This window comes from Haloarcula mannanilytica, assembly GCF_005406125.1.
In the GTDB taxonomy this organism is placed as follows: domain Archaea; phylum Halobacteriota; class Halobacteria; order Halobacteriales; family Haloarculaceae; genus Haloarcula; species Haloarcula mannanilytica.
Genome location: NZ_BIXZ01000002.1, coordinates 164,512 through 218,960, shown reverse-complemented (window position 1 = coordinate 218,960; position 54,449 = coordinate 164,512). Strand labels below are relative to the sequence as shown.

61 protein-coding genes and 1 tRNA gene (2 of these 62 only partly in view) are annotated in these 54,449 nt (G+C 64.0%); 32 read left to right on the top strand and 30 right to left on the bottom strand.

Going from position 1 to position 54,449, the window contains the following annotated elements:
- The 3 genes in view from Harman_RS08295 to Harman_RS08285 are tightly spaced (at most 4 nt apart) and all read right to left on the bottom strand, a layout consistent with a single transcriptional unit that may run on beyond the window.
- Positions 1 to 99 carry the start of an OapC/ArvC family zinc-ribbon domain-containing protein gene (locus Harman_RS08295; protein WP_137683338.1) on the bottom strand. 588 nt of this gene lie to the left of the window's left edge, so only the first 99 of its 687 coding nucleotides appear in the window; its start codon is at positions 97 to 99; the stop codon falls past the left edge of the window.
- Positions 99 to 482, bottom strand: a complete 384-nt coding sequence (locus Harman_RS08290; protein WP_004517591.1) for a DUF2073 domain-containing protein — start codon at positions 480 to 482, stop codon at positions 99 to 101. Before Harman_RS08290 ends, Harman_RS08295 begins: the two co-directional genes overlap by 1 nt.
- A gap of 4 nt (positions 483 to 486) precedes the next feature.
- Positions 487 to 1,128 carry an Era-like GTP-binding protein gene (locus Harman_RS08285; protein WP_004590329.1) on the bottom strand — a complete coding sequence of 214 codons (642 nt, stop codon included), beginning with the start codon at positions 1,126 to 1,128 and terminating at the stop codon, positions 487 to 489.
- Positions 1,129 to 2,034: 906 nt separating this feature from the next.
- Between Harman_RS08285 and Harman_RS08280 the strand changes: the two genes are divergently transcribed.
- The gene (locus Harman_RS08280) at positions 2,035 to 3,609 is read left to right on the top strand and encodes a Cdc6/Cdc18 family protein (RefSeq protein WP_137683337.1); all 1,575 of its coding nucleotides are present in this window, start codon (positions 2,035 to 2,037) and stop codon (positions 3,607 to 3,609) included.
- A gap of 77 nt (positions 3,610 to 3,686) precedes the next feature.
- Here the strand turns inward: Harman_RS08280 and Harman_RS08275 are convergent, their stop codons facing one another.
- Positions 3,687 to 4,364, bottom strand: coding sequence for a S26 family signal peptidase (locus Harman_RS08275; RefSeq protein WP_137683754.1), 678 nt, complete (start codon positions 4,362 to 4,364; stop codon positions 3,687 to 3,689).
- Positions 4,365 to 4,486: 122 nt separating this feature from the next.
- Positions 4,487 to 5,215, bottom strand: coding sequence for a S26 family signal peptidase (locus Harman_RS08270; RefSeq protein WP_137683336.1), 729 nt, complete (start codon positions 5,213 to 5,215; stop codon positions 4,487 to 4,489).
- Between the two features lie 88 nt (positions 5,216 to 5,303).
- Between Harman_RS08270 and Harman_RS08265 the strand changes: the two genes are divergently transcribed.
- Together Harman_RS08265 and Harman_RS08260 are read left to right on the top strand one after the other, a co-directional pair.
- Complete coding sequence (locus tag Harman_RS08265; RefSeq protein ID WP_137683335.1) at positions 5,304 to 6,872, top strand: DNA-directed DNA polymerase II small subunit; 1,569 nt, start codon at positions 5,304 to 5,306, stop codon at positions 6,870 to 6,872.
- Between the two features lie 422 nt (positions 6,873 to 7,294).
- Entirely contained in the window at positions 7,295 to 8,593 is a 1,299-nt protein-coding gene (locus Harman_RS08260) for an O-acetylhomoserine aminocarboxypropyltransferase/cysteine synthase family protein (protein WP_137683334.1), read from the top strand.
- Positions 8,594 to 8,864: 271 nt separating this feature from the next.
- Here Harman_RS08260 and serB read toward each other — a convergent pair whose 3' ends face one another.
- Both serB and Harman_RS08250 read right to left on the bottom strand, forming a co-directional pair.
- Entirely contained in the window at positions 8,865 to 9,497 is a 633-nt protein-coding gene (serB, locus tag Harman_RS08255; RefSeq protein WP_137683333.1) for a phosphoserine phosphatase SerB, read from the bottom strand.
- Positions 9,498 to 9,739: 242 nt separating this feature from the next.
- Positions 9,740 to 11,917 carry an ATP-dependent DNA helicase gene (locus Harman_RS08250; protein ID WP_137683332.1) on the bottom strand — a complete coding sequence of 726 codons (2,178 nt, stop codon included), beginning with the start codon at positions 11,915 to 11,917 and terminating at the stop codon, positions 9,740 to 9,742.
- Positions 11,918 to 11,992: 75 nt separating this feature from the next.
- On the opposite strand from Harman_RS08250, the gene Harman_RS08245 reads away from it, so the two are divergent.
- Positions 11,993 to 12,745 carry a hypothetical protein gene (locus tag Harman_RS08245; protein ID WP_137683331.1) on the top strand — a complete coding sequence of 251 codons (753 nt, stop codon included), beginning with the start codon at positions 11,993 to 11,995 and terminating at the stop codon, positions 12,743 to 12,745.
- On the opposite strand, the gene Harman_RS08240 is transcribed toward Harman_RS08245, so the two are convergent.
- Positions 12,724 to 13,695, bottom strand: coding sequence for a cation diffusion facilitator family transporter (locus Harman_RS08240; RefSeq protein WP_137683330.1), 972 nt, complete (start codon positions 13,693 to 13,695; stop codon positions 12,724 to 12,726). The genes Harman_RS08245 and Harman_RS08240 overlap by 22 nt on opposite strands.
- 66 nt (positions 13,696 to 13,761) lie before the next feature.
- Here Harman_RS08240 and Harman_RS08235 point away from each other — a divergent pair, with 66 nt between their 5' ends.
- A complete protein-coding gene (locus Harman_RS08235) occupies positions 13,762 to 14,271 on the top strand; it encodes a metallophosphoesterase (RefSeq protein ID WP_137683329.1) in 510 nt (169 codons plus the stop codon).
- A 70-nt stretch (positions 14,272 to 14,341) separates the two neighbouring features.
- Here the strand turns inward: Harman_RS08235 and Harman_RS08230 are convergent, their stop codons facing one another.
- Positions 14,342 to 15,025, bottom strand: a complete 684-nt coding sequence (locus Harman_RS08230) for an ArsR/SmtB family transcription factor (RefSeq protein WP_137683328.1) — start codon at positions 15,023 to 15,025, stop codon at positions 14,342 to 14,344.
- A 159-nt stretch (positions 15,026 to 15,184) separates the two neighbouring features.
- On the opposite strand from Harman_RS08230, the gene Harman_RS21945 reads away from it, so the two are divergent.
- The 3 genes from Harman_RS21945 to Harman_RS08220 all read left to right on the top strand — a co-directional run bounded on the left by Harman_RS21945 (position 15,185) and on the right by Harman_RS08220 (position 16,957).
- Complete coding sequence (locus tag Harman_RS21945) at positions 15,185 to 15,310, top strand: DUF7859 family protein (RefSeq protein WP_268812795.1); 126 nt, start codon at positions 15,185 to 15,187, stop codon at positions 15,308 to 15,310.
- 43 nt (positions 15,311 to 15,353) lie between these two features.
- Entirely contained in the window at positions 15,354 to 16,445 is a 1,092-nt protein-coding gene (locus Harman_RS08225) for an aminopeptidase (protein WP_137683327.1), read from the top strand.
- 137 nt (positions 16,446 to 16,582) lie between these two features.
- On the top strand, positions 16,583 to 16,957 hold the full coding sequence (locus tag Harman_RS08220) for a YccF domain-containing protein (RefSeq protein ID WP_137683326.1): 375 nt from the start codon (positions 16,583 to 16,585) through the stop codon (positions 16,955 to 16,957).
- Between the two features lie 9 nt (positions 16,958 to 16,966).
- Here the strand turns inward: Harman_RS08220 and Harman_RS08215 are convergent, their stop codons facing one another.
- Positions 16,967 to 17,482 (bottom strand): CNNM domain-containing protein, encoded by a 516-nt coding sequence (locus Harman_RS08215; RefSeq protein ID WP_137683325.1) that lies wholly within the window; start codon positions 17,480 to 17,482, stop codon positions 16,967 to 16,969.
- A 112-nt stretch (positions 17,483 to 17,594) separates the two neighbouring features.
- Between Harman_RS08215 and Harman_RS08210 the strand changes: the two genes are divergently transcribed.
- Entirely contained in the window at positions 17,595 to 17,924 is a 330-nt protein-coding gene (locus tag Harman_RS08210; RefSeq protein ID WP_137683324.1) for a DUF7577 domain-containing protein, read from the top strand.
- Here the strand turns inward: Harman_RS08210 and Harman_RS08205 are convergent, their stop codons facing one another.
- Positions 17,925 to 18,764, bottom strand: coding sequence for a DUF1109 domain-containing protein (locus Harman_RS08205; protein ID WP_137683323.1), 840 nt, complete (start codon positions 18,762 to 18,764; stop codon positions 17,925 to 17,927). It lies immediately after the preceding gene.
- 296 nt (positions 18,765 to 19,060) lie between these two features.
- Complete coding sequence (locus Harman_RS08200) at positions 19,061 to 20,089, bottom strand: radical SAM protein (protein WP_137683322.1); 1,029 nt, start codon at positions 20,087 to 20,089, stop codon at positions 19,061 to 19,063.
- Positions 20,090 to 20,222: 133 nt separating this feature from the next.
- Between Harman_RS08200 and Harman_RS08195 the strand changes: the two genes are divergently transcribed.
- The 5 genes from Harman_RS08195 to Harman_RS08175 all read left to right on the top strand — a co-directional run bounded on the left by Harman_RS08195 (position 20,223) and on the right by Harman_RS08175 (position 23,708).
- Positions 20,223 to 21,572, top strand: a complete 1,350-nt coding sequence (locus tag Harman_RS08195; RefSeq protein WP_137683321.1) for an MFS transporter — start codon at positions 20,223 to 20,225, stop codon at positions 21,570 to 21,572.
- Positions 21,573 to 21,609: 37 nt separating this feature from the next.
- Positions 21,610 to 22,110, top strand: coding sequence for a phosphate-starvation-inducible PsiE family protein (locus tag Harman_RS08190; protein WP_137683320.1), 501 nt, complete (start codon positions 21,610 to 21,612; stop codon positions 22,108 to 22,110).
- A 45-nt stretch (positions 22,111 to 22,155) separates the two neighbouring features.
- Positions 22,156 to 23,253, top strand: a complete 1,098-nt coding sequence (locus Harman_RS08185) for a DUF373 family protein (protein ID WP_137683319.1) — start codon at positions 22,156 to 22,158, stop codon at positions 23,251 to 23,253.
- Positions 23,253 to 23,549 (top strand): hypothetical protein, encoded by a 297-nt coding sequence (locus Harman_RS08180; RefSeq protein WP_137683318.1) that lies wholly within the window; start codon positions 23,253 to 23,255, stop codon positions 23,547 to 23,549. Before Harman_RS08185 ends, Harman_RS08180 begins: the two co-directional genes overlap by 1 nt.
- Positions 23,550 to 23,603: 54 nt before the next feature.
- Positions 23,604 to 23,708, top strand: a tRNA-Arg gene (locus Harman_RS08175).
- A 605-nt stretch (positions 23,709 to 24,313) separates the two neighbouring features.
- Here Harman_RS08175 and Harman_RS08170 read toward each other — a convergent pair.
- Together Harman_RS08170 and Harman_RS08165 are read right to left on the bottom strand one after the other, a co-directional pair.
- Entirely contained in the window at positions 24,314 to 24,676 is a 363-nt protein-coding gene (locus tag Harman_RS08170; RefSeq protein ID WP_137683317.1) for a group I truncated hemoglobin, read from the bottom strand.
- Positions 24,677 to 24,760: 84 nt separating this feature from the next.
- Positions 24,761 to 26,218 (bottom strand): hypothetical protein, encoded by a 1,458-nt coding sequence (locus Harman_RS08165; protein ID WP_137683316.1) that lies wholly within the window; start codon positions 26,216 to 26,218, stop codon positions 24,761 to 24,763.
- 144 nt (positions 26,219 to 26,362) lie between these two features.
- Here Harman_RS08165 and Harman_RS08160 point away from each other — a divergent pair, with 144 nt between their 5' ends.
- Both Harman_RS08160 and Harman_RS08155 read left to right on the top strand, forming a co-directional pair.
- Positions 26,363 to 26,821: a TRAM domain-containing protein gene (locus tag Harman_RS08160; protein WP_137683315.1), complete on the top strand. Its 459-nt coding sequence runs from the start codon at positions 26,363 to 26,365 to the stop codon at positions 26,819 to 26,821.
- A gap of 75 nt (positions 26,822 to 26,896) precedes the next feature.
- On the top strand, positions 26,897 to 27,679 hold the full coding sequence (locus tag Harman_RS08155) for an SDR family oxidoreductase (RefSeq protein WP_137683314.1): 783 nt from the start codon (positions 26,897 to 26,899) through the stop codon (positions 27,677 to 27,679).
- A 21-nt stretch (positions 27,680 to 27,700) separates the two neighbouring features.
- On the opposite strand, the gene Harman_RS08150 is transcribed toward Harman_RS08155, so the two are convergent.
- The gene (locus Harman_RS08150) at positions 27,701 to 28,693 is read right to left on the bottom strand and encodes a mannose-1-phosphate guanylyltransferase (protein ID WP_137683313.1); all 993 of its coding nucleotides are present in this window, start codon (positions 28,691 to 28,693) and stop codon (positions 27,701 to 27,703) included.
- A gap of 82 nt (positions 28,694 to 28,775) precedes the next feature.
- Positions 28,776 to 29,060, bottom strand: a complete 285-nt coding sequence (locus Harman_RS08145) for a DUF7091 family protein (protein WP_137683312.1) — start codon at positions 29,058 to 29,060, stop codon at positions 28,776 to 28,778.
- A 178-nt stretch (positions 29,061 to 29,238) separates the two neighbouring features.
- Here Harman_RS08145 and Harman_RS08140 point away from each other — a divergent pair, with 178 nt between their 5' ends.
- Together Harman_RS08140 and Harman_RS08135 are read left to right on the top strand one after the other, a co-directional pair.
- On the top strand, positions 29,239 to 30,183 hold the full coding sequence (locus Harman_RS08140; protein ID WP_137683311.1) for a replication factor A: 945 nt from the start codon (positions 29,239 to 29,241) through the stop codon (positions 30,181 to 30,183).
- A complete protein-coding gene (locus Harman_RS08135; RefSeq protein ID WP_121535950.1) occupies positions 30,184 to 30,798 on the top strand; it encodes an RPA family protein in 615 nt (204 codons plus the stop codon).
- Between the two features lie 15 nt (positions 30,799 to 30,813).
- On the opposite strand, the gene Harman_RS08130 is transcribed toward Harman_RS08135, so the two are convergent.
- A complete protein-coding gene (locus tag Harman_RS08130) occupies positions 30,814 to 31,242 on the bottom strand; it encodes a VOC family protein (RefSeq protein ID WP_137683310.1) in 429 nt (142 codons plus the stop codon).
- A 134-nt stretch (positions 31,243 to 31,376) separates the two neighbouring features.
- On the opposite strand from Harman_RS08130, the gene Harman_RS08125 reads away from it, so the two are divergent.
- The 3 genes from Harman_RS08125 to dpsA (Harman_RS08115) all read left to right on the top strand — a co-directional run bounded on the left by Harman_RS08125 (position 31,377) and on the right by dpsA (Harman_RS08115) (position 33,235).
- Complete coding sequence (locus Harman_RS08125) at positions 31,377 to 31,808, top strand: CopG family transcriptional regulator (RefSeq protein WP_137683309.1); 432 nt, start codon at positions 31,377 to 31,379, stop codon at positions 31,806 to 31,808.
- A gap of 288 nt (positions 31,809 to 32,096) precedes the next feature.
- Positions 32,097 to 32,672, top strand: coding sequence for a DNA starvation/stationary phase protection protein DpsA (dpsA, locus tag Harman_RS08120; RefSeq protein ID WP_137683308.1), 576 nt, complete (start codon positions 32,097 to 32,099; stop codon positions 32,670 to 32,672).
- Positions 32,673 to 32,674: 2 nt separating this feature from the next.
- The gene (dpsA, locus tag Harman_RS08115; protein ID WP_137683307.1) at positions 32,675 to 33,235 is read left to right on the top strand and encodes a DNA starvation/stationary phase protection protein DpsA; all 561 of its coding nucleotides are present in this window, start codon (positions 32,675 to 32,677) and stop codon (positions 33,233 to 33,235) included.
- Between the two features lie 49 nt (positions 33,236 to 33,284).
- On the opposite strand, the gene Harman_RS08110 is transcribed toward dpsA (Harman_RS08115), so the two are convergent.
- A complete protein-coding gene (locus tag Harman_RS08110; protein ID WP_137683306.1) occupies positions 33,285 to 33,737 on the bottom strand; it encodes a DUF5814 domain-containing protein in 453 nt (150 codons plus the stop codon).
- 355 nt (positions 33,738 to 34,092) lie between these two features.
- On the opposite strand from Harman_RS08110, the gene Harman_RS08100 reads away from it, so the two are divergent.
- Together Harman_RS08100 and Harman_RS08095 are read left to right on the top strand one after the other, a co-directional pair.
- Positions 34,093 to 34,941: an HNH endonuclease gene (locus tag Harman_RS08100; RefSeq protein WP_137683305.1), complete on the top strand. Its 849-nt coding sequence runs from the start codon at positions 34,093 to 34,095 to the stop codon at positions 34,939 to 34,941.
- Positions 34,942 to 34,984: 43 nt separating this feature from the next.
- Positions 34,985 to 35,263, top strand: coding sequence for a hypothetical protein (locus Harman_RS08095; protein ID WP_137683304.1), 279 nt, complete (start codon positions 34,985 to 34,987; stop codon positions 35,261 to 35,263).
- A 29-nt stretch (positions 35,264 to 35,292) separates the two neighbouring features.
- Here the strand turns inward: Harman_RS08095 and Harman_RS08090 are convergent, their stop codons facing one another.
- A complete protein-coding gene (locus Harman_RS08090; protein ID WP_137683303.1) occupies positions 35,293 to 36,498 on the bottom strand; it encodes a CBS domain-containing protein in 1,206 nt (401 codons plus the stop codon).
- A 95-nt stretch (positions 36,499 to 36,593) separates the two neighbouring features.
- Between Harman_RS08090 and Harman_RS08085 the strand changes: the two genes are divergently transcribed.
- A complete protein-coding gene (locus Harman_RS08085; protein WP_137683302.1) occupies positions 36,594 to 37,697 on the top strand; it encodes a tRNA (guanine(26)-N(2))-dimethyltransferase in 1,104 nt (367 codons plus the stop codon).
- Between the two features lie 57 nt (positions 37,698 to 37,754).
- Here Harman_RS08085 and Harman_RS08080 read toward each other — a convergent pair whose 3' ends face one another.
- A complete protein-coding gene (locus tag Harman_RS08080; RefSeq protein ID WP_137683301.1) occupies positions 37,755 to 38,171 on the bottom strand; it encodes a hypothetical protein in 417 nt (138 codons plus the stop codon).
- 94 nt (positions 38,172 to 38,265) lie between these two features.
- On the opposite strand from Harman_RS08080, the gene Harman_RS08075 reads away from it, so the two are divergent.
- The 3 genes from Harman_RS08075 (at position 38,266) to Harman_RS08065 (ending at position 41,915) form a co-directional block, all read left to right on the top strand.
- Complete coding sequence (locus Harman_RS08075) at positions 38,266 to 39,702, top strand: MATE family efflux transporter (protein ID WP_137683300.1); 1,437 nt, start codon at positions 38,266 to 38,268, stop codon at positions 39,700 to 39,702.
- A gap of 72 nt (positions 39,703 to 39,774) precedes the next feature.
- Positions 39,775 to 41,010, top strand: a complete 1,236-nt coding sequence (locus tag Harman_RS08070) for a YihY/virulence factor BrkB family protein (protein WP_137683299.1) — start codon at positions 39,775 to 39,777, stop codon at positions 41,008 to 41,010.
- Positions 41,007 to 41,915 carry a phosphatase PAP2 family protein gene (locus Harman_RS08065; RefSeq protein ID WP_137683298.1) on the top strand — a complete coding sequence of 303 codons (909 nt, stop codon included), beginning with the start codon at positions 41,007 to 41,009 and terminating at the stop codon, positions 41,913 to 41,915. Before Harman_RS08070 ends, Harman_RS08065 begins: the two co-directional genes overlap by 4 nt.
- Here Harman_RS08065 and glnA read toward each other — a convergent pair.
- Positions 41,912 to 43,267 (bottom strand): type I glutamate--ammonia ligase, encoded by a 1,356-nt coding sequence (gene glnA, locus Harman_RS08060; protein ID WP_137683297.1) that lies wholly within the window; start codon positions 43,265 to 43,267, stop codon positions 41,912 to 41,914. The genes Harman_RS08065 and glnA overlap by 4 nt on opposite strands.
- 126 nt (positions 43,268 to 43,393) lie before the next feature.
- Between glnA and lrp the strand changes: the two genes are divergently transcribed.
- The 3 genes from lrp (at position 43,394) to Harman_RS08045 (ending at position 46,044) form a co-directional block, all read left to right on the top strand.
- Positions 43,394 to 43,849: an HTH-type transcriptional regulator Lrp gene (gene lrp / locus Harman_RS08055; protein WP_137683296.1), complete on the top strand. Its 456-nt coding sequence runs from the start codon at positions 43,394 to 43,396 to the stop codon at positions 43,847 to 43,849.
- A gap of 114 nt (positions 43,850 to 43,963) precedes the next feature.
- Positions 43,964 to 44,560 (top strand): TetR/AcrR family transcriptional regulator, encoded by a 597-nt coding sequence (locus Harman_RS08050; protein ID WP_137683295.1) that lies wholly within the window; start codon positions 43,964 to 43,966, stop codon positions 44,558 to 44,560.
- Positions 44,557 to 46,044 carry an MATE family efflux transporter gene (locus Harman_RS08045; protein WP_137683294.1) on the top strand — a complete coding sequence of 496 codons (1,488 nt, stop codon included), beginning with the start codon at positions 44,557 to 44,559 and terminating at the stop codon, positions 46,042 to 46,044. Before Harman_RS08050 ends, Harman_RS08045 begins: the two co-directional genes overlap by 4 nt.
- Before the next feature lie 51 nt (positions 46,045 to 46,095).
- Here Harman_RS08045 and Harman_RS08040 read toward each other — a convergent pair whose 3' ends face one another.
- Positions 46,096 to 46,653, bottom strand: coding sequence for a Rieske (2Fe-2S) protein (locus Harman_RS08040; protein ID WP_200830859.1), 558 nt, complete (start codon positions 46,651 to 46,653; stop codon positions 46,096 to 46,098).
- A gap of 97 nt (positions 46,654 to 46,750) precedes the next feature.
- On the opposite strand from Harman_RS08040, the gene Harman_RS08035 reads away from it, so the two are divergent.
- Positions 46,751 to 46,984, top strand: coding sequence for a hypothetical protein (locus Harman_RS08035; RefSeq protein ID WP_137683292.1), 234 nt, complete (start codon positions 46,751 to 46,753; stop codon positions 46,982 to 46,984).
- Between the two features lie 104 nt (positions 46,985 to 47,088).
- On the opposite strand, the gene Harman_RS08030 is transcribed toward Harman_RS08035, so the two are convergent.
- Entirely contained in the window at positions 47,089 to 48,609 is a 1,521-nt protein-coding gene (locus Harman_RS08030; protein ID WP_137683291.1) for a hypothetical protein, read from the bottom strand.
- Positions 48,610 to 48,797: 188 nt separating this feature from the next.
- Positions 48,798 to 49,292, bottom strand: coding sequence for a DUF7858 family protein (locus Harman_RS08025; protein ID WP_137683290.1), 495 nt, complete (start codon positions 49,290 to 49,292; stop codon positions 48,798 to 48,800).
- 170 nt (positions 49,293 to 49,462) lie between these two features.
- On the opposite strand from Harman_RS08025, the gene Harman_RS08020 reads away from it, so the two are divergent.
- The gene (locus tag Harman_RS08020) at positions 49,463 to 50,323 is read left to right on the top strand and encodes a transcription initiation factor IIB (RefSeq protein WP_137683289.1); all 861 of its coding nucleotides are present in this window, start codon (positions 49,463 to 49,465) and stop codon (positions 50,321 to 50,323) included.
- Here Harman_RS08020 and Harman_RS08015 read toward each other — a convergent pair.
- The 6 genes from Harman_RS08015 to Harman_RS07990 all read right to left on the bottom strand — a co-directional run.
- Entirely contained in the window at positions 50,302 to 51,018 is a 717-nt protein-coding gene (locus Harman_RS08015; protein WP_137683288.1) for a MinD/ParA family ATP-binding protein, read from the bottom strand. The two genes, Harman_RS08020 and Harman_RS08015, sit on opposite strands and share 22 nt — an antisense overlap.
- Positions 51,015 to 51,791: a DUF7857 domain-containing protein gene (locus Harman_RS08010; protein WP_137683287.1), complete on the bottom strand. Its 777-nt coding sequence runs from the start codon at positions 51,789 to 51,791 to the stop codon at positions 51,015 to 51,017. Before Harman_RS08010 ends, Harman_RS08015 begins: the two co-directional genes overlap by 4 nt.
- Before the next feature lie 32 nt (positions 51,792 to 51,823).
- Positions 51,824 to 52,633, bottom strand: coding sequence for a DUF7856 family protein (locus Harman_RS08005; RefSeq protein WP_137683286.1), 810 nt, complete (start codon positions 52,631 to 52,633; stop codon positions 51,824 to 51,826).
- Positions 52,630 to 52,965 carry a DUF7855 family protein gene (locus Harman_RS08000; protein WP_137683285.1) on the bottom strand — a complete coding sequence of 112 codons (336 nt, stop codon included), beginning with the start codon at positions 52,963 to 52,965 and terminating at the stop codon, positions 52,630 to 52,632. The genes Harman_RS08005 and Harman_RS08000 overlap by 4 nt, the downstream gene beginning before the upstream one ends.
- Before the next feature lie 165 nt (positions 52,966 to 53,130).
- Positions 53,131 to 53,403 carry a DUF7854 family protein gene (locus tag Harman_RS07995; protein ID WP_137683284.1) on the bottom strand — a complete coding sequence of 91 codons (273 nt, stop codon included), beginning with the start codon at positions 53,401 to 53,403 and terminating at the stop codon, positions 53,131 to 53,133.
- Between the two features lies 1 nt (position 53,404).
- A protein-coding gene (locus tag Harman_RS07990) for a minichromosome maintenance protein MCM (protein ID WP_137683283.1) crosses the window boundary here: on the bottom strand, positions 53,405 to 54,449 show its 3' end. It continues 1,052 nt past the right edge of the window; 1,045 of the gene's 2,097 nt are visible here — the last part of the coding sequence; the start codon falls outside the window, past its right edge — the gene reads right to left on this strand; the stop codon is at positions 53,405 to 53,407.

Sequence of the window (54,449 nt, the reverse complement as noted above, 5' to 3'; positions counted from 1 at the left end):
GTACTGGAACTTGTTCCCGCCGCAGTTGGGACAGCCCGAGAGCATCTCCTTTGACCCGTCGTCGAAGCCACGGCCACAGTCCGTACACTGGTGGGGCATTATTTCCGGGAGACGAGCGCGCTGATGAGCGTTTCGTCCTTGTGGAGCGTCTCAATCTGGTTTGCCGGCCCGATGACCGTCAGTTTCTGCGTCGACTGTTTGCCCATCAGGCGGTCAAGGATGCTGGCGTCGGCGGCCTCGGACTTGGGGTAGGTCTCGATCTCGATGCCGTTGAACTCGTCCGGGCTGATTTCGGTCATCGTCACCTCGATGAGGCGGGACTCCTCGTCCGGGGAGAGTCCTTCCTCAAGGATGACGATGTTGCCGTCACGGACGCCGTCGAGAATCATCCGGATCTTCTCCATCGAAGCCAGGCCGGCCATGCGTTCGCCGCTGATGAGGTCGATCTGGACGCCGTCGTCTGGGTCTTTGACTTCTGCCATTATATCACCCGAAGTACTCCGCGATTTTGTCGTAGACTTCGTCCATGTTATCTCCCTCAAGCGCCGAGAGCGGAATGGTCTCGTGCTGGGGGTAGGCGTTTCGGATGCGCTGGACGGAGGACTCCTCTAAGTCGATCTTGTTCGCGAGGATCAACACCGGGAGGTCCTGGCTCTCGATGATGCCGATGAGCATGGTGTTGACCTGCGTGAACGGGTCCGTCGCGGAGTCAAGTACGTAAATGACGCCGTCGACATCCTCCCGGAGCCAGTGCATCGCTTCGGCGACACCCTCCGTCGCTTCGCGCGAACGGCGGACAGCGTCGTCTTTCTCCATGTCGTGTTCGAGGAACTCGGTGTAATCGACCTTCGTCGTCACGCCGGGCGTGTCGACGATGTCGATTGTCACTTTCTTCCCGTCGCGTTCGATCTCGACGTTCTCCTTTCGGCGCGCACGGCGAGTCTCGTGTGGAACGTGACTCTCCGGACCAACAGCGTCACCGGTCCAGTCCCGTGCGATGCGGTTCGCCAGCGTCGTCTTGCCGGCGTTTGGCGGACCGTAGATACCGATACGTTTCGGATCCTCTTCGGAGAACAGCGTCGATGCCGCCCGTGAGATGCTATCTTTGAGGTTTGTTAACAATCCCATCCTATCCTCCCGCCGCCCGGAGTCGTCCGGTATGGCGGCTCTGCCCGTAAAAGATAGGCGAATTCACTTAAGCCTACGTCAGACATTAGTTCGATTGTTGACGTGAGAGGAATGCACGCACTGGGATAGGAATGTGGCTATTAGTCCCACACCGGTAGCGGTTCGAGTGGAATCCGACCGACTGAGTGCGGGGACTACGATTCGGGTCTAGCCCCCCACCCCTTCGTTTCAAGTGGAACGCCACACACCCCTGGGGAGGGGTGGGAGAATCACCGGTCAAATCGGGAGCGGACCAGTTACTCAGATCAGTCCGACTCGCGATTCCACTAGCTAGAGCGGCCTAGACGCTAGAAAACCGACTACAGACTCCTACTAGATATTTGTTGTATCTAGTGCGGCTTTGGTTTATAGGATAGTGTATTAAATCTTTCCTCTTCCTATAGAACAATATCCTCACCCCCTCCCCCCACCCCCGGGCTTGTTTCCCGTTCCACCGGAAACGAAGGGGTGGGGGGGTTGCCCCGATACGGTGGATCTATCTTACCAGTCCCATCCCTTCTTGCCCCTCTCGCGCATACTCACACATTAGAATCTGTACCGTGGCCCCGCTTCACATCCGGGGTCCATCCTGCTACACCATGCCCGTGCTGTCCCCACAACTGACGCTATAGAACTCAGTATGGCACCGATGGCCTATATGGTCCAAACATCAATATCGTAACATATATCTTTCATGGGTGGTGGACCGAAATATTTAATATCGACTCACGGTACGGTTCATGTGGTTCAACTGGACGCACCGGAGAGCGTTGATGCTCACTAACAACGGCACTAACGCACTCCTCGCTCCCTCTGTTCCGGTATGTCCGACTCGCTCCACACGAAACGAAGGGGACCCTCTCGACTATGACTGACGAAAGCGACAACTCGCCCCCGGAATCCGATCCGTCGACGACAGAGACATCGAACGCAACGGACGGGTCCGACGGGCAGCTTGATGTCGGAACGGATGCGGGAACGGCATCCGGCTCGTCCGACCTCGACGATGTCATCCTCGATAATCTCGATACCGGCTCGGACGATCCGTCCGACGAGGCCTCCCGCGGTCTGTTCGATGACCTCCTCGAAGGCGAGCCGATCTTCGAGAACAAGGAGGTGCTTCGCCCCTCGTATACACCGCACAAACTCCCCCACCGCGAGGAGCAGATCAACAACATGGCGACAATTCTGGTCACCGCTTTGCGCGGTGATACGCCGTCGAACATCCTCATCTATGGGAAGACGGGAACGGGGAAGACGGCGTCCGCGAAGTTCGTCAGCGAAGAACTCGAAACGACCTCACAGAAGTACGAGGTTCCCTGTGAAGTAGAGTACATCAACTGCGAGGTGACCGACACCCAGTACCGCGTGCTGGCCCAGCTTGCGAACAAGTTCATCGACAAGAACGTCAAGCTCATCGACGACCGCATCGACGAACTCGAAGATATCCAGACGCGCGCACGCGAGGACACGACTGCACTCGAAGAGGTGGCCTTCGACTCCATCGAAGATATCGAAACCGAAATCGAATCGCTGGAAGCAGACAAGGCGGAGTTCGAGGAAGTCCCGATGACGGGGTGGCCGACGGATCGGGTCTACAGTTCCTTCTTCGACGCCGTCGACTACCACGAGCGCGTGGTCGTCATCATGCTCGACGAAATCGACAAACTCGTCGAGAAAAGCGGCGACGACACCCTGTATAACCTCTCCCGGATGAACTCCGAACTGGAGAACTCCCGCGTCTCGATCATGGGCATCTCGAACGACCTGAAGTTCACCGACTTTCTGGACCCCCGGGTCAAATCCAGTCTCGGCGAGGAGGAGATCGTCTTCCCGCCGTACGACGCGAATCAACTCCGGGATATCCTCCAGGCGCGCTCGGACGTGGCGTTCAAAGGCGACGCGCTCACCGAGGATGTCATCCCGCTGTGTGCGGCCTTCGCTGCACAGGAACACGGGGACGCCCGCCGCGCGCTCGACCTCCTCCGGACGGCCGGTGAACTCGCTGAACGGGACCAGACCGACAACGTCCTCGAAGACCACGTCCGACAGGCCCAGGAGAAGATCGAACTCGACCGGGTCGTCGAGGTCGTCCGGACGCTTCCCACCCAGTCGAAAATCGTCCTCTTTGCCATCATCCTCCTGGAAAAGAACGGTGTCCACAACATCAACACCGGCGAGGTGTTCAACATCTACAAGAACCTCTGTGAGGAGATCGACGCCGACATTCTGACCCAGCGCCGTGTCACCGACCTCATCTCGGAACTGGACATGCTTGGGATCGTCAACGCTGTCGTCGTCTCGAAGGGTCGCTACGGGCGGACCAAAGAAATCTCGTTGTCGGTTCCGACCGAGGAGACGGAGGCAGTGCTCCTGTCGGATTCGAGACTCGGCGATATCGACGATGTCCAGCCGTTCGTCCAGGCCCGGTTCGACAACTGACCTGCGGGTTCTGTCCTCCCTCGATAGTACACGCTGTTCCAGATGAAACAGTCCCCTCTCCCAGTGCGTAGTAGCACCTAGCCGGCTACCGTCGTGTTCACAGCCGCCGTTCCCGTTTCGTTTGTCACCGTTAGTTCTGTCCCGTTCGTCGCTGTCGGCCCCGTCTCGTTTGTCGCCGGTGCCGTCGCTCCGGCCCGGTTCCACTGGAGTCGAACCTGGCCAAGCAGTGGGACGCGTAGCTCGGCGGTACCGACGACCCAGCCGGGTTTGACCGGGTCGCTGATGGGAGTGGTACCGACCTGATCGTAGCGGCCGTTGTTGTCGCCCTTGGTGATGAAACCGGCGTGGTCAGCCGGACAGGACGTGAGCTGCTCACAGTTGTTCGCGCTCCCGATGTAGTTCTCGTTCGCCCGGTCGTACCAGTTCTCGTCCGCTTCGACCCACAGCATCGCACGGTGGATAATCGGTGTTTGTCGCCCGTTCCCGTCCGGTTTGTACACGATGACATCGCCCGGGTGCTGGAACTTCCGGTAGCTGTCGCCATTGGCTGCCGTGACGACGCCGTGGTGGTCGGCCGGTCCCGAGAACCGGTCCTCGTCCATCACGAACACCAGATCCCCTTCCTTGATGTGGGGGTCCATGCTGGGGCTTTCGATAGCGACAAGCGGGGGCCAGACGCCGCTGATGGCGAACAGCAACATCCCGACGAGCAGGACGGAACCGGCACTGCTAACGATATCGGTCACGTACACAATCCCTCCCGGTTTCTCGTCTTCGTCCGACGACCGACGGTCTGGCCCGGCCATTCGTATCACGAATACTCGGAGGCGACCAATCAACTTTCTGTTGTCAGACCGAACGCTGTGTCCCGGTTCGGTCACACCGCCCCGGCGGTTTCGATTCGACGACTGGTATCGACTGACGCTGCTCCGACCGGGATCGATACTGTCCGTATCTCGGATGGCTGTATCCGAACGTAGCCGAGGCGCGGGATTCTGAAGACGCCGGTTCCGATGACCCACTGGGGACGGACGACGGTACTCGCCCCGTTCACCTGATCGTACTGAGTGTTGGAAACCTCGTTGTCGCCTTTCGTGATGAATCCGGCGTGTGGTGCCGGACAGTTCCGAAGCTCGGCGCAACTGTCCGCGCCGCCGACGTACGCCGGGTTCGCCCGGTCGTACCAGTTTTCGCCGGTATCGACCCACAGCATCGCGCGGTGGATGACTGGCGTTCGCTCCTCGTTGCCGTTCGGTTCGAAGACGATGACATCCCCGTGTTGCTGAAACGTCCGATACCCCGTCTCGGTGCCGGCGGCCGCCGTCACAACGCCGTGGCGAGCGTCCTGACCCGGGAACCGCTCCGCGTCCATGAGAAACACCATATCGCCGGTCTCGATGTGTGGTTCCATGCTCCCGCTCTCGATAGCGACGAGCGGGGGCCACACCCCGCTAACGGCAAACAGGAGCGCACCGACGAGTATGACAGCCCCGATGCTCGTCCCCATCTCGCGGAGGTACAAGCCGAGACGAGACCCGTGGTCCGCTCCCACAAACGCGTCTGTCCTCTCTTGAGCCGTCCTGTCGGTCGATTTGTCCCGGCCCATCCTATCTCGGATTGCCGGCAGCGGCGTATCAATCTTGTGACGGCTGTCGGTCCGCTATCCTTTTGCCCACAGACACGGAGTGTGGAACGTGCCTCTGGAGACGCCGGCACGCATCGTCAGCGAACTCGCGAGCCGCGGCTACAACGCGGAACGCGAGGCGGTGACACGGATCGCCGACACGGCCGACCCGGCGACGACGCTTGAACGCGCACTCGAAACCCTCCCCGATGAGGCGCTGAAGCTGACAACGGACCACGTCGATTATGTGATTGAGGCGACAGAAAACGGCGATAGCCCGCCGAATCCAGAACCAGACCATGGGGACGAAACCGCCGGCTCTCCGACCCAGCCACACCCCTCCGTTTCAACTGGAACGGATACCGACCCGTCGACCGAACCGGGTACGTCCGCTCGACCTGAAACGGGGGGGTCACGGGACGTGGACACATCCCTGCGGGCCATCGAAGTCGCAAACGACATGACCGGCCAGTCCACCGGGACCGGCGAGTACTCGGATTTCGTCGCGGTGTTCCGGGACCGCTACGAGAAACTGGCGAGCAAATTACGCGGCCGCGTGAACCACCGACCGACCGACGCCATCGAGAACATGGGCGGCGGAAGCGAGGCCGCCCTCATTGGGATGGTCTCGGATATCCGGTCGACCGCCAGCGGGCACTGGCTGGTCGAACTCGAAGACACGAACGGGACCTTTCCCTGTCTCGTGATGAAAGACCGCCCTATCGCTGACCTCGTCCAGCAGCTGCTCATGGACGAAGTCATCGCCGTCGAGGGGACGCTAGCCGACGATGCCGGTATCCTGTTCGTCGACTCGCTGTTCTTCCCGGACGTGCCCCGAACCCACAGCCCCTCGACGGCCGACCGGCACGTCCAGGCGGCGCTCATCTCCGACGTTCACGTGGGTAGTCAGGAGTTCATGGAGGACGCCTGGCATCGCTTCACAGACTGGCTTCACACGCCCGAAGCCGAGAGCGTAGAATACCTGCTCATCGCTGGCGACATGGTGGAGGGCGTCGGCATCTACCCCGAGCAGGACGAGGAACTGGACATCATCGACATCTACGACCAGTACCGCGCGTTCTCGGAGTACCTCAAGGAGGTCCCGGGCGACATGGAGATTCGGATGATTCCGGGCAACCACGACGCCGTTCGACTGGCCGAGCCCCAGCCTGGCTTTGACGAGGAACTCCGAGATATCATGACCGCCCACGACGCGCAGGTCCACTCCAATCCCTCGCTGGTCACCGTCGAGGGCGTCACAGTGTTGATGTACCACGGCGTCTCGCTGGATGAGGTCATCGCCGAACTCCCCGACGAGGAAGCGAGCTACGAGGAGCCCCACAAGGCGATGTACCAGCTCCTCAAGAAACGCCACGTCGCGCCCCAGTACGGCGGCCACACCCGGCTTGCCCCCGAAGACCGCGACTATCTGGTCATGGAGGACGTTCCTGACGTGTTCCACACCGGCCACGTCCACAAGCTCGGGTGGGGCGAGTATCACAACGTCGTTGCGCTGAACTCCGGGTGCTGGCAGGCCCAGACGGCGTTCCAGAAAAGCGTCAATATCGACCCCGACGCCGGGTATGCGCCGATTCTGGACCTCGATACGCTTGAGATGACGGTCCGCAAATTCAGCTAAACCACCTTTTTCCGCCTTGGGTGCGCTCTGCGCACCACTCGGCGCAAAAACGTGGTCTTGCTGAGCGGAGCGAAGCAAGGCTCGAAAGACGAGCGGAGCGAGTCTTTCGGTGGTGAAAAAAGCCGGAATCGCTCCGCGATTCCGGTGAAACCGCTCGCCACCGGCGAGCGGTATGCTTGTCCCGTTGACGGCGGCAGGCCTGCCCTTCCCCGGGTCGCTTCGGGTGCGACGGTCGTCGCACCACTCGCTCCCGGCCGGAATGCTCGTCGATATGTTCATTTAGAGGATAATACCGGCGCTACTGGCCTTCTCGGTCCGAACTCGTTCGGTATGGGTGCGAAGAATCGCCGCTATCTCGTAGCAGTGGCCGGCGTCACCGCTGGGGTCGCCATTAAGCCCTTTCACGTTCAATCCGGGGGTGTATGAGCGACGACCCAGACCGTGGATTCGAGACTGACGCCCTGCACGTCGGGCAAGAAGAGCCAGACGCCGAGACGCGCTCGCGCGCGCCGCCGCTGTACCAGACCACCTCGTACGTCTTCGAGGACGCTGAGGATGCAGCCCAGCAGTTCGCACTGGAGAAGCCGGGCCACATCTACTCGCGGCTGATGAACCCCACTGTCGGGATGCTCCAGGAACGGCTGGCGGCGCTGGAAGGGGGCGTCGGCGCGGTCGCAACCGCTTCCGGCATGGCGTCGCTGAACCTCGCCACCTTCCTGCTTGCGGATGTCGGCGACAACGTCGTCACGGCGTCGTCGCTGTACGGTGGGACCTACACCTACTACACCCACACCGCGCCGCGAAACGGTGTTGAGACCCGCTTCGTCGACACGCTCGACTACGACGCCTACGCCGAGGCCATCGACGAGAACACGGCCTACGTTCACTGCGAGACCATCGGTAACCCGGCGCTCGTGACGCCCGACTTCGAGCGCCTGGCCGAGATCGCCCACGACCACAGCGTCCCCTTCTTCGTCGACAACACCTTCGCGACGCCGTACCTCTGCAACCCAATCGAACACGGCGCGGACCTCGTCTGGAACTCCACGACCAAGTGGATTCACGGCCACGGCACCACCGTCGGCGGGATTCTCGTCGACGGCGGCTCCTTCCCGTGGGAGGAACACGCCGACAAGTTCCCCGAAATCGCCGGCGACAACCCCGCGTATCACGGCGTCAACTTCCGGGAGCGCTTCGACGACGCTGCTTTCACCTACGCCGCCATCGCCCGTGGTCTCCGTGACCTGGGCTGCCAGCAGTCTCCCTTCGACGCCTGGCAGACGATGCAGGGGCTGGAGACGCTGCCCGCGCGGATGGACCGTCACTGCGACAACGCCATGGGCGTCGCCGAGTTCCTCGCGGACCACCCCGAAGTCTCGTGGGTCACCTACCCCGGCCTCGACGACCACGAGACCCACGACACCGCCAGCGAGTACCTCGACGGCGGCTACGGCGGGATGATAACGTTCGGCCTTGACGCGGGCTATGACGCCGCCCGCTCGACCGTCGAATCGACGGAAATCGCCTCGCTGCTGGCGAACGTCGGCGACGCGAAGACGCTCATCATCCACCCCGCCTCGACCACCCACCAGCAACTCACCGACGAGGAAAAGGCCGCTGCCGGGGTCACCGATGATATGGTCCGTCTCTCTGTCGGCACCGAGTCTGTCGAGGATATCAAGGCCGACCTTGATCAGGCTATCAGCCGCGCAACTAATTAGCAAAGGACAAAGATTTTCGACTATCTGTGGACGGACGTGCCAGATTAGCGCAACAATTCACCTATTCACTAGGTTTATTAGGATAGCGGTTGATGTATTCAATGAACCGTCGCCGGTAGCGAGCACGCGTCGGTTCACGCTCAACCATACTCTGTCATTGGTCCGACAACGAATGCTCGCATCCGTGGGGAGCGTGCTTCTCCCTGTTTTCCATTTCCCGCTTTCGATGACGTACTGACCGACACGAAAAGCGGCGAAAACAGAGACTGCGCTACAGGATTTGCTTGGCTTCCAGCAGGTCGTACAGTTCGTCCATCGTCTCGACCGTCGTGTCACACGACGGCGCGACGGCCGGTTTCGGGTCGAAGCCGATAGCGAGGTTCGCGACTTCGAGCATCGGGAGGTCGTTGGCCCCGTCGCCGACCGCGACGGTTGTGTCTCGGTCCTCGCCGGTGACGGCGGTCACGACCTCCAGCGCGTCGTCTTTCGTCCCGGAGATGAGCGGTCCGCGGACCTCGCCGGTGAGTTTGCCGTCCTCGACTAACAGCCGGTTGGCGACGATGGCGTCGACCTCGACCCCCTCCGTTTCGAGTGCAGCCTCGACGCCGCGCTCGAACCCGCCGGTGAGGATGGCGACGTAGACGCCGGCATCTCGCAGGGCCTCGATGACCTGCGCCGCACCGGGACGCAAAGCGACTTCGTCAAAGGCCGCCTGGGCTTTTTCGTCCGGGAGGTCCTCCAGCAGCGCACAGCGCTTTCGGAGGCTCTCGGCGTACTCGATTTCGTCGTTCATCGCGCGCTCGGTGATGTCGGCCATGTCTTCGGCCGTCCCGTTCTGGTTCCCGAGCAGGACCGTCATCTCCGAGTCGGAGAGCGTCCCGTCGAAGTCGAAGGCGACTAGCATTGCCCGCCAGTTTCGCGTGGAGGGTTTCAAACTATCCGGTTTCCGGTCGGCGGCCCGTCGCTTTCGCCCCTCGGGACGCTCGGACCCGCTACGGCTTCGGCGGCAGCCCGTCGTAGGCCTCGGCATCCACCTTTTTCAGCGTCGCCGTTCCTCACTCGCGCCGCTCGTTGCGGGACGGCTCCTGGAAAAACGTGGGCGAAAAACGGTGTGTTCTCACTCCGTTCGAACACAGTGCCACTGACTCAGGGCTTCGGCGGCGGCCCGTCGTAGGCTTCCATGTCCTGGTAGAAGTTCAGCATCGCGAACTTGAGTTTCTCGGGGCCGATGTCGACCATCTCGCGGCGTTCTTCCGGAGGAAAGGTTCCCCGGACGGCGTAGTCGTGCATCTCCATCTCGGCGGCCTCGGTGTAGCGCTTGTCCAGCAGGATGCGCGCCCCGAAGTCGTCCGGTGAACGGACCACCCGACCGAGGGCCTGTCTGGTCTTGCGGACCGTCGGAATCTCGACGGCGTAGCGCCAGCCTGCGTCGTCCTCGTCCTCGCCGAAGGCTACGTCGTAGGCGTCCTGCACGGCGTCCATGCGGTCGTCGAGGTGGGGGTAGGGAACGCCAACCACGACGACGGTCCGGGCGTCGTCGCCGTCATAGCTCACGCCCTCGCCCAGCGTCCCCCACAGCGAGGTGTAGAGGACGCCGTCATCGCCATCGGTGAAGGCCTCACGGAGGTCACGCGCTTGCGTGCCCGGTTCGTCCAGGTACCGCGTCGCGCTCACGGCAGTCATGTCGTGGTAGCGCTCGGCCTCGCTGTAGGAGGGACAGAACACGAGCGTGTTCCCGGGCGTGAAGCGCACGATGTCTTCGAGGGTGCGGGCGATGCGCTGCTGTGTCTGGGGGTCGTCCCGTTCGCTGGAAAACAGCGCGGGGCCGTCGACGGCGTAGGTCCGGCGGCGTTCCTCCGGGAACTGCGCGCCGTAGGCCATCGTCACCGGGTCCTCGACGCCGACCACGTTCTCGGTCACGTCGAAGGGCCGCAGCGTGGCGCTCATCAGCACCGCTGCGTGGAGGTCCTCGAACAGGTCGCGGGTGATCTGTTCGGGGATGCAGGTGTACAGTTCCGCGCGGCCGTACACCTCGTCGGTCGACTCGTCGCGGCGGACGCTGACGACGGGGTACTGGCCGGTCTCGTCGGATTCGTCGAGCCAGTCGGCGATGAAGCCGGCGGCCTGCAGGGTCTGGCACTCCTTTCTAGTGTCCAGCTCTCCCTTCTTGAACGCCTCCTGATACCGTGCGTCCAAATCGCGACCGAGTTCCAGCGCGTGATCCAGTTCCTCGTGGAAGCCGGGGCCGGTGTATCCCTGGAGGAACGCGAGCGTCAGGTCGTCTTTCCGGTCGTCGTTGGCGATGGTGATGTCGTCCCAGTGCTCGTCGACGGTCGCGCGACGGCCGAACTCGAAGGAGTCCTCGTAGGCCTCGACGAGTGCGTCCCGGAACGTCTCGATGACGTTGGCCGCGGCGTCGGTCCGGGCGTCGTCCTCGCCGTCGAGTTCGTCCAGCGCCTGGTCGAGCGTGTTCTCGGTGAGCGTCCGCCGGGCGTGGTCGCGGGCGGCCGATTCGACGTTGTGGGCCTCGTCGAAGACGGCGATGATGTCCTCGGGGTCGCGTCCGATCCAGTGGAAGAACTGCTCGCGGATGGTCGGGTCAAGCAGGTGGTGGTAGTTACACACCACGAGGTCGACGCCGTCCATTCCCTCTTTCAGCAGTTCGTAGCCACAGAGTCCCTGCTGGTGGGCGTACTCGTACACGTCGTCGGGCGTCCGAACGTCGTCGAACAGCCAGGCATAGAACTCGCTTGTGTCGACGGTGAGGTTCCGGTAGTAGTGGTCACAGGTCGACCGCTCGGTCTCGATTTCCTCCCGTTCGTCCTGCAGGTCCCGGAGTTCCTCGACGACGGCGTTGCGGGCCTCCATCGCCTCGCTGCTGCCCGCCTGGCCATCCGAGAGGAGTTCCCCCTCGCGCTGTTCCAGTTCGGCGATGTCGCTTTCGACCTCGACGAGGTCACGGGTCGTGTCCCGAAGTGCCTGACATTCCTCGTAGTCAACGTCGATGTGACACATCGACCCCTTGCCGCGGAAGACCACGGCCCGCAGCCGTTCCTGGTTGGTGATCGCTCTGGCGTCCTCGACGAACTGGCGCATCTGCTGGTGGACGTTCGTCGTGATGACGACGGTCTTGCCCGTCTCGCGGGCGTGTTCCAGCGCGGGGACCAGCGACGCGAGCGTTTTGCCGGTCCCGCAGGCCCCTTCGAACAGCACGTCCTGGCCCGCATCGAGGGCGTCGTATATCGTTCCCATCGCCTCCCGCTGATGGTCGTACGGCTCCTCGAAGGGGAAAAACCGCATGTAGCCGTCGTCGGTCGTCGCCACAGGCCTGGTTTGGCCGTTCACCGGCAAAAGGGTTCGCCCCACAGCTACTTGTCGCACCCGGCCCTGCTGAAACACATGTGGCGCGTCACGCTCACCGTTGCTGTCGCGCTTCTCGCGGGCTGTTCCGGCTTTCTCCCGGCCGGTTCGACGGCAGAAGACAGCGACTCGGTGACGCCGGCCCCGGTTCCCACTAGCTCGCCGGACGTGACGGTGACAGTCCCGACCAAGGACGGGACGGTCGACACGGACCGGCTGCTTGACCGCCACAAGTGGGCGCTGGCTAATCGGAGCTTCCACCGCCGGGTCGTCCGGGCGGGGCCACACAACACGCTGGACGTGTGGGTCGACCGCGACGCCGACGTTCGCCGGGTCCGACAGCAGTTCGGGCCATTGACCGACGATACTGTCGTGTCGAACGGGACGGCGTATCACAACGTCCGTGACGACCCCGACACGCCCTACACGACGACGAACGTCACGGGGAACGCGTCGCTGACAGACGCCCCATCGGGACGGGCCGTCCTCGCACTCCTGCTTGCGAACCGGACGTACAGACAGGTCGGTTCGTTCACCTGGAACGGCCGCCCGGTGGCGGTACTGGCCGCGACCACGACTTCCGCCACTCCGGCTGCTGATACCGAATCCGTCGTCGTCACGTCGCGCCTGTACGTCGACCGGCAGGGGATTGTCAGGTACATCGAACACGACGAGAACCGCCCCCAGGCGCAGGACCTCAGCATGGAGATGACCGTCTCGACCGACGTAGAACGCGTGCCGATACCGTGGTGGCTTGCGGAGAACGACCCCTATAGCTCCGGCTCGATGTAGACTTTCCTGATGTCGCCGTTGGTGTCTTGCATCGCCGATTCGAGGGCGGTTATCTCGTTGTCTATTGCCTCCGTGTCGAAGGTCGGGTCGAACTGCAGGTCCGCGAAAACGATAATCTCGTTCGGGCCGAAGTAGACCGTTCGGAAGCCGATGATTTCGGTGACGTGCTCGTTCTGCAGGACGATGTCACGGAGCCGCTGTTCCTCGTCCGTTGGCAGGCTCTCGCCCAGCAGCAGGCGCTTGTTCTCCCAGGCCAGTGCCAGGGCAAAGCCCATCAGCATAATCCCGATGAGCAGCGCGGAAATCCGGTCGAAGAAGGGGTTGCCGGTCTGCTGTTCGAGGAACAGACCGACCAGGGCGATGACGATGCCCGCAAGCGCGATAGTGTCCTCGGTCAGCGCGGTCAGCGTCGTCACGTCGCTCGTCTTGCGGAACGCCTCGCGGTAGCCCGACCAGTCGTTGCGGTCGATCTGGCGTTTCATCTCGGCGCGGGCTTTCACGAGCGCGTACGTTTCGAAAGCAAAGGCTCCGAGCAGGACGGTGTAATTGACCCACAGCGGGTCCAGCCAGGCCGGCGGAGTAAAGGAGATAAATAGGAACTCGACGGCCTCGCCGGCGTGTTGCCCGCCGCCGTGGCCGCCGGCGGTCAGTTGGTTGTAGCCGTGTTTCGCGCTCTCCCAGCCGGCGATGCCGAACAGGAACACGGAGACAAGAAAGCTGTAGAAGAACTGCGCCTTGCCGTACCCGAACGGGTGTTTGCGGTCACGCTCTCGCTCGCTGAATCGAATCCCGATGAGCAAGAACACCTGGTTCCCGGTGTCTGAGATGCTGTGATACGTCTCCGACAGCATCGCCGCACTCCCGGTGAGAAGGAAGCCGAAGAACTTCAAAATCGCAATCGCACCGTTGGCGACCAGTGCGGCCATGACGACTGACTTGCTCCCTGCCATTATTTTTCCGTCACGACCGTAACGCAAAATGCTTCTGGATTTATACCTGGCACCACTACCCGCGGTATGCTCGCTGCCATCTCCGACACTCACGGGACTGACGACCATCGACTGACCGGCCGGACACTAGACGCCGTCCGCGAGGCCGACCACGTTCTTCACGCGGGCGATTTCATGACCGAACCGGTCCTCGATGCAATCGACGCCGAGTGCGACGAACTGACCGGCGTCGTCGGAAACAACGACAGGTCGGCGGTCCGCGACCGACTCCCCGACGTTGCGACCATCTCTTGGGAGGGACTTACAATCGTCGTCGCTCATGGCCACGAGCACACCGAAACCGCGCTCGGCATGCTAGCTCGGCAGGAAAACGCCGACATCGTCGTCGTCGGCCACTCACACAACCCCACGCTGACCGATTTCGGCGGCTGGACGCTGGTCAACCCGGGCAGTTACGCCGATCCGCGGCGCTATCAGCCGGCACATGCGGAACTCGATGTCGTGGCCGGGGACGTTCGTGTACGCCTTCGCTCCCCGGACGGGACGCCGATCTCGACGACTACTGTCGAACGATAAGACAATCTCGCAGAACACCGCTGATTGAGACGCTATCTTCGTCGTCTTGGAGAAAAGCAGTCGTCGCCGGTTACTCGCGCATGTACCACAGCGCCGCCATCCCCGCGAGGACGAATGCGCCGCCGGCGAAGAACGCTAGCCCCGGCGGGATAACGGCTGCGGCAGCTTCAGCACCGCCCTGTGCGGCAGTATCGAGCGCCCCCGCAGTAGTCTCGAAGCCACCGTCGGTCACGGTCGCGTTCTCGGCATAGAGGCTCGGATTCCGGGGATCGGTGTCCGCACTCCCGGTGGACACGGTCGGTCCGCCAAACAGCGTTCCCAGCCCGCTCCCGAACACCTGCTGGACCAGCAGGCTGGCAAAGCCGATGATAGCGAGGCCACCGACGAGGTTCGCTAGCGCCGCCCGCAGGCCCGACGTTTCCTGTTCGTCACCGGCACAGATGACAAGCGGCTGGTTGGCCGGGGCGAACACGTCCATCTCCCGGCCCTTCTCGGAGTAGGCCGTATCGACCACCTCCACTGCACCGGCGTTTTTGAGTTTCTTCAGATGGTACTGCGCGTTTTGTAGCGACGTATCCACCCGGTCGGCGAGTTCCGACGGTGGCGCTGGCTCCTTGTTCAGTTCTGACAGTAAGTTACGCGCTGTCTCTGCCGAGAGTGCCGACAGCACGTCGTCCGCATCATCACTGTCGACACCGATGACTCGGGGTTCGGCGTCCGGGGTCGCCGGGTCCCGAGAAGGCAGCAACGACATGGTAGTTCATATGTTCTATGGTATTATTAGTCTTTGCCAAGGGCTAGTACTCGTTGTAGCTATCGCTCAAACCCGTATTTTACCCTCCAAAATCGCCCGGGAGACGCCCGATTGCGCGACTCCCGAAAGGACTTTCATCTCCGCTCGACAATCGCCGGTATGGTTGACTGGGTCACCTACGCGCTTCTCGCCGCTGTCCTCCTGTTTTTCTTTTTCATGTACCTGATGCTCCGGCGGACGTTTCAGGGGTTCAAAGAGGGGTTCCAGCAGAGCAAGAAGAAGTAGCCGGGAAGGTAACGGGTAAGGCCTGCCGGCGGCGCCTACCTGTATGGACCCACGTATCCGCGAACACGCAGAGGTCATCGTCGACCACTCTATCGACCTGAGCGAGGGCGACAATCTGGTTATCGACGCCCACCCCCAGGCTGCGGACCTCGTCACCGCGTTACACGAGTTCGCCGCCGACCGCGGTGCGAACCCGCTCGTCGTCCAGGACCGTCTCGGCGAGCGGTTCCGCCGTGCCTATCTCCGCAACCGTGACGAGTTCGAGACACCGAGCCACGTTGAGGCGCTGTACGAGGAGATGGACGCCTACATCGCCATCAAGGGCAGCGACAACGTCACTGAAACCAGCGATGTGGACCCCGAAACGACGGCCGCCTACCAGCAGTCCCAGCAGCCGCTCCTGAACGAACGGCTCTCGAAGACCTGGTGTCTCACCCAGTACCCCGCGCCTGCGAACGCTCAGCTCGCCCAGACTTCGACGGAGGGCTACGAGAACTTCGTCTGGGACGCCGTCCTCAAAGACTGGGACGCCGTCCGCGAGCACCAGTCACAGATGGTCGAGATTCTGGACCCTGCCGACGAGGTCCGCATCGTCTCCGGGGAGACCACCGACGTGACGATGTCTATCGCCGGCAACGAGACCCTCAACGACTACGGCGAGAAGAACCTCCCCGGCGGCGAGGTGTTCACCGCGCCGGTCCCTGACAGCGTCGAGGGCGAAGTGCTGTTCGACAAGCCGCTGTACCACCAGGGTCGAGAGGTGACTGGCGTATTCCTGCGGTTCGAAGACGGTGAAGTGGTAGAACACAGCGCCGAGAAGAACGAGGACCTCCTTACCGAGGTGCTGTCGACTGACGACGGCGCGAACCGGCTGGGCGAACTCGGTATAGGGATGAACCGCGACATCGACCAGTTCTCCTACAACATGCTGTTCGACGAGAAGATGGGCGACACCGTTCACATGGCGGTAGGACGAGCCTACGAGGAGACTGTCGGCGAGGACAACGAACAGAACGAGTCGGCGGTCCACGTCGACATGATCGTCGACATGAGCGAGGATTCGTTCATTGAAGTCGACGGTGAAGTTGTGCAGCGGGACGGGACGTTCGTCTTCGAAGACGGCTTCGAAGCGTAGAGCAGGGGCTCGCTAAAGTTCGCGCCCATATCCGTTTTCCAGATGCACTCGCCGTCTATCGGAAGGCGCATTCATCCGAATTCTGTCCTTCTAGACCGGACAGGAAACTTATGGTGCCGGCTGAGCTACATTCAACCATGAGCGACCAACGGTCCCTGCTTGTCCGTGCGCTGTGGTTCCTGCTTGTTGGCTGGTGGGTGACCGGCATCTGGCTCTCGGCGGCGTGGCTGCTGAACGTCACCATCATCGGCATCCCGCTGGGCATCAAGATGATAAACAAAGTGCCGCTGGTCCTGACGCTCAAGCGGCGCGACCGGCTCGTCGAGGAAAGCAACGGGGGGTCGCAGTACTCGCTGGTGGTCCGCGCCGTCTGGTTCGTCTTCGTCGGCTGGTGGGCCAGCGGCGTCTGGACCGGCGTCGCGTACGCGCTGTCCGTGACAATCGTCGGCCTCCCGCTGGCGATCTGGATGTACAACAAGCTCCCCTTTGTCGTCTCGCTGTACCAGTACTGACGGTCCGCGTCAGTCCATGTACGGTTTCTCGATGTCGCTCTTGACGGTGATGAGGGCGTTCATTCGGCGAGTGATAGCGTCAAAGAGCGTGATGAGCGGAGAGAGTACACGCTCGACGAACCGCACGGGCGAGGCGATGGTGAGTGCCCACCGCTCGGCGTTGCCGAGTCCGAACGCCTTCGGCACAATTTCGCCGAAAATCAGGATGAGGAAGCTGGTAATCACCGTCGTCGCGACGACTGCCGGTCCCGGCTGGAGATAGCTCGCGACGAGGACGGTCATGATGCTGGAAATCGCGATGTTGACGATGTTGTTGCCGACCAGCAGCGTCACGAGCAGCCGATGGGGATTGTCGTGAAGTTCCTTCAGGACCGCAGCCCGCCGGTCGTCCGTCGCCGCCTGTTGCTCGATCCAGTCTCGCGGGAGCGAGAACACCGCCGTCTCCGAACTGGAAAAGAACGCGCTCAGTCCGAGAAGCAACGCGACGGCGAGTCCGCCACCGACCGCCACAATATGACCACTCATGGGCTCCGTTCGGCCAGCCGAGCCAAGAAGCCGTCGACGGGGCTGGCCTATGTAACGGGGGCGCTCTCGCTCGCGCCGAAGGATACTCGGTCGTCCAGACCCATGTGAACATATGGCAATCGGCCAGCTAGAACTGGCATTTCGCGTGGTCGTGACCCTCTTTGCCATCGCCGCCCCGACGCTCCTGTTCCTGGGGCTGTGGCGGGGCCTCGACGCGATGCGGGACGACGAACTCATCGAACGGGCGCGCCAGCGGGCCGAGGCGACCGACCAATCGCCGACCGAGGCGGACTGGCCGCTCGACCCTCTGCCCGACAGCGGGCAGTCGCCGCTGACGGCGGACGATTCGGGGCCGGTCGTGACCTGCGAGACGTGCGGGACACCGAACATGCAGGACGCGACGTACTGTCAGGAATGTCTCAGCGAACTCGACGGCGCGTAGTTAATCGAGCCTCTCGTTCTCGCCGACCTGAATCGCTATCGTCGGCTCGGACCGCTCGGTACCGCAGCCGATATCCTGTTCGATTGCGAGCGTCGCCGGCTCCGTCCGGTTCGTGTCTATCGGGAGGTCGGCAGTGATCGCGTACGACTTCGTGGTCGAACCGGCGATGGTATCCTCGTCCCAGTCTCGGTCGACGCTCACCCATACGTCGTTCCGGGGGGCATCCGTGGGACCGACCAGGCAGGCCGATAGCGACGGTGGCTCAAGCGCCCGCAGGAACGGCGATGGATTCGTGGCACGGACTATCCCGATCTGGCTGCTAACGGGCGTGTACCCGCCTGAACCCTGCTGCGCCGCTGGCACTGACACGGTGACCGAGTCGGTCGTCTCTACGTCGTAGGTCACGTCACCGCTGAGCGCGTCGGCACCCACGAGCACGCCGCTCACGACGAGGAGGCCGCCGAACGCGACCGCCGCCGTTTGACGCGACGGCGTCGGCATCCCTTCCCGAAGCGCGTAGCCGAGTCCAACGAACAGGCCCGCGGACGCGGCGAGCAGCAGGAACGTCCCCGTTTCGCCCGGCGAATACCGGATGACGACGTAGCCGACGAACACGACGTAGCTCACGCCGCTGAGAGCGAAGGCCACGACATCAAGCACGTCCCGTTCGAGGACCAGGCCCGCGATGAAGAACCCAATAAAACCCAGCAACAGCAACGCCGCTTTCACCGTTATCGAGAGGTCGAACACCACGTCCCGGACGAAATACAGGAGCGCCGCCGCGGCGAACAGGACACCGAGTGCGTACAGGAGTTTCCCGCTGTCGATAGCGACTCGCATGGAGGGTATCGATGCTTCACCCGACTGATAAATAAAGCCACGCCCGGACAGCACAGGCTGGGAGCTAGCGGTCTCCCGTTACTCAGGGTGACAAACAGCGTTTAGGTGCTAATCGTCAGCCGTCGCCTGATTTCCCCCAGCGTCAGCACCGCTGGATAGCGGCGTCCGCTCGACGACCTTTTTCAGCGTCGGGTCGCCGGAGGCGACCACTCCTCGAAAAACGTCGATGAAAAAGCCGGACGCGCACTTCGTTCCCGTCCGGAGAAACCGCGCCTCACTTCGCTCGGCACGGTATATTAGTCGTCAGCCGTCGCTCGTCCGGCGTCAGTACCGTTGGACAGCGGCGTCCGCTCGACCACAGTCCCGTCATACGTCGGGTACTGCTCGACGATTTCGCCCTTCTCGATGTCGCCTTCCTCGACCATCTCTTCGACCAGCCACCACGCCAGTTCGACGTGCTCGGATTTAACGGTGTAGTACTCCTCGGGGACGCCGAGGGCTTCCAGTCGAGCCTCGGAGGTCCAGGCTTTCCCGTAGACGAGCGTGCCGTCGTCGGTCACGTCGTCGAACGGGCGACGGATGTTGCGGGCCATCCGCTTGAGCCGCGAGCGGTGCTGGGCGGCGTCCTTGAACACGCTCGTACAGAAGTACACCTTCTCGTGGTCGCCCATCGTTTCGAGGATGTCGTGAGAGCCCTCGACGGCGCTCATGTGGTCCTCTTTCAGCTCGAAGCCCTCCTCCTGCATCCGGCGGTAGTTCCCGTCGGACATCTCGAACTCGTTGATGTTACAGAAGTCGGCCGCGCCCTCATCGAGGAACTCCAGGAACTCCTCCTCGGCGCGGATGCCCGGAATTTCGAAGGCCGGTGTCAGCCCCTCCTCGCGGGCGATGTAGAGGATGTCCTCCCACTCGGTGCCGTGGAGGTCGCCCCACTGCTCTAAGGGCGGGTGGAAGCGGATTTCGTCGAGGCCGGCCTCCGAGAGACGACGCATGTTCTCGCGGCCGCCGGGGATGCCGGTGTAGAGGTGCGTGTGGTGGTCCTCGCCGAATTCGTCTTTCAGCAGTTCCAGGTAGTGACAGGTCCGGTCCAGCACTTCCTGGGGTTCGCCACCCGTGATCGAGGTCCCCAGCGCGCTCATGCGCTTGGCCTCCTCGATGACATCTGAATCGTCCTCGATGGGCCGCTCGTTGGCGTACATCTGGGTGACGTTCTTGCGGTTTTCCCCGAGGGGACAGTAGAAGCAGTCTCGCTGGTCGCAGTAGCCGTAGACGAACAGCACCATCTTGCCGCCTTTGGCGCACTGTTCGCAGCCCTCGGAAATCATTGTCTCTAGCCACTCCTCCCAGCGGGAAAAAGCGTGCGCATCGGGCCTGGCGTGGGATGGGACGGCATGCACGGGCACGCTGGACCCTCATGCTCCCCGGGCGCTTTTCCCGCTCCCCGACCCAGACGGTGGTATGACAGACACCGGGACCGGCATCACCGGGTCCCGCCGCCGTCGTGGCCTCGCGGTCGTCTTCTTCGTCGTCTTTCTGGACCTGTTGGGGTTCGGTATCATCATCCCCATCCTCCCGTACTACACACGCACGTTCCCGGGTGGGACGGAGTTCGTCATCGGGCTACTCGCGGCCTCCTACTCCGCGATGCAGTTCGTCTTCGCGCCGCTTTTGGGTTCCCTGTCGGACCGCGTCGGCCGCCGCCCGGTGCTGGTGGTGTCGCTGTGTGGCTCCGTCGTCGCCTGGACGGTGTTCGGGCTGGCCGACGCGCTGTGGCTGCTGTTCCTGTCCCGGCTGCTGGCCGGTGCGATGGGCGGGAACCTCTCGACGGCCCAGGCATACGTCGCCGACGTGACGCCGCCGGAGCGTCGGGCCGCCGCGCTCGGCTTCATCGGGGCCGCGTTCGGCCTCGGATTCATCTTCGGCCCCGGCATCGGTGCGGTGTTGAGCTTCGATGCGACGGTCGCCGCCGTCGACGGGCTCCTGCCGGCAGCCGTCCCTATCTCCCGATTCTCGCTCCCGAGTTTCGCCGCCGCGGCCGCAAGTCTGGCTGGTGTCGTCGTCGCCCTGCTCTTTCTCCCCGAGTCCAGACCCGTCTCTGAGTCCGCGGGCGCGACCGCGACTGAGCGAACGTCGTCGTTCACACAGCTCCGGACGGCGGTGTCGACCCCCGGCCTCCGACCCCTCCTCGTGGCGTTCTTTCTCGTGTCCTTCGCCTTCTCCGGCGTCCAGGTGATGTTCGTCCCCTACGTCGCCGACATCTACGGTTATACTGCGGCCCAGAGCGCACTCCTGTTGACCTACATCGGCGTCGTCGCGGTCATCACGCAGGGCGTTCTGGTCGGCCGGCTCTCGGCCCGCTACAGCCCGGTCCGGCTCTCCCTGTTCGGGACCGCGCTGCTCGTCGTCGGCGTCGGCGCGATTCCGATCTCGCGGCCCATCGGGTCGGTACTCCCGGACCTGACCGCACTTGTCCCGTTCCTCAGCGCTGACCTGCTCGGCCTGTTGCTCGTGTTGACGCTCTTGCCGCTTGGCAACGGCGTCCTCTCGGTGACGTTGACGGCGCTCGTCTCCCAGCGGGCCAGCGCGGCCGTCCAGGGGAGCGCCTTCGGGGTCACGCAGGGCGCTGGCAGTCTCGCCCGGACCGTCGGCCCGCCGGTCATGGGCGGACTGTACTTCGCCGTCGGCTTCTGGTCGCCCTTTGTCGTCGGCAGCGTCCTGCTGCTCCCGGTCCTGTGGCTCGTCGCTAGGCTGGGGACGACACCCGACACCTACGAGCCACGGCCGGCGGACCCGGGCCACGCCAGATAGGGACCGCCTTGAATTGGCTGGAGACCGTGTTACGTGTATGGACGACGAGGAGTCCGACCCGGTTGGCGGGCCGCTGCCGGCGGCGGAGACGTTTGACGACAGGGTGCTGGCGTTCAGCGAGACGGCGATTCGGTACGTCGAGGTCGTCGCGGCGCTGGTGCTGGTCCTGCTCTTTGCTATCGGCGTCTTCGACCTCGGCCTCCAGATTTTCCAGAGCGCGCTCCGGGGCGACATCACCGACCCGCTGGTCGTCGTCGGCTTCATCGATACCGCCCTGCTCCTCTTTATCATCGTCGAGGTGTACCAGACCGTCGTCGCGTACACACAGGAGAGCGAAACACGGCGCATCGTCCGGCTGGTCATCTACACCGGCGTCATCGCGATGGTTCGGAAGGCCATCATCTTCCGCACCGGCGAGTACGCGTCCGAACAGGCCGCGCTCCTCGCAGCAGCGGCGTACACGCTCATCATTCTCGGGCTTGCCACACTGTTGCTCGTTGAACGCCGAACGCGCGAGGCACCGTCGGAATCCAGATGAGTCGGTCCCGAAAGAAGTTAAACACCGACGGCGTAGCGCCGCTAGATGCTGCTGGTGCTGTGTATCGACCTCGACGACGATCTCGGCCGCAAAACCGGCATCGACACGCCCGTCATCGGGCGCGATGCCGTCGTGGACGCAGCGGTGGCGCTGGCCTCGAACGACCCGGAAGACTCCGACGTGAACGTCCTGTTCGAAGGGGTCCACATCTACGACGACATCACCGACGAACCGGTCGAAGTCGCCGCCGTCACCGGCGTTGACGGGAGCGATGTCGCTGCCAACCGGGCCGTCGGCGAGGAGGTCGATACCGTGCTGGCGTCACTGGCCGCAAGCGAGGACGTGCGGGCGCTCATCGTCACCGACGGCGCACAGGACGAATCCGTCGTCCCCGTCATCCGCTCGCGGGTCCGCATCGACGGCGTCCGCCGTGTCGTCGTCCGCCAGGCCCAGAACCTGGAATCGATGTACTACACCATCAAGCAGGTACTCGACGACCCGGAGACCCGTGGGACGATCCTGGTCCCGCTGGGTATCCTTCTGTTGATCTATCCGCTGACAATCGCCATCGAAGCGCTGGGGTATCCCGGCTCCGCGCTGGGCGTCATTTCCGGCCTGCTTGGGCTCTATATCCTCGCGCGCGGACTCGGTGCCGAGAAGATACTGGACGAGGCGGTCGAACGGGCGACCTCGGGGCTGTACGCCGGCCGCGTGACGATTATCACCTACGTCGTCGCGGCCGCACTGCTCGTCATCGGCGGCGTCAGCGGCGTTCAGGAACTCGAACGGCAGACCGACCCCGACGCGCTCGAAGTCATCGCGTCGCTGGTCTCGGGGGCAATCCAGTGGTTCGCCGCCGCCGGCATCACCTCCAGCCTCGGCCGCGTGACCGACGAGTACCTCGACGGGACTTTCCGCTGGCGGTACCTGAACGCCCCCTTCTACGTCCTCTCAATCGCCGCCGTGCTACATGCCGTCAGTGCCTTCTTCCTCGGGGCACGGGACCTGGAGTACCTCGCAGTGATGCTCACCGGCGGGACCCTGTTAGGCCTGGTCAGCACGCTGGCCTTCGCCGTCGCGGAGGCCCGTCTTGATCGCCCCGAACAGCACAATCAAGGCCCCGGCGGCCCCTCATCCGAGTGATGTACGTCTCCCGTGCCGTCGAGAGCCTGCGCGACGATCCTATCGAGGGCGAACCCGTCGAACTCGTCCTCGAAACGGCTGCCGACGCCGACCCCGAGAGCGTTGCCGCGGCGGCAGCAGCGGCCGGTGCGACCGTCGAACGTCACCTCCAGTTCGACGACCTGCTGGTCTCGACCACGCAGGACGAGATCGACGCGCTCTGTGACCTGGACGGGTTGGCGGCGATTCAGACCGGCGACGTGAACGCCATCACGACGGTTGACGACGTGGAAGAGGATATCGATCCCGGCGACTGATTTACGACTGCGTTCCGCATTTCTTTTGTCACCACCGGAAGTACACGACAGCGAGGGCACGTAGCTCAGTCCGGATAGAGCGTCGGACTTCTATCTCCGCTGGCTGTGCCACCGGGGGAAGCCATCCGACGGTCGTGGGTTCGAATCCCACCGTGCCCGTTATCTGCGAACGAAAGTGAGCAGCAACGGCTCCGGGATTCGAAGCACGCCAGACCTCGGACAGTCGGTCCGGGCAGGAACGTCTCCCACTAGACTCGCTCTCCGGCCACGATAGCTATCAAATAGCAACGCGTCACGCCGACGTAGCGCTACGGCAACGCGAATGGGCGCGTCGTTGATACCACCCGAGCTTTACTGTCCCCTTCATGCGGTTGACTATCGGCTATCTATTCTGGAAAGGCGTACTACCAAGTGGAGGCAGGATGCCACACGCTCATCGAAATATTACAGTGAAGGAAATACCACTGCCGTTACTGCGTCGGTTTGCAAGGCTTGTCAGAGGCATAGCAACCCGACTTGGGGGGAAGTAACGGAGGCGTACCCCTCACATGTAATGCTACGCCGCCAATAAGTATGAAACAGCGACATTTTCACACTCAACTGTTGTTTTGAAAAAATGGGTGAAACCCCGGAACTACGGTCAGGGCATCGGTTCCAGTTTGCGGGGTCAGGGACACAGCGGCAGTTCGCTTTGCCGCACAGGATGTTTCGTTCCCGCACCCTCTCCAACTGTCGTTCATCACCTTCCTGCACTTCGCACTCGTCTACGCCTCGACGATGTCGTCTTCCATGGCGGCGACGTCGGTGAGGATCGCCGCGATGTCGTCGTCGGGAACGTCGTTCTCCCGGAGGGCGGCTTCGAGGTGGTCTGCGACGTGGCCGAACGCTTCCTCGGTGATGCCCATGCCGTCGTGGGCGGTTGCCATGTCGTCCCCGTCGTAGTTGACTGGGCCGCCAGCGACGGCGCTGATAAACTGGACCTGGTGGCTGTAGAGGTCCTGCATATCGGTGTCCTCGAAATACGGTTCGAGAACGGGGTCGTCGAGCACGCGGTCGTAGAAATCAGAGACTACCGCTTCGACCGCGTCACGGCCGCCGATTCTCTCAAATATGGACTGAGATGCCATCGTCGGATGGCAAGTGAGCGGTCGACATGACAGTTGTGATAGAACATATTCGGCCCCGAACACCGGGGCTAGCGGACACAGTAGTTAGCGTCGCTGCTGGCGACGAACCAACAGTACCGACACAAGTCCGAGCGTTCCGAGAGCGGTCCACTTCCCGTGACGGTCGGTGATGGGCCGGATTGACTCGGTGCTGTGACCCCTCTCGGCGTCGGTTTCAGCGTTCGAAGTCGCGGGACCCGCCTCGGCTATCGGCGCGGCGTTCGTCTCGCGGCCGGTCGTGTCCGCCGAACCGCTTCCTCGCGGTACAGGATCTGTGAGCGCGTCAGCGGGGACCGCCGGTGCGGGGCCGGTGACGGCCTGCCTGACAAACCCGTCAAGGTCGGTTCCGGCGACTGCCGACACCGTCTCGGCGAACAGCGCGAGCGTAATTGGCTCGTCCTGCTGGAACAGCCGTTCGAGGACTGTCTCGAACGTTCGGCTGCTGTCAGTCGCCTCCCGGATTCGAGCGTCGATGGCCGCGATGACGCGCGTTCCCTTGTCGTACTGTGCGCCCGGGCCGTCCCAGCTATCGGGCTGGGTCAGGTCTGCGGTTTCGTGGCGCTCGGTCGTGATCCGGCCCCGGAACTGCTGTTCGCTGATCTCGCCAGCGCCGTAGGTGAGTGCCGCGGTGTGGTAGTCCGCGCTTCCTTCCCCGAGCCAGTCCATCGCCGGTGTCGTCTCGACGGTCTGTCGGGTGTGGCGGTACTCGTGGACCCAGACGTTGACCGGGGACCGGACGGGTTCGCCGGCGTTGACGATCACGTCCGATTCGCCGTTCGACGGGGTGTACCCACCGGACGCGAGTCGGTTCGGCGCGACGAACACGCGGATGTGACCGTGATCAGTTCCGGCCGTTGAGGCACGCTTCGCGTGACTGATCGAGTCAAGCACTGCGGTTCGGTTAGGCCGCAGGTCCGCACTTACCGGGACAATCACGGTAATCCGGTCGCCCTCGACTGTTCTGGTCGCTGTCTCGTGGGGGCCGATGTAGGCGGCCGTGGTCCCGGCGACACCGTCCTGGCCGGGCGCGAGTGCGAGCGATTCGTTCCACGTGGGCCGTGGCCCGACGTGCCAGCGCCAGCGGGCACGCAGTGACACCTCCTGTCTGGCGATGAGTGTCCAGTCGTCCGTGTCGGCAGTCCGCTGGCCGAACGTCGTCTCGAGTCCAACCGGCACCGTGTAGGTCAGTCGCGCCGTCTCGGTGTCGCCGGTGGTCCGCCAGCGCTCACCATCGGATCGGAGTCCGTCGGCTTGCAGTACCGTTGTCTCCGCCGGTGTCCGGACAGACAGTCCGGTGACGTGCTGTGGCAGATCAATCGTTGCGGACACCCGTACCCGCCCGGTCTGGTCCGGCTCCCGCTCGATTGTGTATCGGGCGTCGATCGACCCGTCGCCGTCGCTGGTGCCGAACTGTGCCGGCGGTCCCGACTCGATACCGAGGGCGGCTGGGGACGAACAGAGCAGAAGGAAACAAACCAATCCTGCAAACATCTGCGTTCTCATATCCTGAATTCTGTCGAGTGCTACGCGACAACCAGCGAGTGGCCCTAAAGTGCATACCGGTGAAAATCTCAAACGTAATAACAGGCTGTGCGGCGCGGAGGTGGGGTCGCAAGCGTTTTGCCAGCGGCCACGCTACTCCCTGATATGCCCGACTGTCCGCTTGCAGACGACTGTCCCAAATTCACCGAGCGAATCCAGGGGATGGGCTGTACCCACTACGGCGACCGTGGGGGCGCCGAGTGGTGTAACCACTACAACCAGCCGATCTCGGAGCTCAAGAGCCAGCCGGTCAAGATGGGCGAGGAGGTCACTGTCGACGTTGAGGACATCCACGAGAGCGGTGCCGGCGTCGGCCGGACCGAGGATGGCTTCATCATCATGGTCGACGGCGTGCTCCCGCCGGCGCGGTCGCTGGTCAAGGTGACAAATGTCCACTCGAACCACGCCCGCGCCGAGGAGATTGAGCGACTGGAGATGGACGAGGACCTCTCGGAAGCGGAGACCGACGGGGACGACGCTGACGCCGACGAGACGGAGGATGACGACACGGGTGACGATGACGGCCGGCGTCTCGGGAGCCGGGACAACTTCTGGGGCAGCTAGGCCGGGCCGCGGTCACGGTACCTGGGACAGTCCGCGAGCGGGACTTCTTTGAGACAGTCGGTTCTTGTGGCGGATATGGACCTCGAACTCGATGGTAACGCAGCGCTGTGTACCGCCGCGACGAGCGGCCTCGGCCTCGCAAGCGCCGAAGCGCTCGCCGCCGAAGGAGCCGATGTGGCCGTCTGTGGCCGGACGCCGGACCACGTCGACAAGGCACGAGACAAACTCGAATCGGTCGGCGACGGCGACGTACTTGCCGTCGAGGCCGACATCACCGACCCCGACCAGATCGAGGCGCTCATCGAGGAGACCGTCGACACCTTCGGCGCCCTCGACCACGTCGTCACCAGCGCCGGCGGTCCGGCCCCCGGCCCGTTCATGGAAACGACCGAACGTGAGTGGTACAGTGCCTACGACCTGCTGGTGATGAGCGCCGTCTGGACGACTCGAACCGCCTACCCCTACCTCCGGGACTCCGAAGCCGGCACTATCGTCAACATCACCTCCCGCTCCGTCCGGGAGGTCATCGATGATCTGGTGCTCTCGAACGCCGTCCGGCGGGCCGTCATCGGGCTAATGAAGACCCAGGCCCGCGAGTTCGCGCCGGAGGTCCGCGTGAACGCAGTGCTCCCCGGCGCTCATGAGACCCCACGTATCGAGGAACTCGTCGAGGCGGCCGTCGAGCGCGGCGAGTACGACTCCTATGAGGACGGTATCGAGTCGTGGTCCGACGCGCCGCTGGGGCGTGTCGGCCAGCCCGAGGAACTCGGTGACGTGGTGGCGTTCCTCTCGTCGGCCCGGTCTTCCTACGTCACCGGGACGGCCCTGCCCATCGACGGCGGGTCAATGCGGAGCTAGCGGGCCTGGCCGTCGGTCCGGTCAGAAACGCCCGTCGGCCCGCAGTTCCGCGACCACTTCCCGCACCCGCTGGGCCTCGTCTTTCGGGACGACGAGCGTGCGGTCGTCGAAGGACGCTATCACGAGGTCTTCGACGCCGACGGCGCTGACGTGGCCGTCGCTCGCCAGCACGTTTCCCTCGGCGTCGATGGTGACGGCCTCGCCCAGTACCGCGTTCCCGTCCTGGTTGTCGAGGACGCGCTCAAAGGCGTCCCACGAACCCAGGTCGTCCCACTCCAGCGCCGCCGGGACGATGAAGGCGTTCTCGGCGTCTTCAAGCACGGCGTAGTCGATGCTCACCGGGTCGACGGCGTCGAACGCCGCATCCGGGTCCCCGTCTAGCCGGTCGACCATGGGTGCAAGCGGCGACGATTCGGCGGCACTGAGGAGGGCCGTCGGTGTCCACGCGAACAGCCCGGCGTTCCAGTAGAACCCCTCCCGGACGTACCGCTCTGCGGTCTCCCGGTCGGGCTTCTCGTGGAACGTCTCGACCGGCGCGAAGCCGTTCTTGGACGGTCCTGGCTTGATGTAGCCGTAGCCGGTCGCCGGCCGGTCCGGCTCGATGCCAACGGTGACAAGCCCCTCGGTTTCCACTGCGACCCGCGCGGCGGTGTGAGCGACTTCCGCGAATGGTCCGGTAATCCGGTGGTCGCTCGGCAGACACAGCAGGACGCAGTCGCCGACCTGCTCGCGGATGCGGTGGGCCGCATACGCCAGCGCCGGCCCGGTGTCTTTCGGCTCCGGTTCGGTCAACACCGCCGCACTCGGGGCGCGCTCTCGCACCCCGTCAGCGAACGATTCCCGGGTCAACACGTAGGTCTCGTCCGCGAATCCGACCCGGTCGACCGTGTCGGCGAGCAGTGACTGGTCTTCGCCAAAGGAGAGAAACTGTTTGGGTCGGTCGCTCCGACTCGCTGGATACAGACGTGTCCCGGTCCCCCCGGCCAGGACGAGTGCGACAAGCGGTCGTTCCATACCCCGGCTTCACCCGGCCGGTGCTAAAGTGTTGTACTGGCGAGCGTGCTGAAGCACAGTCGACCCCGCTGCCGTCGGCCCCTTACCACGTCTCTATCGTCCCGTCCCTGATGTCCTCGACACATCCCTGACAGTCGGGATTCTCCGCGTCGTAACAGACCGGCCGGCGCTGTTCGTCCATCGACACCGCGCGGTACTCGGCGTGGCGACGACAGACGATGCGGGCCCGCCCCTCCTCGTCTCTGGGCAGGCCGGCCTCCGCCGACCGCTTGCCGTTCTGATAGGCCTTCTTCGCGTCCGAGAGTTGCTGCTCGGCCGACCGCAGGGTCTCCCGGATGAACCGCGCGAGTCGCTCGTCGTCGGCCATACCGGCCGTTGTGCCCGCCGACAAATCAATCTTCTCGCGTGCCTCTCACGACTTGACTCCATGGCTCCGACATCCTCACGCAGTTTCACTTTCACTCCGCTGGGCGAGTGTTTATATCCGAAGGCGACCAACTGTCGATTGTCTCCCAACGAAAACCAGGCGGAGACAGTGAAAGCCAATGACTGAGTCAGATTTGCGTACACACGCGACAGAGATACACGAGCAGTTTTCCGACCAGCTACAGATCGACGTTGATGATGTCGTCGAGCGCCTCGACACGCTGGTCAACGACTACCAGGTCCCCATCAGCGAGGCCCGTCGAAGCGTCGTCAACACGTACCTCGACGAGGCCGGGATGGACCGCGACCAGCTGGGCGGCGGCGACGGCGGCGGCAACGAGCAGGTCAACGTCGCCGATGTCGACGCCCCCGAGGAGTGGGTCGACGTTCGCGCGACGGTCGTCGAACTCTGGGAGCCACGCGCCGACGCCGTGGCCCAGGTCGGCCTGCTGGGCGACGAGACGGGCACAATCAAGTTCACCAAGTGGTCGAAGTCCGACCTCCCCTCGCTCGAAGAAGGGAAGTCTTACGCCCTGCGCAACGTCGTCACCGACGAGTACCAGGGCCGGTTCTCCGTGAAGCTCAACCGGACGACCACCATCGAGGAACTGGACGAGGAGATAGAGGTCGGCGACGACAGCGTCGAGGCTGAGGGCGCGCTGGTCGACATCCAGTCGGGCTCCGGGCTCATCAAGCGCTGCCCCGAGGACGACTGCACGCGCGTCCTCCAGAACGGCCGCTGTAGCGAACACGGCGAGGTCGAAGGCGAGTTCGACCTCCGCATCAAGGGCGTCCTCGATGACGGCGAGGAGGTCACCGAGGTCATCTTCGACGAGGAAGCCACCGAGGAACTGACCGGCATTTCCCTGGAGGAGGGGAAGGAAATGGCGATGGACGCGCTCGATACGACCGTCGTCGCCGACGAGATGCGACAGAAGATCCTCGGCCGGTACTACCGCGTTCGAGGCCCGACATTCGGCCGCTACTTGCTCGCCGACGAGCAGGAGCGACTGACCGGGGCCGTAGATGCAGACGAGATTCTCATCAAAGCGAGGTCGATCTAAATGGCGAGCACACCCACCCGCGAGGTCGCACGGCGCGTCTTCGCACGCGAGTTCAACGACGCGAGCTACACGTTCAAGGAGTCCGACGACGACCGCGCCCCGGTGTACGTCCTCCTGCCGACCGGGCAGCGCGCCAACCGCGTGTTCCTGGTCGGCACCCTCACCGAAACCGAGGATGTCGGCGAGGACAGCGAGTACTGGCAGGGACGAGTCGTCGACCCCAACGGCGACACGTTCTTCATGTACGCCGGGCAGTATCAGCCCGACGCAGCGTCGATGCTGCGTGAACTGGAGCCGCCGGCCTACGTCGCCGTCGTCGGCAAGCCACGCACCTACGAGACCGACGAGGGCGAAGTGAACGTCTCGATTCGCCCCGAATCCATTTCGGAGGTCGACGAGGCGACGCGGGACCGCTGGGTCGTCGAGACAGCCGAGCGCACGCTTGATCGAGTCAAGCGGTACAAGGAAGCCGACATGGAGGATCCGGCCACCGACGAGTACATCGCGATGGCCGACGAGGAGTACGAGCAACTGTCTATCGAGAACTACCGGCAGTCGGTCGTCGGGGCACTCGAAAGCCTACAGGACGAGCAGGCCGAAGCCAGCGCGGACTGACGGCTGGTGGTCGCCTTACGGTTCGAGCAGTTCGATACGATTTCCTTCTGGGTCGACGACGAACATGATAGTCGTCCCGCTCTCGGTCGTCTGCGGGCCGCTGAGCGTTTCGACATCGTCGGGGAGGCGGTCGGCGACGGCGTCGAGATCGTCGACTTCCAGCCCGGGGTGGGTCGACCCCGGCCGGTTGAGGTCCGGGTCCGGCATCTCTTCGTCTTCCGGCTCGTAGGTCGCCAGTTCCAGGCGTGTGCCGCCGGCGTCGAGGTGGACCAGTTCGGCGCTGGCCCCCCCGATATCCACGGCAGTGCCAAAGGCTTCGTCACCGACTGAGAAGCGTGTCAGGACTTCGAGTCCCAGCACGTCGCGGTAGAACTCGACGGCGCGATCCAGATCGCTGACGATGATTCCGAAGTGGTGTGCGGTCGCGTCGATGTCTGTTTCCATCGCTGTCCGGAAGCGGGGTCGGGCCGCTGTTAAATCACTGCGGTTCGATCACCGTCGATACGGCTGCCGGACCGCCGGACGCGGTAGCGTCTGACAAACGATTAAATACGATGCTCATACAATTACACATAACTATGGGCAACAAAAACAAGACTATCTCTTTTCGCGTCAGCGAGGACAAATTCGAAACCCTCCGCGAGATCGCCGAGGAGCGCGACATCTCGCTGTCTGCGGTCTTCCGAGACTACGTCGACACGCTTGTTTCCCACGATGGCCAGGTGAAAGTCGCCCCGGAACACGAGTTCGAGGACGACGCGACCGAGACCAGTACCGAGAGTTTCCCACCGAAAGTCGAGGTGCCGAAAAGCTTCGTCCGCGAGCACGAACGGCTTGAACTCGAAGCCGAGCACCTTCGCGAACAACTGGAAGAACACAAGCGCTACGTCACGAAGCTCCGCCAGCAACTCGACGAGATGGACCAGGACGAGGTCATCCACCTCGAAGACTTAGACCAAGGTGAGGAGGACGATGCCTCCTACCGAATCGGCAGCTTCGACGACCTCTGACGGCAACATCCTGTGTCGCTCATTCGAATAGCATCTCATTGTAAATTAGTAGAATATATTATATTTCCTCTACGGCTGAAATAACGCACCCGGCGGGGCTTCTCGCTGTGCTGCCGGAAGATAGCGATTAGACAGCCGATATCTCGGATGCTTGTATATTGTGAACATATCGCATACTTTCGGCCGACCTAAAAATTATCGGTTATCTGATAATATTTATGTGGTCGGATAATCAAGGTCACAGTATGAGTCGTATACCTCTCACAGGACTGTGGTCGAGGTGAGCAGATGACGGAGAACCAACTCGGACTGGTCCGTGAACCCGAAACCGGCGTCCGTCACCAGGAGTGGGGAACGGTTGACGAGAACGACCTTCGCATCGACAGCGATGTCGCTGAGGTGACCGTGGACGCACTCACTACCGACCACGCCAGTTCGTTCAATCTCTTCTATCTCCTCCGGAAGCACTACTGGACGGCCGAAGGTGCCGAGTTCCACGATGTCGCCGAGTTTCTCAAGGACGCGTACAAGCGCGTTCGTGACATCAACGACGACCTCGCGGTTCGAATCGTTGAACTCGGCGGTATCCCGCCGAACACACCGCCGACGATTCAGAAACATGCCGAGGTCCATCTGGAAGCCGAGGACCTCTACGACCTCCGCGCCTCACTTTCGGGGGACCTCGACGGGTACGCGACACTTGTTGCGAGCATGCGAGAACACGTGGCCCTCGCGACGGAGATGGGTGATTCGGGCACGGCAGAGCGACTGCGTGACCACCTGACGACGCTCGAAACCGACGCCCACAGAATCGAACAGTTCCTCGACGACGACACGCTCGTCCGGGAAGCGGGGGGTAACTAACCATGGCGAGTACGCCCCACCTTCGGGACCCCGGTGCAGACCACCGCCGGCAGGAGTGGGACACCGTCCGAGCGAACGAAGTCCGACTGGAGCCGGCCGTTGCGGAACGGCTAGTGACTGCCCTGAACGCCGAACTGTCGGGGCTGTACCTCCTGTTCAATCAGGTCAGGAAACACTACTGGACCATCGACGGAGCTGAGTGGCACGACGTCGCGACGTTCCTCGAAGCAGCCGCCGACCGACTCACTGAGATGACTGATGACATCGCAATCCGCGTCCACGCACTCGGTGGTGTCCCGGTCTGTGGACCGATGGGCATCCGGCAACACGCTCCGATGACCATCGAGACGCCCCACCGCTTCGATGTCCGGTCTTCGCTCGAACGGGACCTCGACGGCTACGCGACGCTCGCCGTCCAGATGCGCGACCACGTCGATCTGGCTGAGCAGTTCCGCGATAACGCCACGAGCGAACTGCTGTGTGTTCACCTCAAGACGCTGGAAGGCGACGCACACACGCTGCAGCGGTTTCTCGCGGACGACACACTGGTCCGGACCGACTGACAGCCCCGATATCGCCTTGCTGACTGCCCGGACCGTCCGGACACTGTCGCTACACCAGTCGATTACGGAGGCGCTGCACGTCCTCGGCCACGTCGTCGCGCCCGTCGACATCGGCCAGTGTTTCCACGGCTTCGAGCGTTCTGACGGAGTTATCGAGGAAGGAAAGCACGTCGCCCGGATAGGCATACAGCATGTAGTCGTCACTCATCACGTCGACGATGGCGTCCGGCCCCATCCCCTGCTCGCGCAGTTCCAGCAGATACGAGATGAACTTTCGCTCGGCACAGCCACAGTGGGGGTTGGCCTCACAGTCACAGTCCAGGAAGTCCTCAGCGAAATCCAACACGCGCTCCCTGGAGGCTTCGTCGAGCTTTGCCAGCCCGTCGCCCTGGAAGAGGATGTCAAGCGTCGCGCCCTTGAACGCCCCCTTGGGGAAGCTCGTCTCCAACTGGGAGGCGAGCCGCTGGTGGTTCTTGACGTAGATTTTGTCCGTGATGGCCACGCGTACCCCTCACTACGCTGTGGTGCTGTAAAAGCGTCTCGAACCGGGTGGCTCTCGGACCGTCGTTCCTATCCGAGCCGATATGCCGTCGCTGTCACGCGCTCTCACGGCTCACTGGTTCTCGGATTCGTAACGTATTTCTGTTCCAGCGGAATATCTATGAATGCTTCAGCGAGCGTGTCCGGGCTGGGGTAGTGGCATCCTTTAGCCTTGTGGTGGCTAAGAGGCGGGTTCAATTCCCGCGCCCGGACTTAGACCTTCTATATGCCGATTTCGGCAGATTCGGTATGTCGGCGGTCCTATCTCTAACACTTGCTCCGTTGATTTATAATGTATCAACAGGAGATACTTTTGCATGGGAGACCACGACTGCCCCTCCTGTGACCGCACGTTTGACTCCAGACGGGGACTCGGCGTTCACCACAGCAGTGTCCACGGCACGAGTCTGCCGAACCGGGAATGTGACCACTGTACGGACCGGTTTTACTCCGAATACGAGAAGCGCTACTGCTCTGACGAGTGCCGCGACACTGCAGTGTCCTTTTCAGGGGCGGACAATCCGAACTATTCGGACGCGAAAGTGGAGACGACCTGTGACAACTGCGGCGCGACGTTCACGTACTACTCATCAGAGAAGGAGGGATGTTACTGCTCGGACTGCGTCGAAACAGCCGAATGGCGACATACACGACAGATATCCGGCGCTGACAACCCAAACTGGAACGGGGGAAAGCTCAGTTTCGACTGTTCCGTCTGTGAACGTTCCGTTGAGCGGTATCCGAGCGATGTTACAGGCGAAGTCGTCCTCTGTAGCCGGGACTGTCACGCTGAGTGGCTGTCCGAGGCGTTCACCGGCGACGGCCACCCGAACTGGCGCGGTGGTGGCGTCGGCGAGTATGGGCCGGGATGGCGGGCGGTGCGCGAGCGAGCCTTGGAGCGGGACGACCACGCCTGCGTGCTGTGTGGGACTGCCGACGACGAACTGGGGCGGAACCCGGACGTGCATCACATCGTGCCGGTCCGGCTGTTCGCTGCGATGCCAGCCCTTGCCGTCCGGGACGCACATACCCTTGACAACGTCGTTTCGCTGTGTCCGGGCTGTCACCGTCGGGCGGAGTTCGGCCGTGTCTCGCGGGCGGAACTGCGCTGGCGGGCCGGTATTCGGCGGTTGGACACGCCTGCTGCCCGCGGCGCGTCGGCGTAACCGGACCGGAATCTACACAATCAGTCCCACCGCCAGTACGCCTATGTCACCGACCGTTGATGAGCTGCGAAACGAGATACGGCAGGCCGTAGGCCGGTACGAGCGCCCGGTTTCGACTGCCTTCACCAAGGAAGCCCTGGCGGCGATCTGCGAGGCTGTGGGATACGACATCGACACGAATCGGTTGCCGTCGAAGCCACAGATGCGAGCGAGGATCCTCTGGAAAATCGGCGAGTGGGACGATGACGACCCGGCGGACGCGGAGCAGCCGTTTCGGAAGGGTGAACTCGAAGCGATTGCCGCGGCGCTGGACGACGAGTAACGGGACTCCGTCTCGCCGGGGCGTAACTGCTACCGCTCGATATTGGACTCCGGTCTGACGGTCTCAGTCTCCGTCTCGCCGATAGCGGCGAAATCCCCACTGGATTTGATAATCGAGAGCGCCGTCATGATGTCCGTCCGGGTGAGCAGCCCCTCGAAGGAGCCGTCCTCGTCGGTGACGAGCAGGCGGCCGACGGAGTTCTGCTGGAGCGAGGTCAGCGCGTCCATCACGTCAGTGTCCGGACTGATGGTGATGATTTCGGTGGTCATCACGTCCCCGACGGTGTAGGCTTCGCGCTCGACCTCCCGAACGGCGCGGGCGTCTTCGAGCGTGACGAGGCCGACGACCTCGCCGTCGCGCTCAACCGGATAGCCGGTGTGGCGCTCCTCGAACATCGTTCGGATGAGCTCCCTGACGGACATGTCCTCGGGCACTGTCGTCACGTGGTCCGCCGGCGTCATCACGTCCGCGACGGTGATGCCCTCGAACGCGGCCCGCATCGAGGTCTGGCGGGACTCGCCCGCTGCGCCGATGTAGATGAAGAAGGCGAGACCGGCGAGGAAGATATTTCCGAGGACGAAGATGCCAAAGAGGCCGAGGAAGACGGCGAATATCTTCCCAACTTCGGCGGCGATAGTGGTGGCTCGGGCGTAGGACCGTTTGCGGGCGAGCAGCGCACGCAGGACGCGGCCGCCGTCCATCGGGAACCCCGGGAGCATGTTGAACGCCGCCAGCGCGAGGTTCATCAGCGCGAGGTAGCCGAGGATGAACCGGGCTGACTCGACGGGCGCGCCCGCGCCACTCGGGAGAATCTGGAACGCGACGAAACAGACGGCTCCGATGGCGACGCTGACGATGGGGCCGGCAATGGCGATGACCAGTTCCTGTTTCCAGTCTTCGGGCATCTCGCTGAGCTGGGCGATACCGCCGAACAGCCAGAGTGTGATGGAGTCGATGGGGAAGCCATAGCGGATCGCCACGAGGGAGTGACCGAGTTCGTGGAGGACGACGCCGGTGAACAGGCCGACGGCCGCACCGATGCCAAGCACCCACACGAGCGCGCCGTCGGTGAGGACGGCCGCGTCCAGACCGGCGTTTAGCGTCCCGTTCAACAGCTCGGTCGTCTGTTCGATCTGTGTCCCGATAATCCAGGCGAACAGCGGCAACACGAGGAGAAACGTCAGGTCCAGCTGGATTGGGATCCCGAACGCGCTCCCGATGCGGAACCGGCGCATACCCGTCGGTAGTCGGGGGACGGTCTTAAGCCCCCTTGGCCAGATCCGACAACCAGGTTCGAACGACTTAACGGCGCCCGCACGGACCGGGGCATATGCGCGTCAGTGAGGGCCGAGTGACGGTCACGGTGCCGGAACAGCCCGATGCGGGGAAGGGCGCGGACGTGTTCTTCAACCCCGTTCAGGAGCTGAACCGCGACATCACCGTGGCGGCGCTGCGGGCCTATCGAGAGCGAACCCCCCGCGTGTCGACGTATCTGGACGCGACCGCCGCAAGCGGCATCCGGGGTGTCCGCGCGGCGGCCAACGACTGGGAGACGACGCTGTGTGACATCGACGACGACGCGACGGCGCTGTGCGAGCGGAACCTCGAACGCAACGACCTCGCCGCTTCGGTCCGGCGGTCGGACGCGAACGTGCTCATGCATTCGGAGGCGTTCGACGTGGTCGATGTGGACCCCTTCGGCACGCCGATTCCCTTCGCCGACGCCGCTGTTCAGGGGACCAAACACCTCCTCTGTGTGACGGCCACCGATACCGCGCCGCTGTGTGGGGCCCACTTCGAGAGCGGCGTCCGGTCGTACGGCGCGGTCCCGCGAAACACCGAGTTCCACGCCGAGATGGGGATGCGCGTCCTCCTGTCGGCGATGGTCCGCACCGCCGCTCGCTACGATATCGCCGCGCGGCCGATTCTCAGCCACGCGACGAAACACTACGCCCGGACCTATCTGGAGTTCGACCACGGCGCGAAGGTCGCTAACGACTGCATCGACGAACTGGGCTACGTCCACCACTGCCAGCACTGCCTCTGGCGGGACCACGACTACGGCCTCATCGCCGACGCGCCCGAAGCGTGTCCAGTCTGTGAGAAGCACCTCCAGACGGCCGGCCCCATCTGGCTCGGTCGGACCTGCGACCCCGCGTTTGTCGACGCCGTCGCCGAGCACCTGACCGAGGAGATGGGCACCGCCGAGGAAGCGAACGAACTGCTGGCGACGCTCAGGGCGGAGATCGACACGCCGACCCACTACGACCAGCACCGTCTCTGCAAGCGCTGGGGTCGCGGCGCGGAAGCCATGGACGAGTTCATCGAGAAGCTCCGGGACGCCGGCTACGAGGCCTCCCGAACGCACTACGGCGGCACGACGTTCAAGACGGACGCCGACGTGGAAGAAATCCGCGAGGCGACGGCAGAGTAGCAGAACCGCGAATCACGGGCTACAATTTTGACGAGAAAAGCTGGGTCGAAGAGATGTCTACCGACCGTTCGCCCGTCCGGCACTCTCGCTCACCGCGGACACGAGGTCGTAGCCCAGCAGATACACCGGGCGCAGGAAGTAGTTCGCCATTCCAGCAAGGCCGAGCAGCCCGCCGATGGCCTGCATCTCGCCGGGCGTGGCCGACAGACGGACGAGCAGCGGCAGGGCCGTAATGAGCGGTGCGAGCCACAGCGACTGGACGATACCGCCCACGTCGACACCGGCGACGGGACCGAGCCGGTTCCCGTCCGGACGGGCAGCGTACAGGACAGCAGCCAGTACCAGCAGTGCAACGACAATCGGCAGGGACGCACCGACGCCGGCGACGCCGAGGCCGATAGCCAGCGCGGCCGCGACGAGCAACAGGGCCGTCACCCGCATCGTCCCGTGCCGGATGGCCGCTTCCGTCTCCATATCCGGTCGTTGCGGCGATGCTGTATAAACCCTGGGAGAGCGGGACCCCTTTCTTAACACCTTTCGGGCTCGGCCGCGAAGCGGTGGCGAAACCGTGCCCTCCACGTACAACCCGGTCCGTGGCGTCTTGCTGTTCGTCGGCGGCCTGCTCGCACGGTTTGGTCTCGTCGAGCGCGAGCGGGTCCGCCGAGCGACGGACCTCTCCTGGCCCCGGATCGTCACCGGACTGGCCCGGATGTCGAAGTCGACGGCTGACGTGGCGATGGTCGGCCTCGCACTCGGCCCGACGGCTATCGCCGGCGTCGGCTTTGCGGCCCCGTTCTGGGCGCTTGTATTCGCGCTGGGCGGGGGCGTCGCCGGGGGGACAATCGGGATGGTGTCTCAGCGCTACGGGGCCGACGCCGACGAGGAACTGGCGGTCACTGTCACGACAAGCGCCGCCATCGTTCTGGGGCTGACACTCCCGCTGATGGCGGCGTACTGGGTCCTGCCGAGTCTGCTCGTCGACCTCGTCGGAACGGGGTCCGAAGCCGTCAGCTACGGGACGGACTACCTGCGCGTCGTCGCCCTCGGCGTCCCCTTTGCCGCGCTGAACCTCATCGCTAGTCGGACGCTCGTCGGGGCCGACGACGCCTGGTCGCCGATGCTGTTGCGGGCCGGCGGTGCAGTCGTCAACATCGCGTTGAACGCCGTCTTCATTTTCGGCTTCGACCTCGGCGTCGTCGGTGCGGCGCTGGGGACGGTCGTCGCGAACGTACTCGTTACGGCTGGGTTCACCGTCGGGCTAGCCCGCGGTGGCCTGCCGGTAATCGGTGCGTTTCCGGTCCGGGTGCCGGTATCGCGGCCGTTCCTCGACCGGGGACTGGGGTGGGATCTCGCGGAAACCGGCGCGCCGCTGGTGGGGGCTAACCTCGCGCGGACCGGGGCGCAGTTCCCCCGGCTGTTCATCGTCGGCCTGTTCGGGCCGGGCGTGGTGTCGGCCTACGTCGTGGCGCTTCGCGTCCGGGCGCTGCTTGACACGCCGAACTGGGGACTGAGTCTCGCATCGAGCAGTCTCGTCGGGCAGGCGCTTGGCGACAACGACGAGGCCGAAGCGACCGTCTGGGCGCGGACGGTGCTTCGGCTGAGCATCGGCGTGTACGTCGTCGTTGCGGCGGCGCTGCTCCCGTTCTCGCGGGGCATCGCCCGCCTGTTCGTCTCGGACCCGACAGTGCTCCCGCTTGTGACGGTGTTCGTGGCCGTCGCGTGTGCGAGCGTCGTGTTCCGGGGCGTCGACGGCGGCTCGGTCGGCCCGTTGCGGGCCAGCGGCGACACGCGCTGGCCGTTTTACTCCCAGTTGGCCGGGATGTACCTGTTTGCGCTCCCAATGGCGTATCTCGGCTACGTCACGCCGCTGGGAACGCTCGCGCTGTACGCCTCACTGGTGGTCGAAACCGCCGTTCCCGCGGCAGTGACCTACTACCGCTTCCGCTCCGGGACGTGGCGAGTCGTCAGTCGGGCCTACCGACCCGATGCGGCGCTTGATGATTAACGGCTGGCGTCGACAGGGACGTGACATCAGTCAGTCGACAGTATATTTGTCCCTCCCTCCTGACGTGCTCGCGTGGACCGCACACGCGCCGTTTCCGTCGCTCGACACGTCGTCCGCACCGTCCAGGAGGAGGAGGTCTCCTTTCTCGCCGCCGGTATCGCCTACTACATGTTCGTCTCGCTCCTGCCGCTGTTGTTGCTGACGCTGGTCGTCGGCACGCTGGTGGGCGGGGAGGCCTTCGCCGACAGCATCGTGGCGGCCGCGGGGGACGTACTCTCACCGACGGCGTCGACGTTACTTGAGGACGCGCTGACTAGTGGGGCCGGTCGCGGCGGCGCGACGGTTCTCGGTGTCGGCGTCACGCTGTGGAGCGCGCTCAAGGTGTTCCGCGGGCTGGATACGGCCTTCAGTCGCGTCTACGGGACAGCGGGCCCTGATTCGATTGTCGGCGAACTCATCGACGGACTGGCAGCACTGGGTGGCATCGGCATCGCACTGGTCGGACTCGGCGTCATCGGCGCGCTCGGGACGGTCTTCGGTCTGCAGGTCGCTCTCGGCGGGCTTGCACTCGTTCCCGTCCTGACGGTCGCCTTCCTCCCGCTGTACTACCTGTTTCCCGACCAGGAGATGACGATACGCAGCGCCGTTCCCGGCGCAGTGTTTGCCGGCATCGGCTGGACGCTGCTGGGCACGGGGTTCAACGTGTACGCGTCACAGGCCGACAGCTACCAGGTGTATGGCGTCATCGGCGCGGTCCTCTTGCTTGTGACGTGGTTTTACTTCGCCGGCCAGGTCCTCCTCGTGGGCGCGGCGGTCAACGCGGCGCTCTCGGACCGGCAACTACAACAGGTATCGCACCGACGGTCCGGCAAAGCGATGAGTGAGGACGCTGACGAGACCGACACGCCGCCGCCAGCCGGCGCTGACACGCCCGGAGCGACAACCGACGAACTGACCGACGAGGAACTCAGGGAGCTCCGCGAGGAGTTCGAGTCGTTCCGCGAGGACATCGAAGGGCGGACGCTGCACCGCGACGAAGTGCGGTCGGACCTCAAGCAGTACGTCCGCCGCCGGATGCGCCGGGGCCACGCCCGGCAGTGGGGTCCCTACATCGTCTTACTGTACGGCACGATCATGACCCTCGGTGCGTTCTACTATCTGAAGGGCCTGTACGCCGTCCTGGCGATGCTGGTCATCTGGCTCTCGACGCTGGGGCTTTACACCGTGATGATTGCGGTCGGCGTGACGCTTACGGCCACCGGCATGCCCGGACGGCTCATCGACCGTATACGCGACTGGCGACAGTGATACGGACTGTCGGCGTGACGGAGGTGCTGTCGGCGCTGCCTGGCGCAGTCGTCGTGCTGTTCGCCTTCATCACGCAACTGGGTGATTTCTGGTTTACCTTTCTGGCCTGTGGCCTGCTGTACTGGCTGGGGCCCTGGACGCCGAAGCTCGGTCAGGGCCTCACCCGCGACCGAACGGCGATGCTGGTGGCGCTGCTCGCCGTCGGGGTCGCCCTCGTCGTCTCCCTGAAGGGCCTGCTCGGACTCCCGCGCCCCCCCGGTGCCGGGACGGCCACCCATGCGACCCTGCTCCCGGTGGCGCTCCGGGACATCTATGCGTCGATGGCGACTGGCGAGGGGTACGGCTTCCCCAGCGGCCACGCCACCCTCTCCCTGCTTGTCTGGGGCGGGTTCGCATGGGCACTCCGGGTCGGAACGCGGCGCGGCCGCGTGGCCGTCGCCGGAACGATCATCGCCCTCATCGGCCTCTCCCGGCTGGTGATCGGCGTTCACTACCTCGTCGATATCCTCGCTGGCTTTGCCGTCGCCGGCGCGGCGCTCGCACTGGCGCTTGGCGTGCTCGAAACGCCCGAGCGGGTGTTCGGACTCGCCGCCGCCGTCGCTGTGGCCGGGCTGGTCGTTGCCGGCGTCTCCCGCAACACCGCGGGTGCGCTGGGTATCGCCGTCGGTGGGGCCGTGGTCTGGGTGCTGTTTGGCGACAGGATTCCGGAGCCGACGCGCCGTGGCGTCGCGGTCACAACAGTCCTCGGCGTCCTGACAGTCGGGTCGTTCCTCGGAGTGACGTTCGGCCTGCACCCGACGCCGGTCGCTGTCACACCCCTTGCCGCGCTCGGGACCGCCCTCCTGCTGGCGCTGCCGCTGGCCGGTGAGCAACTCGCGAAAAATACTGAGACGGCTGCCGCTTAGAACTTCTCGAGGTAGCGGTCGATTTCCCAGTCGGAAACGTCGACCAGGTACTCCTTGTGCTCCTCGCGCTTGGCCTCGACGAAGTTCTCGAAGACGTGCTCGCCGAGCGCGTCCTTGATGACCTCGTCGTTTTCGAGTTCGTCGACGGCTTCGCCGAGGTTCTCTGGCAGCGTGGTGATGCCGTACTCCTCGCGTTTCGCCTCGTCGAACTCGTAGATGTTCTCGCGGACCGGGTCGTCGCAGTCGAGGTCTTTCTCGACACCGTCGAGACCGGCGTGGATGAGCGCGGCGAAGGCGAGGTACGGGTTACACGATGGGTCGGGGAAGCGAGCCTCGATACGGCTTGCGGCCGGCGTGCGGGCGGCCGGCTTGCGGATGAGCGCCGAGCGGTTGCGGTCGGACCAGGCGACGTAGACGGGTGCCTCGTAGCCAGGGACCAGACGCTTGTAGGAGTTCACGGTCGGGTTCGCCACGGCCGCGATGGCCGGCGCGTGTTCGAGGATACCGGCGGTGAAGCTCTTTGCCGTCTCGGAGAGGTTGAACTCGTCGTCTTCGTCGTGGAACGCGTTCTCGCCGTCCTCGGTGAACAGCGAAAGGTGCGTGTGCATCCCGGAGCCGTTGATCTTCGGGATCGGCTTCGGCATGAACGTCGCGTGCAGGTCGTGTTCAGCCGCGATGGCGCGAACGACGGAGCGGAAGGTGGCGACGTTGTCGGCCGTCGAGAGGGCGTCGTCGTAGGTGAAGTTGATCTCGTGCTGGCCCTGAGCGACCTCGTGGTGGGACGCTTCGATGTCGAAGCCCATGTCTTCGAGGCCGTAGATGATGTCACGGCGAACGTCGGAAGCGAGGTCCTTCGGCGCGAGGTCGAAGTAGCCGCCGGCGTCGTTGGTCTTGGTCGTCGCACGGCCCTCTTCGTCTTCCTCGAACAGGAAGAACTCGGGCTCGGGTGCGGCGTTGACCGTATAGCCCATCTCTTCGGCGCGGTCGATGGCGCGCTTGAGGACGCCACGCGGGTCACCGGAGAACGGCTTGCCGGTCGACGTGTCGATCACGTCACAGATGAGTCGGGCACTGGAGCCGCCTTCGACGTTCTCTCTCCACGGGAGCACGGAGAACGTCGACGGGTCCGGGTCCAGACGCATGTCGGACTCCTGAATCCGGACGAAGCCGTTGATCGAGGAGCCGTCGAAGTAAATCCCCTCTGTGAACGCTTTCTCCGCCTGATCGGCCGTAATCGAGACGTTCTTGATTGTACCGAGAATGTCGGTGAACTGGAGCCGAAGGAAGTCGACGTTCTTCTCTTCGATCTCCTCGAGTACCTCCTCTGCCTCCGCTGAGAGTTCGCTTGTCATCTTTGGACACCAGATAGGAACGGGGCTACTACTAAAACCCTGCTGATTTGCGCAAAGGTTTCGGTGCTTTCGCTTACATTTGGACATTCGTAAAATTCTAAACCCTGGGGGGCGTTTTCGGATGTAATGACGTACGAAAATCTCGACCGAGAGCTAGTGAATGCCCTGCTGGGGGATGGCCGCGCCAGCCTCCGAAGCCTGGGTGAGGACCTTGACGTATCAGTGACGACAGTCTCGAATCACCTCTCCGATCTCGAAGACGAGGGGATCATCAACGGCTACACGCCGAAGGTCGACTACGACAAGCTCGGCTACGACGTGACGGCCATCATCCAGCTCAAGGTCGAGGGGTCCTCGCTCCCGGAGGTCACGGACGACCTCAAAGAGCACAAGCAGATGATCTCGGTGTACGAGGTCACCGGCGACTACGACATCATCGCGGTCGGGAAGTTCACTGACACCGACGGCATGAACGCCCAGATCAAGGAACTGCTCACCGACCCCGAGATCAAGGAGTCGAACACTTCAGTCGTGCTCAACGCCGCCAGCGAGCACGAGCAGTTCGACCTCGACCTGCAGTAGTCGCGATCGCGCTTCTGCAGTCGGTGCTACTCAGCTCCATAGCCGTGTGTCCAACCAGCATGGACCACCGGCGACCGCAGCGTTCTTGACTGACCAGTCAGTTAGTCACACGTAATGAACGACGGCGACACGGCCGACGATATTATGGACGCGACCTACCGTGCGCTGTGTACGCACGGGTATGCCGATCTGACGATGCAGGACATCGCCGACGAGGCCGAGAAGAGCAAGGCCGCCCTCCACTACCACTACGACAGCAAGCACGACCTCCTCTGTGCATTCCTCGAATACCTCTATGAGGGGTTCGTCGACCGGATCGAGAACCCCGAGGGTGAGAACCCACACGAACGTCTGCTGACGCTCATCGATTCGGTGCTGGACAAGCCCGACGACGGGAGCGAGGAGTTCGGGACGGCCATTCTGGAGATTCGAGCCCACGCGCCCTACGAGCAGGGCTTCCGCGAGCGACTCACGAAGTTCGACGATTACCTCGTCGACGAACTCCAAGCGATCCTCGAAGACGGGATCGACGACGGGACGTTCAAAGCCGACCTCGACGCCGAGGACACCGCCCGGTTCATCGTCACCGTGTTGACCGGGGCCGCGACCGAGCGCGTCACGACTGGCCGACCGGTCGAGTGCACCCGGAAGACGCTCCGAGAGTACGTCGAGACGCATCTCCTGAACGGCCAACCGGAGGTCGAAGCGTGAGCGTCCGGGAGCGGCTGGGTCGTCTCGGCGCGCGACTCGGAAATCTGTTCAAGGGCCAGGAGGAACTGGACCTGACAAGCGGCGACATCGGCAAGCCCCTGCTCTTTCTTTCTTTTCCCATCGTCATCACGAACCTGCTGCAGGTGGCGTACAACCTGGCCGATACGTTCTGGCTCGGTCAGTACTCCACGACGGCGCTTGCGGCCATCTCCTTTGCCTTCCCGATGATTTTCCTGCTTATCTCGCTCGGGATGGGGCTGTCGGTGGCCGGCAGTGTCTTGGTCGCCCAGCACACCGGGGCCGAGGAACACCGTGAGGCCGAGTACGCCGCCTCCCAGACCGTGACGTTCGCGCTCATCGGGTCCGTGCTGCTGGGCGCGACCGGCTACTTCTTCGTCGAGGACTTCCTGTCGCTGCTGGGCGCATCTAGCGAGGTTCTCCCTGGCGCGACGGGGTACCTGCAGGTCGTTTCGCTCGGCCTGACGGCGATGTTCGGCTTCTTCGTGTTCATCTCGCTGATGCGGGGGGCCGGCGACACCATCACGCCGATGCTGGTGATGTTCGGGACCGTCGTGCTCAACATTGTCATCGACCCATTCCTCATCTTCGGTTGGGGACCGTTCCCCGAGATGGGCGTCGTCGGCGCGGCCGTCGCGACCATTTTCTCCCGCGGCGTGGCGTTAGTCGTCGGTATCGGTATCCTGCTCTCGGGCACACGGGGCATCCGAATCCGCCTCGGTGACATGGCTCCCGACCTGGAGTACCTCCGGAAACTGCTCAGACTGGGGGTTCCGGCCTCCGTCGAGGGAACCGGCCGGGCGCTGTCGGTCAACGCCATGCTGTTCATCGTCGGGACGTTCTCAGTAACAGTCGTCGCGGCCTTTGGCGTCGGCATCCGCGTGTTCTCGCTGGTGTTCATGCCCGCCATCGCGATGGACCGCGGCGTCGAGACGATGACCGGCCAGAACCTCGGGGCCGAGCGGCCCGACCGTGCCGCGGCGGCGAACCACTTCGCTGCGAAGGTGTCGTTCGTCATCCTCACCGTCCTTGGTGCGATTACCATCTTCGCCGCGCCGACCGTCGTCAGCGTGTTCAGCGACGACCCCGAAGTCGTCCGCATCGGGGCCGATTTCCTCCAGTGGGTCGCCCCGACCTTCGGCTTTATCGGCATTGTCCGGGCCTACTCCGGCGGGTTCCGCGGGGCTGGCAAGACGCTCACCTCGGCGGCGCTGGCTGTGACCATGCTCGGCGTCATCCGCTTGCCGGTCGCCTGGGTCGCCTCCCGACCGGTCGCTGTCCCGGCGTGGCTCGGCCCCCGAGTCGTCGATATCTTCGCGTACTCGCTGGCCGAGCAGGGTATCTGGCTGGCCTTCGCCGTCTCGAACGTTCTCGCGGCCGGCCTCGCAGCCGCCTGGTTCCTCCGGGGGACGTGGCGCGATGCCGACCCACGGACCGGCAGCGACCCGGCCGTGGCCGACGACTGACGGCTCTGGTCGCCGAGAGACAAACGCAGAAGAATGCCTCGACGGCGCGTGTCAGCGCCGTTCGGCTCGCTCGAATCGCTCGTCAGTGAGGTACACGTCCCCGTCCCGAACCGAGACTTCAATACCGTCCAGGGCGTCGCCGGCACAGGGACCGTGCGTGCAGATACCGTCGTCGGGTTCGAACTGCGCGCCGTGTTTGTGACACACCAGCTGGTCGCCCCGTACGATTGCGCCCCGGCCCGGGTCGAGCGGGACCTCGGGACGGTGGGGACAGGAGTTGCGCCAGGCGACGACGGCGTCACCCGAGCGGTGCAGGATGCAGTTGACGCCGCGCCGACCATCGCGCGCCTCGAACACGAGCGTGCTGTCGGTCGGGACCGCGTCGAGTTCGGCGATGTGTCGCGGGTCGTCGCCGGTCGGCGCTTCATCGGTCCCGTCTGGTGGCTGTTCGTCGCTGTCGGTGCCGTCGTCGGACTGCCCGCCATCAGTGCCGGAGAAACTGAACCGAACAGTCGCACCGCCGGCCTCGACTTCGCCGTCGTCGTCGTGGATCCGGACCGATTCCGACTCGTTGTCGGTGTCGACGGTCACGTCCACGGGGTCACTCATAGCAACTGGTCGTCGGCTGACACACATAGCGATGTCGACTTCGGTCGCAGCATGCCGGTTGCAAAACTGAGTTATGTCAGCCCTGCAGAACGTCGGTATGGACCGAGACGACGTATCCGTCGAAGTGGAAGTCGAAGTGGAAGTGGACACCGCGGAACTGGAAGCCGAAGTCGAGGACATGGCGGAGTTCGAGGCCGAACTGGAAGGCAGCGGCGTCGAAATCGAACTGGAAGCCGAAGTCGAGTTCGCAGAGAGCGAGGACGAAGACGAGACCGACGAGGAGCACGCGGACGAAGCGGAGTCCGAAGACAGCGACGAGACTGAAGAGTGAAACCGACTTCATAAATACCGGTTGCAGTCGGTATCGACCGACATCCATCGCTTTCGCGGGTCTGATTATAAAAACAGACCAGCCTCGGCGACCGACGACTGACCTCACTCGAACCAGTCGACGAAACTGCCGTCAAGCAGCGTCTCCTCCTGGTGGCGGATGTAGGTGGCCTGCATCCCCCAGATGGCTTCGGCAAGCGGGACGTTCTCCTCGACACGGCGACGGACGTAGTCGTGTTTCCAGCGGGCGGGCGTAAGCCGGCGGTCGACGCGCTCGCGTAGCGGCCGGATGTAGCTGTGGGCCTCCTCCGCCGAGAGGCCGCGCTGTTCGAGACCCTCGCGCGCGTGTTCGAACAGTTCGCCGTATATCTCCTGGGTGCTAGTCGTCGTCGCCCCATCGGCGGTAATCCACTCGATTTTCGCCCGGAGGCCGTTCCGCGCGGCGGTGTAGAAGTTCTTCTTCGCTGTCTCCCAGTCCAGCGAGCGGATGGGGTGTTCGAGCCGCGGCAGGCTCTCCATCAGGCCGGCGAAGACGGCTGCGAAGCCGATGGCATCGTCGACCGTCGGCTGTGCGGCCAGCGGGCGGAACTCGATGCGGGCGTTGGCCGCCGACCGTGTCGCCCCTTCGAACACCGGCCTGACCCACCGCCAGTAGGAGCCGTGTTTGTGCCGGAAGTGGACGAAATCGTCGTCGAAGCGGGTCCCGGACTGCAGGTCGACCGGAACGATGGTGTCGTCCGCGACGATGTCGTCGATAGCATCCTCGACGGAGTCGAAATCCGGCGGGAAACAGACTTTCGGCGGCGTCGAATCACTGTCGGGTGGATTGAGCACCGACTCGAAGACGCCGATGCGGTTCTCCATGTTCGCGCCGGCGACGATTTCCGGGTCGGGCGCGTCGTCGTACAGGTCCGGCGGGAAAAACGGGGAGTTGACGCCAAGCGCCAGCAGCGGCGCGGCGATACGGAGCGCGTAGCTGAAATACTCCGGCAGGTCCGGAGCGTGGGGAATCTGATAGTGGGGCTGAATCGAGGTGATGAGCGACTCCGGCATCACCGTCTCGGCCTGCAGCGAGACGTGTGGCGCGTCGATCTCGAAGGCCGAGGGGTAGTCCGTGTTCGCCATCGTGTGATAGCGAACGGAGTCCGACATGTTCGTCCCGATGCGAACGCCGCTCTGTTCGACGCAGTCACAGAGGTACTCCCGGGCCGTCTCGCCCGCGGGCGGGACAGTCCACATCCCATCGGAGACGAGGCGGATGCCCTCGTTGCGGACCCGCTGCTGGGCCGGCATCAGCGACGCCTTCAGTTCGTTGCGCTGGGCCGCCAGCCCGTGGGTGTTCAGCGGCTGCGGGCTCGTCTGCATCTCCGCGTTGTGCAGCCCGAGTTCCTTCTCGAACCCGATGAGTTCGAGCAACTGGCGGGGGACCCGCTGGAGCGCGTCGGTCTGGTCATCGACGGCATACAGCTCCAGTTCCATTCCGACGATTGCTTCCGTGTTGTCGAAGGTACCGTCACGAACCGCGGACTTGAGCGCTTCGGCCTCCTCGCGAGCCCTGTCGTTGAACGCCTCGGTGTCCACCGTGAGCGCCTCGGCCACCCGGTCTGCCAGTTCCGAAGCCGACATATCACCGGGTTTGCAGTCACGAGTGTTAAGCGTGCCCCAGAGAGGTCGGGACCGAGTTCTGCATACTCACAGTAGCTCGCCGATGTCGCTCACTCCCGATCTCGGCGAGAGTACAGTGCCCAAAGATTCACAGTAGCTCGCCGATGTCGCTCACTCCCGACCTCAGCGAGAGTACAGTGCCCAAAGACTCACAGTAGCTCGCCGATGTCGCTCATCGTCTCCCCTAACGGGTCCCGTTCCTCAGTTGTAAGCGCGCCCTCCACCGCATCCCGGGCCGCCGGCAGCGGCTCGTGGGTTTCGATGTACGCCGCCAGGGCAAACTCCCGCTCGGTCACGCCGGCGAGTGCGATAGCGTCGCTCCGTGAGAGGTCCCCGGCGAGCCAATCGGTGAGTATCTCACGCCCTTGCGGACCAACCGGGGACACTTGCTCGCCGACGAGATGGAGCGTCTTGGCGGCGGTCACGGGCGCAATACCGGCGGCACGGCCCGCATCGCCGACACTCTTACCGGCTGCGTAGGCTTCGATGACCGTCGCCGCTGTCGCTGCCGAACACGGCAATTCGTCGGCGACCGGAGCCAGCCGCTCCGAGAGCGGCGCGTCCGTCTCATCGACAGCGGCGACGCCGCGGTCGCGCTGGTAAGTCGTGACCTCGACGCCGGCGGCGATGTCCGACAATGCCATTAAAATACGGTTCTTATCTGCGGAATTTAATGGTGTCGGTATCTCGACACGCACCACCACATCCACCAGTATTTACCTACCGGTAACCGGTAGGCAATTTCAGCGAAAACCGGCCGAATACCCGCTGCTGAATCGGTTTTTTAACCCTCCATCCGACCGTAGGTGGAAACATGAGCACGACGGTGACGCAATGTCCGGAGTGTAACGGGTCGGTCAAACAGCAGGGCGTCGAGTCGGTCTGTGGCAGCTGTGGATTAGTCGTCGGTGAGGACGCCATCGACCCCGGGCCGGAGTGGCGCTCCTTCGACGATGATGACACGGATCGGGCACGCACGGGCGCGCCGCTGACACGGAGTCGTCACGACCGCGGCCTCTCGACGAAGATCGGTCGGTCGACACGGTTGAAAGGGCGCAAGCGCCGGCAGTTCGCCCGCCTCCGCCGCGAACACAACCGCGCACAGATCAGCTCGAAACGCGAGCGCAACAAGGTGTATGCCTTCACCGAGATCCGTCGCATCATCGGGTCGATGGCGCTCTCGGACGCGATTCGGGACCGGGCCTGCGTGCTGTTCGAATCCGCACAGAAGGAAGATCTACTTCAGGGGCGAACGCTGGAAGGGTTCGCAGCCGCGGCCATCTACGCCACCTGCCGGACCGAAGGGGTTGCCCGGACTATCGACGAACTCTGTACTGTCGCCAAGGCGACCCAGGCGGAGCTTCGCGCGGCCTACGACGCGCTGAACAGAGAACTCGGGCTGCCGACCGGCCCGATAGACCCACGCGAGTACGTCCCCCGGTTTGCGACGACGCTGGACCTGCCGACGGCGGTCCGTCAGCGCGCCGAGCAACTCGTCGACGAAGCACAGGACCGCAGCCTCGTCAGCGGCCGCAATCCCGCGGGTGTTGCCGCGGCCTGTCTTTACACCGCGGCCCAGGAGCAAGACGTAGCGCTTACCCAGGCCGAGGCGGCGGATGTGGCAGACGTGACGCCGGTCACGTTGCGTGGGACTTACACCGAGCTACAGGAATAAACGGCGTCGGCGAGCGTTTCGAGCGATTGTCTCGCTGGCGCGTCCGGCGCTGTTTCTCGAAGCGGCTGTCCGTGGGACTGTGCCGTCGCTAGCGGTTCGCTCTCGGGAATCGCGACAGCCGGCGCACCGAACCGGTCCGCGACGGCTTCGGTCGCGGGGTTCGGACCGGCCCGGTTGAGGACGACCCGGCAGAGTCCGGCGTCGAGTTCGCGGGCCAATGCCCGGACCCGGAGCGCGTCGGCGAGGGCCGCGCTCTCGGGCGTCGTCACGAGTAGCGCGGCGTCGGCGGCTGCGAGGGGCAGGCCGACATCGGCGTGTAGCCCGGCCGGCGAGTCGACGACGACCCAGCGGTAGGTCCGCTCCAGCGCGGCGAATACATCTGTGAGTGCCTGTAGATCCGCGCTCCGAGCGCCGGCCAGCGTCCGCCCGCAGGGAATAACGGTCACGGGGCCGCCCTCGCGGATCGCTTCGTGGGGGTCGGCGCGGCCGGCAAGCACGTCGTGCAGGTCGGGTCCGCGACTGGACGGCAGGTCCGCCATCCCGAGGTCGCTGTCGACGACAACGCTCCCCGGGTTCGCGCTCGGGTGCGAGGCACTGCTGTCAGCGCGTCCTACGCTGTCGAGTTCCGCCGCGAGGTTGTACGCGATGGTCGATTTGCCGACACCTCCTTTACCGCCGGTGACCGCCACAATCATGCGAGGCGGGACAGCGTCTCGGTCGGCACCGTAGCGGCCGCCCGTCGGTCCGCGAGCTGTTCGGCCCGGCGGGCCAGTGCCCGGAGCATCCGTTCGTCCGCAGCACCGCGTGTGGCGACTGCCCGGACGCCCGACAGACCGTCCGCCGCGCGAACCGCAGCCGTCGCTGCCGACAGGGAGTCCGCCCCGTCCAGCCGCTCGGCACGGTCGACGCGCCGAGCAACGGTGTCGAGCCACTGAGAGACAGCCGCAGGGAGCTGCTGCTCCGACCGCCGACCGGAAGCAGCCCTTGATCGGCCTGACGGTTGAACAACCGCTGGCTGTCGGTCCGCCTGCCTGTCGCCTCCCTCGACCGAGGGTATGTCCGGCTGGCGACCCTCCGCAGCAGCCGCCTCCCCCGGCTCGCCCGCAGGCACTGCGTCCGCAGGCGGTGCCGGGTCGCCGAGTTCCCTGACCACAGCGTCCTCGGAGTCGAGTCGCTCATCGGCTGGGGCATCTTCGGAAGCGGGCTCGGCCCCGACCAACTCCGCCGGCTGGTCGGCTGGGGGAGCCGGCGTCGCATACCCGAGCGCGTGTGTGCCCGGGCCAACGACCCCTTCAAAGCCCTCCTCGCTCCAGCCGGCTTCGGGGACACCCTGCTGTCTCGGTGGCCAGAGGGGGCCGTCGAGACAGTTCCGGACGGTAATCCGAGTCGGTGCAGCGATGTCGCCGACGGTCGCCGTGACGAGCGTCACGCCGTCGACTCGCTTGGCGCGGCAGTCGAACGTAACCATAGGGACGGTGGCCCGGCCTTCCGATTTAAAAGTCAGCAGCGAACGAGAGGCGCATCCAGGCAGTCCGACGCAGCCGTCGGTGAGCTGAACCGGTCCGTTTCAAGGACAACCGGCGCTGGTGTTCGGGCGACCCGGAGTACGGCCAGGGCGGCTGTCACAGGGTCAGCGTCGAACGGATTATCCGGAACTGATCCCGGAACGGTTGCGATTGCTTGACTGAACGCATCGGAGAGCCGGTCGACGAGGGTCGCCCGAGCGCACCGCCGGCGGTTGGCCAGCTCGTCGGAAAGCCGTCGCCGCTCCTCCAGCGTGTCGCGGTAGGCGCGGGCCTGCTCGCGCCGGAGTTCGCGTGTCTCCCTGGCGGCAGCCCGTCGCGTCTCCCGTTCGCTCAGTTCCATCGCGGCATCCCGGAGGTCAGCCTGCACTGCCCCGTCATCCGCACCGACGGCCCGTCGAGCGGTGAGGCGGCCGCGGTGGGTGGCAACCGCCTCCTGTAGGCCATCGATCGTCACGTCCGACACCGGATCGACTGGCTCGGGGAGGTCTGGCGTCGAACAATCGAGCTCGGCCAGTCGCTCCCGGCAGTCCGCAATCGCGTCGTCCTGTGGTGTCTCATGCCCCAGTGACCTGGCGGCGGCCGCGAGCGCGGTCCGCGTTCGCAGTCCCATCGACGGGTGGACGTGTCCGGCGTAGGCGTACACGGACGGCGGCTCCGGACAGGATACGATCGGGAGGGTTCGCTGCCCGCGGATACTCGCGGCGATAGCTTTCCCGTCGACTGCTCGTGTTCGGAGGTCGATGACAGTACCCGCGTACGTGGTTTCAGTGACGCGCAGCTTCACAGATCGACGCCTCGGAGTTGGTCCGGGTCCGGAAGGTCACGCCCTGACGCGAACCGCTTGTATGGTGTCGCCGGTTCCTCCCGCGCCTCGTAGCTCTCGGCCGCTTTGCGGACGTGTTCCGGGACATCCGACGGCTCGAACGGCTCGACGCGCTCGATCTGAACGTCGAGCCCGTGTTTCTCGTAGAGTCGGAGCGCCTGGAAGGCCCCGAACTCGGTTCCGGAGAACAACGCTGCTCTCCCGAACTGTCGAACGACACAGTCCTCGTGGGCACGACAGATGTTCCGCAGGTCCGTGCGTGCCGTCCGGGAGTAGGTAACGACGAGTAGCACTAGCTGGGGATTAGTATTATTACTATATAATTTTATTGAATTGAATTTAGAATGGAGTGAATATATGGGCGGATGAAGCAGAAAATATGGTAGCCGTCGGACCCGAGAGTGAGCACTACGGTACGTCCTGTAGAATACGCCGACAGCAGCTACAGCGGTACAATCCTATTCGACGGCTGTGACGGTGAACTCCCCGGTGTCCGAGACGAGGTCTTGCACCCGCTCGCGGGCCGCTGTCTCCGACGGCGCAAGGACGACGAGACCGTCCACTGCGGTCCCACCACTGGCCCGGTAGGCCTGTAAGTCCCCCTCGAACTCCGTCGCGTAGGTCCGCAGTGTTCCGCGAACGTCCCGTTCAAGATCAGCCAGCGACTGCGACCCGGCCTCGAACTCGGCCAGGGCCTCCTCGATGTTGCGGAGCGCGGAGATCCGGTCCATATCAGGTCGTCCGGAGGTGGTCCGTTCGAGGCTCGTACACCTCGCCTTTCTGTTTTAGCTTGTCGATCTCGTGTTCGGCCTTGGACTCGTCGATACCGACCTCCTCGGCGCGCTCGATGACCACGTCGGCGGGTGCGCCCTCGTCGTACTCGTCCTCGATGTCCGAGATGATGCCCTTGATGTTCTGGATGCGGTCGCGCTGGGTCTTCGATTGGCCCGTCTCGACCACGTCGGCGTCGAACTCGCCGGTCTCGGGGTCGACGCCGATTTCTTTCAGGCAATAGTGAGCGATGTCGACCGCGCGGTCGGCGTCGGCCTCGTCGACGGTGTCCGAGAGGCGAATACGCGCAGAAGCCTCGGCCAATCGGACCAGCGCCTCCAGTTTCCGGGCGGTGACCGGCACTGGCGCGTCCTCGTCCTGGCCTTTCATCCGTAGGTCGACGTAGAAGTCCTCGATGCGGCTTTTCGCCTCCTCAGTCATCGTCGGGAAGCAGTTACGCTTGGCGTAGGCGACGTACTTTCTGAGCAGGTCCGGTTCGATGGTCGGTGCGACCTCCTCGGTGACGGTGCCGACCTCCTCCTCGCTGAAGTTCGAGGTCGGGTTCTCCGTCCGGTGGGTGTGGAGTTCGCCGGCGTAGTTGGTCTGGATGATGTGCTCGGCGAGGTTGCGGTCTTTCTCCTCGTCGGGCTTGTCCGTCACGGTGAAGATGAGGTCAAACCGGGAGATAAGCGCCGGTTCGAGGTCGATCTGCTCCCCGATGGGCTCGTACTGATCGAAGCGCCCGTACTTGGGGTTGGCCGCGCCCAGCAGCGAACAGCGAGATTTGAGTGTTGCGTTGATTCCCGCCTTGGAGACGCTGATACGCTGCTGCTCCAGCGCTTCGTGCATCGCTGAGCGGTCCTCCGGGCTCATCTTATCGAGTTCGTCGATAGCGGCGATGCCCTGGTCGGCGAGCACGAGCGCACCGGCTTCCAGCGTCCACTGTTGGCCGTCGCCGAAGTCGTCGCGCACGGCCGCGGCGGTCAGCCCCGCGCTCGACGACCCC

Bases quoted from the DNA above. Each gene is read 5' to 3' on its own strand.
- Harman_RS08285 (WP_004590329.1), bottom strand. From the start codon at position 1,128: ATGGGATTGTTAACAAACCTCAAAGATAGCATCTCACGGGCGGCATCG.
- Harman_RS08020 (WP_137683289.1), top strand. From the start codon at position 49,463: ATGAGCACGACGGTGACGCAATGTCCGGAGTGTAACGGGTCGGTCAAA.
- Harman_RS08240 (WP_137683330.1), bottom strand. From the start codon at position 13,695: ATGGCAGGGAGCAAGTCAGTCGTCATGGCCGCACTGGTCGCCAACGGT.
- Harman_RS07995 (WP_137683284.1), bottom strand. From the start codon at position 53,403: ATGGACCGGATCTCCGCGCTCCGCAACATCGAGGAGGCCCTGGCCGAG.
- Harman_RS08085 (WP_137683302.1), top strand. From the start codon at position 36,594: ATGCGCGTCAGTGAGGGCCGAGTGACGGTCACGGTGCCGGAACAGCCC.
- Harman_RS08030 (WP_137683291.1), bottom strand. From the start codon at position 48,609: ATGTCGGCTTCGGAACTGGCAGACCGGGTGGCCGAGGCGCTCACGGTG.
- Harman_RS08280 (WP_137683337.1), top strand. From the start codon at position 2,035: ATGACTGACGAAAGCGACAACTCGCCCCCGGAATCCGATCCGTCGACG.
- Harman_RS08235 (WP_137683329.1), top strand. From the start codon at position 13,762: ATGCTCGCTGCCATCTCCGACACTCACGGGACTGACGACCATCGACTG.
- Harman_RS08220 (WP_137683326.1), top strand. From the start codon at position 16,583: ATGAGCGACCAACGGTCCCTGCTTGTCCGTGCGCTGTGGTTCCTGCTT.
- Harman_RS08145 (WP_137683312.1), bottom strand. From the start codon at position 29,060: ATGGCCGACGACGAGCGACTCGCGCGGTTCATCCGGGAGACCCTGCGG.
- Harman_RS08230 (WP_137683328.1), bottom strand. From the start codon at position 15,025: ATGTCGTTGCTGCCTTCTCGGGACCCGGCGACCCCGGACGCCGAACCC.
- Harman_RS08190 (WP_137683320.1), top strand. From the start codon at position 21,610: ATGGACGACGAGGAGTCCGACCCGGTTGGCGGGCCGCTGCCGGCGGCG.
- Harman_RS08210 (WP_137683324.1), top strand. From the start codon at position 17,595: ATGGCAATCGGCCAGCTAGAACTGGCATTTCGCGTGGTCGTGACCCTC.
- dpsA (WP_137683307.1), top strand. From the start codon at position 32,675: ATGGCGAGTACGCCCCACCTTCGGGACCCCGGTGCAGACCACCGCCGG.
- Harman_RS08200 (WP_137683322.1), bottom strand. From the start codon at position 20,089: ATGATTTCCGAGGGCTGCGAACAGTGCGCCAAAGGCGGCAAGATGGTG.
- glnA (WP_137683297.1), bottom strand. From the start codon at position 43,267: ATGACAAGCGAACTCTCAGCGGAGGCAGAGGAGGTACTCGAGGAGATC.
- Harman_RS08035 (WP_137683292.1), top strand. From the start codon at position 46,751: ATGGACCGAGACGACGTATCCGTCGAAGTGGAAGTCGAAGTGGAAGTG.
- lrp (WP_137683296.1), top strand. From the start codon at position 43,394: ATGACGTACGAAAATCTCGACCGAGAGCTAGTGAATGCCCTGCTGGGG.
- Harman_RS08195 (WP_137683321.1), top strand. From the start codon at position 20,223: ATGACAGACACCGGGACCGGCATCACCGGGTCCCGCCGCCGTCGTGGC.
- Harman_RS21945 (WP_268812795.1), top strand. From the start codon at position 15,185: ATGGTTGACTGGGTCACCTACGCGCTTCTCGCCGCTGTCCTCCTGTTT.
- Harman_RS08260 (WP_137683334.1), top strand. From the start codon at position 7,295: ATGAGCGACGACCCAGACCGTGGATTCGAGACTGACGCCCTGCACGTC.
- Harman_RS08160 (WP_137683315.1), top strand. From the start codon at position 26,363: ATGCCCGACTGTCCGCTTGCAGACGACTGTCCCAAATTCACCGAGCGA.
- Harman_RS08170 (WP_137683317.1), bottom strand. From the start codon at position 24,676: ATGGCATCTCAGTCCATATTTGAGAGAATCGGCGGCCGTGACGCGGTC.
- Harman_RS08095 (WP_137683304.1), top strand. From the start codon at position 34,985: ATGTCACCGACCGTTGATGAGCTGCGAAACGAGATACGGCAGGCCGTA.
- Harman_RS08290 (WP_004517591.1), bottom strand. From the start codon at position 482: ATGGCAGAAGTCAAAGACCCAGACGACGGCGTCCAGATCGACCTCATC.
- Harman_RS08270 (WP_137683336.1), bottom strand. From the start codon at position 5,215: ATGGGCCGGGACAAATCGACCGACAGGACGGCTCAAGAGAGGACAGAC.
- Harman_RS08025 (WP_137683290.1), bottom strand. From the start codon at position 49,292: ATGGCATTGTCGGACATCGCCGCCGGCGTCGAGGTCACGACTTACCAG.
- Harman_RS08015 (WP_137683288.1), bottom strand. From the start codon at position 51,018: ATGATTGTGGCGGTCACCGGCGGTAAAGGAGGTGTCGGCAAATCGACC.
- Harman_RS08130 (WP_137683310.1), bottom strand. From the start codon at position 31,242: ATGGAAACAGACATCGACGCGACCGCACACCACTTCGGAATCATCGTC.
- Harman_RS08205 (WP_137683323.1), bottom strand. From the start codon at position 18,764: ATGCGAGTCGCTATCGACAGCGGGAAACTCCTGTACGCACTCGGTGTC.
- Harman_RS08090 (WP_137683303.1), bottom strand. From the start codon at position 36,498: ATGCGCCGGTTCCGCATCGGGAGCGCGTTCGGGATCCCAATCCAGCTG.
- Harman_RS08180 (WP_137683318.1), top strand. From the start codon at position 23,253: ATGTACGTCTCCCGTGCCGTCGAGAGCCTGCGCGACGATCCTATCGAG.
- Harman_RS08155 (WP_137683314.1), top strand. From the start codon at position 26,897: ATGGACCTCGAACTCGATGGTAACGCAGCGCTGTGTACCGCCGCGACG.
- serB (WP_137683333.1), bottom strand. From the start codon at position 9,497: ATGCTAGTCGCCTTCGACTTCGACGGGACGCTCTCCGACTCGGAGATG.
- Harman_RS08215 (WP_137683325.1), bottom strand. From the start codon at position 17,482: ATGAGTGGTCATATTGTGGCGGTCGGTGGCGGACTCGCCGTCGCGTTG.
- Harman_RS08225 (WP_137683327.1), top strand. From the start codon at position 15,354: ATGGACCCACGTATCCGCGAACACGCAGAGGTCATCGTCGACCACTCT.
- Harman_RS08185 (WP_137683319.1), top strand. From the start codon at position 22,156: ATGCTGCTGGTGCTGTGTATCGACCTCGACGACGATCTCGGCCGCAAA.
- Harman_RS08125 (WP_137683309.1), top strand. From the start codon at position 31,377: ATGGGCAACAAAAACAAGACTATCTCTTTTCGCGTCAGCGAGGACAAA.
- Harman_RS08165 (WP_137683316.1), bottom strand. From the start codon at position 26,218: ATGAGAACGCAGATGTTTGCAGGATTGGTTTGTTTCCTTCTGCTCTGT.
- Harman_RS08100 (WP_137683305.1), top strand. From the start codon at position 34,093: ATGGGAGACCACGACTGCCCCTCCTGTGACCGCACGTTTGACTCCAGA.
- Harman_RS08050 (WP_137683295.1), top strand. From the start codon at position 43,964: ATGAACGACGGCGACACGGCCGACGATATTATGGACGCGACCTACCGT.
- Harman_RS08140 (WP_137683311.1), top strand. From the start codon at position 29,239: ATGACTGAGTCAGATTTGCGTACACACGCGACAGAGATACACGAGCAG.
- Harman_RS08245 (WP_137683331.1), top strand. From the start codon at position 11,993: ATGTGGCGCGTCACGCTCACCGTTGCTGTCGCGCTTCTCGCGGGCTGT.
- Harman_RS08135 (WP_121535950.1), top strand. From the start codon at position 30,184: ATGGCGAGCACACCCACCCGCGAGGTCGCACGGCGCGTCTTCGCACGC.
- Harman_RS08150 (WP_137683313.1), bottom strand. From the start codon at position 28,693: ATGGAACGACCGCTTGTCGCACTCGTCCTGGCCGGGGGGACCGGGACA.
- Harman_RS08080 (WP_137683301.1), bottom strand. From the start codon at position 38,171: ATGGAGACGGAAGCGGCCATCCGGCACGGGACGATGCGGGTGACGGCC.
- Harman_RS08040 (WP_200830859.1), bottom strand. From the start codon at position 46,653: ATGAGTGACCCCGTGGACGTGACCGTCGACACCGACAACGAGTCGGAA.
- dpsA (WP_137683308.1), top strand. From the start codon at position 32,097: ATGACGGAGAACCAACTCGGACTGGTCCGTGAACCCGAAACCGGCGTC.
- Harman_RS08010 (WP_137683287.1), bottom strand. From the start codon at position 51,791: ATGGTTACGTTCGACTGCCGCGCCAAGCGAGTCGACGGCGTGACGCTC.